This window comes from Lentzea rhizosphaerae (genome assembly GCF_042649515.1).
GTDB lineage: Bacteria > Actinomycetota > Actinomycetes > Mycobacteriales > Pseudonocardiaceae > Lentzea > Lentzea aerocolonigenes.
Genome location: NZ_JBHRZI010000011.1, coordinates 546,852 through 600,979 on the forward strand (window position 1 = coordinate 546,852; position 54,128 = coordinate 600,979).

Below are 54,128 nucleotides of genomic sequence, written 5' to 3' on the forward strand. Positions count from 1 at the left end.
CCGCCAAACCAACAGCTAACGGCCCACGGTGCTCATGTCTGGGTACCGGTCACCCGCCACCGCCGACGCCGGCACCGCGGCCTCGATCGCTGCCAGGTCGTCGGGGGACAGCTCGAGCGAAGCCGCCGCCACGTTCTCCTCCAGGTACTTGATCCGCTTGGTCCCCGGGATCGGCACCACGTCGTCGCCGCGGTGCTGCACCCACGCCAGCGCCAGCTGACCCGCCGTGACGCCGCGGTCGGCGGCCAGGGCTCGCAGCTCCTCGACCATCTTCAGGTTCGCGTCGAGGTTCGCGCCGGAGAACCGCGGCTGCGCGACGGTGCGGAAGTCGCCCGCGCCGAAGTCGGCGGCCGAGGTGAAACGGCCGGTCAGCACGCCACGGCCCAGCGGCGAGTACGGAACCAGGCCGATGCCCAGCTCACGGGCCGTCGGGACGATCTCGGCCTCGATGTCGCGCGACCACAGCGACCACTCGCTCTGCAGCGCCGTGATCGGGTGCACGGCGTGGGCGCGGCGCAGGGTGTCGGCGCCCGCCTCGGACAGGCCCAGGAACCGCACCTTGCCCTCGGCGACCAGCTCGGCCATCGCCCCGACGGTCTCCTCGATGGGAGTGTCGGTCGGCACGCGGTGCAGGTAGTACAGGTCGATCACGTCGGTGCCGAGCCGCTTCAGCGAGCCCTCGACCGAGGACCGCACGTACTCGCGGTCACCACGCACGCCGCGGCGCTCGGCGCCGTCGCGCACGATGCCGAACTTCGTGGCCAGCACCACGTCCGAGCGGCGGCCGGCGATCGCGCGGCCCACCAGTTCCTCGTTCACGTGCGGGCCGTACATGTCGGCCGTGTCCAGCAACGTCACGCCGAGCTCCAGCGCCCGGTGGATGACAGCGATCGACTCCTGCTCGTCGCCGGCACCGTAGAACTCCGACATTCCCATGCAGCCGAGCCCCTGCGGCCCGACTTCCAGCTCACCGATCTTCCTGCGCTTTTCGGTCATGACGTCAACGTTAGGTGCTGGAGCGCGCTCCAGCTCAAGCACCAATTTCGAAACGCTCAGGTCCGGAAGTCAACAATGATCGCAAGAGCGACAAATCACCCGTTCGGTGGTACAACACCCGGTCCACAAGGACAATATAGAACTCACGTTGTCAGTCTGGGGGGAATGACAGTGCCCCCTTCGGCATGACAAAGTCCTGGGGGAAGGAAGCACATGAAAAGATCAACTGTCATTGCGATGAAACGCGTCCTGACCGCGATTGTGATCGCTTGCGCGACGGTGACGACATTCGCTCCGAGCGCTTCAGCCCAGCCAGCTCCTGAGCCCACCACGGTGGAGTTCAAGTCGGAAGTCGCACTACCCATGGCGAAAATCGCGCGGTCGCCGGAAGCCGTCGGCGTCACCACGGATCCGCCGATGGGCGGATGCCAAGGGCGAATCCAGTTCAACACCGAAGCGAACTACGTCGAGTACTACCTCGTGGACTCGAAGACCCAGTACTACGGCGACGTCATCTGCACGGCGACCGGGCCGAACCAGGCGATGGCCGAGCTGTCCGCGCAGTCCGACTACCGCATCGACGATCAGGTGCGGTCCCAGGCCGAGTTCTACTCGTGCTACGACTGCCTGTCCGCCTGGTCGACCTCGACCGGGTACTGCCTGCAAGGCCCGCAGAAGTGCTGGGGCACGTACACCGCACGTGTCACCGTCACCATGCTTCTGCCGGACGGCTGGTACTGGCCGCAGAAGCCGTGGGACGGATGCGTCCTGTTCGGCGGGCAGTACCCGCCGGAGGCCTACTGCGAGGTGGACTCCACGCCGGCGGAGATCCCGTACGTCTACTCGGGCTGACCACCCGATGAGGGGGCGGACAGCCGTCCCCTCATCCCAACCTGGTGCTAGGTTCTCATCATGAACAGCGACCTGTTCAGCGATCTCCGAACGCGGGGCCGGACGGTTTTCTTCCCGCCGTTCGACAACACCACGGCACATGTCGAGTCCAAGCAGATCCACCTCGTCGCGACCGGCGAGGTGCACATCGTGCTGGAAAGCATCTCTCATTGGCCGGACGGTTTCACGCTCAACATGGCACTGTTTCTCGCGACGGCGACCCGAGAGATTCCCCATTTCGTGCACCACCCGCTTTCCACCGCACCGGCACCTGACGGACTGAACGTGGCGGTGCGGTTTCCCGACGGACGCAAGGCCACGACGCTGGATCCGCTCGAACACGGACAGGACACCAGCGCAATGGTGACGCTGAACGTCACCTCAACTGCCGGTGGCGGTGAAACACATCTGCGGCAGGGCATTTACGTGCACCCGCTGCCCCCGCCCGGATCGGTTGTCGTCGCCGTGAGATGGGAAGCCCGGGGCGTCGGCGAGACGCGGATCGAGCTGGACGGCACCGAGATCCTGGCGGGGGCAGCGCGGGCGCGACAGGTCTGGTCCTAAGCCGTCGCCTCCAAGTCACGCTCGACCACCGCGTAGTGGTCGATCTTGTAGTCGAGCACCTCCAGGCACGTCTGCAGCTCCGCCACGCGGGCGCGGACGTCGTTGCGGTGCTCCACGAGGATCTGCTTGCGGCGGCCTGCCGTCAGGTCGCCACCGTGCCGCAGCTGCGCGAACTCGCGCATCATGCGGATCGGCATGCCGGTCGTGCGCAGGCGCGTCACGAAGGCCAGCCAGCCGAGGTCGTCGTCCGAGTAGCTGCGACGACCGCCCGAGTCTCGCGCGGGCGGGTCGACGAGCCCGATTCGTTCGTAGTAGCGCAAGGTGTCGATGGACAACCCACTGCGCTGCGCGGCTTGGGCTATCGAGTAACTCACGGACTCGACGCTATGACCTGGAGTGCGCTCTAGGTCAAGCGGAATCCTTCGGGAGTCCCCACGCTTCGAGATGACCTGCCATCTCCGGGACGTCGATCTTGTCACGGCCGAGGGCGCGCACGAGGTCGAGCGCGTCGTCCTCGTCGGCATCGATCCAATAGCCGTTGATGTCACACATCGTGACGGCGGCGACCCAGCCGAGCCGCCAGTTTCCCTCGATCAGAGGGCGGGTTCGCACGATCGAGTCGAGTAAAGCGGAGGACTTCAGCCACAGCGTGTCGTAAGCCTCCACGCCGAGAACGGTGGCGCGGGGACGGTACGCCGCGGTGTCCAGCAGGCCGATGTCCCTGACGACGAGATCGCCGCCGGTCACGGCCGTGGCCAGCACCAGGAGGTCCCCGGCGTCGAGGTAGGAGATCACAGCACCCAGTTGATCACAGAGGTCTGACAGTTTCAGGAAGATCCGAGCCTATCCAAAAGACCTCGGTACTTGGGCAGAACTCGCCCGAGAACCTCGCCGAGCTTCTCCTCCTGCTGCATGCGCTGGTAGCGGTCCGCGATCGCCAGCCGCACGACCTCCTGCTTGGAGCGACCCTCGGCCTGCGCCAGTTCAGCGAGCCGCAGGTTCTCCTCTTCGGTCAACCGCAAGGTCATCGCCATGGAGAGACGGTATCAATGTGATACCACTCAGGCCAGAGCCCGTTAGAATTGCGCGATGCCCAGGCCCAAGACCCACGACGACGCTCTGCGGCGGCGTCTGCTCGAACGGGCGGGCGAGCTGCTCAGCACCGAGGGCCCTGCCGCGGTGAGCCTGCGCAAGATCGCCACCGACGTCAACACCTCGACGACGGCGGTCTATTCCCTCTTCGGCGGCAAGCCGGCGCTGCTCGAGGCGCTCTACGACGAGGCGTTCAGCCGGTTCGGGACGAACCTCGCGAACGTGCCGATCACCGACGACCCGGCGGAGGACCTGCTCCAGATCGGCCTGGCGTACCGGCGCAGCGCCCTGGAGGACCCGCAGTTCTACTCGGTGCTGTACTCGAAGGTCGTCGAGCCGACGAAGGAGATGAGCCGCGCGGCGGGCAGGACGTTCGCGCCCGTGATCAACGCGGTGCGGCGGGCGGTCGAACAGGGCGTCTACCTCGCGGAGGACCCGGAGCAGATCGCGATGTCGATGTGGGGCATCGCGCACGGCCTGGTGAGCCTGGAGCTCAACGGGAACCTGCCGCCCGGCGTGGACGCCGAGGCCACCTACGAGCTGGCGTTGCGCGCGCACGGCAGGGGGTGGTTGGCGGAATCCGGGGAGGCGGCCGCCGCGAAACCTCCCCGGACCCGCTGAACTGTCCGGTTAGGACAGTCCGTCTCGTTGTGCGGCCTTCACTTCAGCACTGCTACTTGAGGGCGCCGTCCAGCGCCTTGATCAGCTCGCCGTCGGCGGTGTCACCGTCGAGCGACCAGATCATCGCGCCGCCGAGCTTGCGCTCGTTGATGAAGCGAGCCTTGCGCTTCATCTCGGTCGTGTCGTCGTAGGTCCACCACGTCGTGCCGTCGTAGATCCACGCGAACCCGGCGCGCTCGTCGCGGTAGATCTTGTACTTCGGATCGGCGAGCTTCGTCTTGATGGCGTGGAAGTCCTCGTAGCCCGCCTCGTACGTCGCCGGCGCGGGCGTGCCCGTGCCGAACAGGCCGTTGCGCGTGCCGGGTGCGACACCGGTCCAGCCGCGGCCGTAGAACGGCACGCCGAGCACGGCCTTCGACCGCGGAGCACCGCGCCGCAGCCACGCGTTGACCGTCACCTCGGAGCTGAACTCGTCCTTGGACGGGTCGCCCTTGGGCACGCGCAACGCGGACTGCTGGTTCGCCTCCGGGTCCCACGCACCGTGGTAGTCGTAGCCCTGCAAAGTGCCGAAGGTGAGGTAGCAGAACACCTTCGCGACCTCGAAGCCCTTGTCGACCTGCTTCGGGTCGGCCGGGAGGAACGCGGTCAGGTCGCGGTTCCAGCCCATCTGCTTGCGGTACTCGGCGAGCAGCAGCGTGAAGTTCTCACGGTCGGCGTCGCGGATCACGTTGGGCGGCTCGGGGTTGCCGGGGCTCGCCGGCCACTCCCAGTCGAGGTCGACGCCGTCGAAGACGCCCTTCGCGGCGCCCTCCGGCAGACCCGGCAGGTTGCCCTTGATCCACATGTCGGTGCACGACTTGACGTGCGCGGCACGCGACTCGGGCGTCAGCGCGGCGTTGGAGAAGTACCGGGAACCGGTCCAGCCACCCAGCGAGATGTTGATCCTCAGCTTGGGGTACTTGGCTTTCAGCTGCTTGAGCTGGTTCAGGTTGCCCGCGAGCCGGCCCGGCTCGTCGGCCTTGCCGCTCACGGACTGCTCCGCGGTGTGGGGCATCTGCCAGTCGGCCCACGGGTCGGCGCTGATGCACTTGCCCGACTCGTCGAGGAAGCCGAAGGCGTAGTTGAGGTGCGTGAGCCGCGCAGCGGCTCCGCTGTCCACGAGGTTGCGGACCCGGAAGTTCCGGCCGTACACGCCCCACTGGATGAAGTACCCGACGGTCCGGGCCTTCGAGTAACCGTGGTGCCCACTGGTCTCGACATCGGCGTTCGCCGGCGCAACGGCCAGCGACGCTGACAGGGCGCCGACCGCGAGCGCGGCGACACCCCATCTCCGTCTGGACATGTGACTCCTCAATCGGCAGTGCCAGTTTTTTGGCTCGCAGCGGCGTTGTGGTCCAGAGCACGTTAGCTCTGAGGTCTAGACCACTGCTACGTCCGATCGGAGGTATGTCCTAAACCGCCCCGTACAGACGGTCACCGGCGTCGCCCAGACCGGGGACGATGAAGCCGGAATCGTTCAACCGCTCGTCCACGGACGCCGTGATGAGACGCACCGGCAGCTTGGAGTCCTCGAGGTGGTTGATGCCCTCGGGCGCCGCGAGCACGCACACGGCGGTCACGTCGGTCGCGCCGCGCTGGGTCAGCAACCGGATCGTGTAGGCCATCGAGCCGCCGGTCGCGAGCATCGGGTCGAGCACGAACACGGGACGTCCCGCGAGGTTCTCCGGCAACGACTCCATGTACGGCGTCGGCTGCAGCGTCTCCTCGTCGCGCGCAAGCCCGACGAACCCCATCTGGGCGTCCGGGATCAGCTTGTGCGCCTGGTCCGCCATGCCCAGCCCGGCCCGCAGCACCGGGACGAGCAACGGCGGGTTCGCCAGCCGGTAGCCGGTGGTGCGCGCGACCGGCGTGTGCGTGCGGTCCTCCGTCAGCGGCGCCTCGCGCATGGCCTCGTAGACCAGCATGACCGTGAGTTCCTGCAACGCCGCGCGGAACGCAGCGTTGTCCGTGCGCGCGTCGCGCATGGTTGTGAGCCTCGCCTTGGCGAGTGGATGATCGACGACCAGGACGTCCATGCCCGACACCGTAACCGCTGGGAGGAGCAAGGGGTGTTCGAAGAGATCTACCGGGAGGCACGCCAGCGCGTCGTCGGCCTGACGATGGGCCTGGGCGCGGAGGAGCTCGCCCGCACCGTGCCCGCCTGTCCTGAGTGGACCGTGCACCAGCTGGTCGCACACCTGGCGGGCGGCGCGTCCGATCTGGTCAGCGGACGCATGGAGGGCGCACCGTCCGACGAGTGGACCGCGAGGCACGTCGCCGAGCGCGAGAACGTGCCCGTGGACGACCTGCTGGAGCAGTGGAACGAGCACGGCACCCGCATCGACGCGATGGAGCGGATCCCGTTCCAGCTGGCGATGGACGCGATCACCCACGAGGCCGACCTGCGCGCGGCGCTCGGCCGTGAACGCCTGCCGGACACCGTGTGGCAGCCGACCCTGGTGTGGATGACTCCGCGCAGGATGCCGGACGTGACCGTGAAGACGGAGTTCGGCGACCTCGGCGACGGCCCGATCACCCTGGAGGTCGACGGCTACGAGCTGTGGCGCGCGTTCTTCGGCAGGAGGTCGCGCGGTCAGATGGAGTCGTGGAACTGGTCCGGCCCCGCGCCGATCGACAAGATCCCGTTCTTCCCGCCCAGGGCCACCGATCTGACGGAGTGAACGCCGTTAACTGATGGGTGTAGGGTCGTCCGCGTGACGGACCACGTGCGCATCGGAGTGCTCGGCGCAGCCATGATCGCGCCACCCGCTGTCATCCGCCCGGCCCGCTCGTCGACCGCCGCCGAAGTCGTGGCGGTCGCCGCACGGTCGGCAGAACGGGCACAGGCGTTCGCCGACAAGCACGGCATCCCGCGCGTGCACCGCTCGTACGAGGAGCTCCTCGCGGACCCCGCCGTCGACGCCGTCTACAACCCGCTGCCGAACGGCCTGCACGGCAAGTGGACGCTGGCCGCGCTGGAGGCGGGCAAGCACGTGCTGTGCGAGAAGCCGTTCACCGCCAACGCTTCCGAGGCCGCCTCGGTGGCTTCGGCCGCCCGCGACTCGGGGCTCGTGGTGATGGAGGCGTTCCACTACCGCTACCACCCGCTGGCCGTGCGCGCCGACGAGATCATGCGCTCGGGCGTGCTCGGCCCGTTGCGGCACGTCGAGGCCTCCGTCTGCTTCCCGCTGCCGATGTTCTCCAACATCCGCTACGACTACTCGCTCGCGGGCGGCGCGATGATGGACGCCGGCTGCTACGCCGTGCACATGGCCCGCCTGCTCGGCGGTGAGGAACCAGAGGTGCGTTCGGCGCGTGCGTTGCTGCGCGGCCCGTCCGTCGACAGGGCGATGCGCGCCTCACTCCGCTTCCCCTCCGGCCACACGGGTGCCGTCCACGCGTCACTGTGGTCGTCGACGGTGCTCAAGCTGTCGATGAAGGCGATCGGCGAGAACGGTACGTTGAGCGTCTTCAACCCGCTGGGCCCGCACATGTTCCACCGGTTGTCGTTGCGGCTCAAGGACAGGAGCTCGGCCGAGACGTTCGGACGGCGCGCGACCTACGCCTACCAGCTCGACGCGTTCACCGACGCGGTGCTGCACGGCAAGGCGTTCCCGACGACCGCGGACGACGCCGTGAAGAACATGACGGTGATCGACTCGATCTACCGGGCGGCCGGGCTGCCGCTGCGCCAGCCGACCGCGTAACCCGATTCGGGGGCGATACAACCCGATCCGGGAGTACAGAACCGACAGAGCGACTCCGAAGTGTCTCGTAGCCAGTTGAGACGCGGAGGTGCGAACGGTGACGATCGAGCAGAAGCCCGTCCAGCAAGTGTGTGAATCCCCGCTGGTCATCCTGGGTGTGTCGGCGTCACTCGCCGTGGTGATCGGTGTGCTGCCCGCGCTGTGGGGCCACAGCCCGGCACTCGCTACGGCACTCGGAGCACTGCTGGTGCTGGCATTCGCCATCACGGTCAAGTACGCCCCGAACCGCAAGTAGGAGCCTTAAACTCGATCGGGTGAGCGACGAGCTGGTACCGGCTGACCAGAGTCACATGCGCGCCTCGGACGCGGACCGGGAACGGATCGCGCAGGTGCTGCACAAGGCGACGGCAGAGGGTCGCCTCGACATCCACGAGCTGGACGAGCGGCTCGCGGCCGTCTACGCCGCGAAGACCTACGGTGAGCTCGTCCCCATCACCGCAGACCTGGTGATGAGCGGCCTGCCGCACACGCCGGCCGTGCCGCAGTACCAGCCCGCGATGAGCGACCGCATCGGTGGCGAGCCGGGCAGTGCCGTCTCGGTCGCGTTCTGGTCCGGCATCAACCGCAAGGGCCACTGGGTCGTCCCGCGGATGCACAACGCCGTCGCGGTCATGGGCGGCATCGAGATCGACCTGACCCACGCGAGCTTCGCCGAGGCCGAGGTCACCATCAGCTGCTTCGCGTTCTGGGGCGGTGTCGAGATCCGCGTGCCGGACGACATCAACGTGAAGGTCGACGGGTTCGGGTTCATGGGCGCCTTCGAGGACCGCGCGCCGGGGCGGCGGCACATTCCCGGTGCTCCGACCGTGCGCATCACCGGGCTCGCGATCATGGGCGGTGTCGAGGTCAAGGGGCCCAAGAGGAAGAAGTCGCAGATCTTGCGCGAGCTGCTCGACTGACGTTGCCGGGAGCAAGGCCCCGGCAACGTCGTGTTGGTGCTGGTAGGGCCTGACTGATGGTGTCTGCAAGTACCACCAAGTCTTGATCGAACCGCCGCCAACCACACCCAACTGCGTTCCGCTCGCCCACCGGAGCCAGTTGGTAGTAGCAGAACGCCCGATGATCTTGAGTTGGTAGTACTTGCAAACGCCACGAGTCAAGGGCCGACACGGTCGCCCGACTTTGCCGGGGCCCTGCTGCCGAGAGTACGCGGGGAGCTTTCGTACTCCAGGAGCGCACGCAAGGGCCCCGCGTGCCACAAAAGAACGACTTCCGCTGGAAGAGGTAACCGGTTAGCCTCCTGCGACCGCATGCCGCCTCCCCCGCGAAGGTCATGACGACTCCCTCTGACAGACCCGTTTTCGTTGATCCGAGTGGCCGCCGCCGCAAGGTGATGCGCATCGCCATCGGCGTTGTCGCCGTGGGTGTGCTGTCCTACCTGGTACTTCTCGTCATCGCGCTCGCCGGTGGCCCGGTGAACCCGACGACGCTGCTGCCGATCCCGCACGCCGAACCGGCCGTCACGACGACCACGGACACCCCTGCTTCGTCACCCGAAGCAACATCGTTGCCACGCAACGAAACCACGACCACTCCGCCGGCCGCCACGAGCGCGGCTCCCGTGGCGAACACCACGACGACGACCACGAGCAGCGCCGAGAACGGCAACAAGCGCACCGATCCACCGGGTGCGTCGAACCGGCCGAGCAACCCCGGCGGGGGCAAGCCGTGAGACCTCAGCCGCGCGCACACTGGGTGCTGCTGGGGCTGACCATGGTGATCCTGCTCGGCGCGTTGCTGCTGGACACGTTCGTGGTCGGCCGCGTCGGCCAGGGTGCCGCGCCGACGGCTGGACCCGCGAACACCGTGCCGGAGAGCGTGCACCAGGGCGGGCCGTTGATCGGCGACACCGGGTCGGGGCTCAGCTCGCGCACCACGCCCGACCGCACGGTGGTGCTGACGTTCGACGACGGGCCCGACCCCGAGTGGACGCCGAAGATCCTCGAGGTGCTGCGTCGCAACGGGATCAAGGCCACCTTCTTCGTCACCGGCGCGAACGCGGCGCAGCACCAGGACGTGCTGGAACGCGTCCACGCCGAGGGTCACGAGGTGGGCGTGCACACGTTCACCCACGTCGACCTCGGCAAGGTGGGCGAGACCCGCGCACGGATCGAGCTCGGGCAGACCGGGCTGGTCGTGGCGAGCGGCACCGGGCAGTTCAGCCAGCTCGTGCGGCCGCCCTACTCGAACCGGCCGGACGCGGTCGACGACGAGGATCTCGTCGGCATTCAACGGGTCACCGCGGCCGGGAACCTCGTGCTGCTCTCCGACCTCGACAGCGAGGACTGGCGCAGGCCCGGCACGGACGCGATCGTCGAGAAGTCGACGCCGAAGGACACCAAGGGCGCCGTGGTGCTGATGCACGACGGTGGCGGCGACCGGTCGCAAACCGTTGCCGCGCTGGAGAAGTTGATCCCGAGCCTGAAGGAGCGCGGGTTCACGTTCCAGACCGCCGGCGAGGCGTACGGCGTGCAGCAGGTCATCCGTCCGGCGACGGCGGCCGAACGCGCGGAGGGCACGGCGGTGTCGCTGGCCGTGCGGTTCTCGCGGTTCGTCACGGAGCTGCTCACGTGGCTCGTCCTGATCTCCAGCGTGCTCGCGCTCGCCCGTGCGGCGGTGCTGCTGGTGACGACGGCGATCCACGCGCGGCGCAAACCCGGCAAGCACGCGCCGCGGTTGAAGCCGCAGATGGTGACGGTGCTCGTGCCCGCCTACAACGAGGAAGCGGGCATCGAGGCGACCGTCCGCACGATCCTCTCGAGCACCAACCCCGTGCACGTGATCGTGATCGACGACGGCTCGACCGACCGCACGTCCGAGGTCGTCAGGAGCCTGCACCTGCCCAACGTCTCCCTGGTGCGCCAGCGGAACGCGGGCAAGGCGGCGGCGCTGAACACCGGTCTGCGGCACACCCGCACCGAACTGGTCGTGATGGTCGACGGCGACACCGTGCTGGAACCGGAGACCGTCGCCAACCTCGTGCAGCCCTTCGCCGACCCGGCGGTGGGCGCGGTGTCGGGCAACGCCAAGGTGGGCAACAGGTCGGGGATCCTCGGCCGCTGGCAGCACATCGAGTACGTGATCGGCTTCAACCTCGACCGCCGGATGTACGACGTCATGCAGTGCATGCCGACGGTGCCGGGCGCGGTCGGCGGCTTCCGGGTCGAGGCGCTGCGCGAGGTCGGCGGCGTCCCCGAGGACACGCTGGCCGAGGACACCGACCTGACGATGGCGCTGGAACGCGCCGGCTGGTCCGTGGTCTACACCGAGCACGCGCGGGCCTGGACCGAGGCACCGGCAAGCCTCGGCCAGCTGTGGCGGCAGCGTTATCGCTGGTGCTACGGCACGTTGCAGGCGATGTGGAAGCACCGCGGCGCCGTCTTCGACCGCGGCATGGGCGGCAAACTCGGCCGTCGCGCGCTGCCGTACCTCTTCCTCTACCAGGTCCTGCTGCCGGTGCTGGCGCCCGCGATCGACGTGTTCGCGGTGCTGAGCCTGTGGACCGATCCCGTCGCAGGCGCGTTCGCGTGGCTCGGGTTCCTGGTGCTGCAGCTGATCCCGGCGGTGATCGCGTTCCGGCTCGACGGCGAACGGCTGCGGCCGCTCTGGGCCGTCGCACTGCAACCGGTCGTGTACCGGCAGCTCATGTACCTCGTCGTGATCCAGTCGGTGATCACCGCGCTGGCCGGTGCGGTGCTGCCGTGGCAGAAGCTCAAGCGCACGGGCAGCGCGGCCCAGGACGCGCCGGAGATCGACGAGACGACGGTGCCGCTGTACCGGGCGCAGCTGGCGAGGCGTTGATGGTCGCGATGATCGCCTTCGACGACGGCGAGGTCACGATGCGGAGCGGCTACTTCAAGATCGTGATCGCCACCCTCCGCGCGCGTTCCACCGACCCGGCGGACCTCGAGGTGTGCGACGACTCCGCGGCCGCGAACTGCCTGTGGGTCGACCAGATTCCGGCAGCGCGCAAGTGCGCTGTCGTGCGCACCCTGCACGGCGTTCTCGACGAGTGCCTGGGCAGCTCCGACTTCGCGGGCAACGGCACCGCGCTGTTCGAGTTCGAGATGGCGAAGCTGGAGCTCACGGAGCGGTATCCGACGTGCTTCTACACTGCTTGACCAGGGGAAACGTCCTCACTTAGGACGGGCGTCCCATTCCGCTTAGACTCGCACTCATGGCTGCTCCAACGACACTGCCGTCGGCCCTGGCTGACGCCGCGCGCGACGAATCGTCGCTGCGGCGTTTCCTGCACGGGCTCCCCGGCGTCGACCAGGTCGGCGTCGAGCAACGAGCCGCGGGCCTCGGCACGCGGAGCATCAAGAAGGCCTCCAAGCTGCACGCCATCGACCTGGCGATCAGCATGGTCGACCTGACCACGCTGGAGGGTGCGGACACCGCCGGCAAGGTGCGCAGCCTGGCCGCCAAGGCCAAGCGTCCGGACCCCGACCGGCCGGACGTGCCCAAGGTGGCGGCGGTCTGCGTCTACCCGGACATGGTCAGGACGGCGGCCGAGGAGCTGACGGGCACCGGGATCAACATCGCCAGCGTGGCGACGGCGTTCCCCAGCGGGCGCAGCACCATGGACATCAAGCTCGCCGACACCCGGTTCGCCGTCGAGCAGGGCGCCACCGAGGTCGACATGGTGATCGACCGCGGCGCGTTCCTCTCCGGCCGCTACGGGCAGGTGTTCGAGGAGATCGTCAAGGTCAAGGAGGCCTGCGGGGACGCGCACCTCAAGGTCATCCTGGAGACCGGCGAGCTCGTGACGTACGACAACGTGCGCCGCGCGTCCTGGCTGGCTCTGCTGGCCGGTGGTGACTTCATCAAGACTTCGACCGGCAAGGTGCAGCCCGCCGCGACGCTGCCGGTGACGCACGTGATGCTCCAGGCCGTCAGGGACTGGAAGACGCAGACGGGTGAGCTGCGCGGGGTCAAGCCCGCCGGTGGCATCCGCAGCACCAAGGACGCGATCAAGTACCTGGTGGCCGTGCACGAGGTGGCCGGTCCGGAGTGGCTCGACCCGAACCTCTTCCGGTTCGGCGCGTCGACGTTGCTGAACGACCTGCTCATGCAGCGGCGGACCCAGTTGGACGGCCACTACAGCGGCCCGGACTACGTGACGGTGGACTGAAGACATGTGGGAATACGCCCCCGCGCCCGAGTCGCGGGACATCGCGAACCTCAAGCCGAACTACCGGATGTTCGTCGACGGCAAGTTCGTCGAAGGCTCCGGCGAACCGCTCAAGACCATCAACCCCGGCACCGAAGAGGTGCTCGCGGAGGTCTCGACCGCGTCGCAGTCCGATGTGGACACCGCGGTCAAGGCGGCACGGCGCGCCTACGACCGCGTGTGGTCGAAGATGCCCGGTTCCGAGCGGGCCAAGTACATCTACCGGATCGCGCGGCAGATCCAGGAGCGCGGGCGTGAGCTCGCGGTGCTGGAGTCGCTCGACAACGGCAAGCCGATCAAGGAGTCGCGCGACGTCGACGTGCCCACGGCCGCGGCACACTTCTTCTACCACGCGGGCTGGGCGGACAAGCTCTCCTACGCGGGCTACGGGCCGGACCCGAAGCCGCTGGGCGTTGCGGGACAGGTGATCCCGTGGAACTTCCCGCTGCTGATGGCCGCGTGGAAGATCGCGCCCGCGCTCGCGTGCGGCAACACCGTCGTGCTCAAGCCGGCTGAGACCACGCCGCTGACCGCGCTGGTGCTGGCCGACATCATCCAGCAGTGCGACCTGCCGCCGGGTGTCGTGAACATCATCCCCGGTGCCGGTGACGTCGGTGCCGCGCTCGTCGAGCACGGCGACGTCAACAAGGTGGCGTTCACCGGGTCGACCGAGGTCGGCAAGATCATTCAGCGACAGCTGGCCGGCACGAACAAGAAGCTGACGCTGGAGCTGGGTGGCAAGGCGGCGAACATCGTGTTCGACGACGCGCCGCTCGACCAGGCCGTCGAGGGCATCGTCAACGGCATCTTCTTCAACCAGGGCCACGTCTGCTGCGCCGGATCTCGTTTGCTGGTCCAGGAATCCGTCGCGGACGAACTGCTGGAGAAGCTGCACGCGCGCGTCAGCACGTTGCGCGTCGGCGACCCGCTGGACAAGAACACCGACGTCGGCGCGATCAACTCGCGCGAGCAGCTCGCGAAGATCAAGGAGCTGACCGAGTCGGGCGAGGCCGAGGGCGCCCAGCGCTGGACGTCGTCGTGCCCGTTGCCGGACAAGGGTTTCTACTTCGCCCCGACCGTGTTCTCCAACGTGTCGCAGGCGATGAGGATCGCCCGCGAGGAGATCTTCGGCCCGGTGCTGTCAGTGCTGACGTTCCGCACGCCCGACGAGGCCGTGGCCAAGGCGAACAACACGCCGTACGGCCTGTCCGCCGGCGTCTGGACGGAGAAGGGCTCGCGCATTCTCTGGATGGCGCAACGGATGCGCGCCGGCGTGGTGTGGTCCAACACGTTCAACCGCTTCGACCCGGCCGCGCCGTTCGGCGGGTACCAGGAGTCGGGCTTCGGCCGTGAGGGCGGCCGCACCGGTCTGGAGGCCTACCTCGATGTCTGATCGCATCTCGGTCGCGAAGACCTACAAGCTCTACATCGGCGGCGCCTTCCCGCGCTCCGAGTCGGGCCGGAGCTACCCGGTGACCGACTCGAAGGGCACCTTCCTCGCCAACGCCGCACAGGGTTCCCGCAAGGACGCCCGTGACGCGGTCGCCGCCGCCCGCAAGGCCTTCCCCGGCTGGTCCGGCGCCACGGCCTACAACCGCGGCCAGGTCCTGTACCGCGTGGCCGAGGTCCTGGAGGGCCGCCGCGAGCAGTTCATCACCGAGGTCGCCGCGTCCGAGGGCGTGCAGGTGAAGAAAGCTCAGTCCCTCGTGGACACCGCGATCGACCGCTGGGTCTGGTACGCGGGCTGGACGGACAAGATCGCGGCCGTGCTGGGTTCCTCGAACCCCGTCGCCGGGCCGTACTTCTCGTTCTCCACCCCGGAACCGACGGGCGTGGTGGCCGTGCTGGCACCGCAGCAGTCGTCGTTGCTGGGCCTGGTGTCCGTGATCGCGCCGGTGATCGCGGCCGGCAACACGTGCGTGGTCATCACCTCGCAGGACCGTCCGCTGCCCGCGATCACGCTGTCCGAGGTGCTCGCGACGTCGGACGTGCCGGGTGGCGTCGTCAACATCATCACCGGGCGGACCGCGGAGATCGCGCCGTGGCTCGCGTCGCACGCCGACGTGAACGCTTTGGACTTGACCGGCGCACCCGAGTCGCTGCGCGCCGACCTGGAGCGTTCCGCAGCCGGCACGGTGAAGCGCGTGCTGCGCAACAAGGTCAGCGAGGACTTCACGGTCACGCCCGACCTGTCGCGGATCCGCGCCTACCTGGAGACGAAGACCGTCTGGCACCCGATGGGCGTCTGATCCAGCGTCTGCAAGTACCACCAACTCGAAGTTGGTAGTACTTGCAGACGCACCAACAACCAGGGTTAGTTGGCGGCGTAGGTCTTGCCCCGGGCCGCCAGCTCCTCCCCGAGGATCCTGATCGCCTTCGGGCCGACGCCGTGGATCTTCAGCAGTTCCTTCGCCGACACCTTCGTCAGCGAGTCGAACGTCGTGTAGCCGTGGGCGGTCAGCTCGCGAGTCGCGACCTTTCCGATGGTGCGCGGGAACTCCGACATGCTCAGGAGTTCACCAGACCGGCACGCCACGCCCAAGAGGCGATCCCGACCCGGTTGCGCACGTTGAGCTTCGTCTGCACGGACGCGAGATGCGTCTTCACCGTCGACAGCGACAGGTAGAGCTCCGAAGCGATCTCCTGGTTGCTCAGACCCCGCGCCACCTCCCGCACCACGTCCTGTTCGCGTGCGGTGAGCAGCCCGAGATCCGGCCGCTCGGCGGGCCGCGCGAAGTGCTCCAGCATCCGCACGGTCACCTGCGGCGAGATCAACGCGTTGCCCTGGGCCGCCGCGCGCACCGCCTCGACGAGCAGGGCCGGGCCTGCGTCCTTGGTCAGGAACCCGGAAGCCCCGTTCTCCAGCGCCGTGTGCACGTACTCGTCCAGGTCGAAGGTCGTCACCACGACGACCTTCGTCGTGGGCGAGAGCTTCTTGGTGACCTCCAGGCCGTCCAGACCGGGCATGCGGATGTCCAGCAACGCCACGTCGGGCTTGTGCTCACGCGCGGCGGTGACGGCCGAGATGCCGTCCGCCACGTCCGCGACGACGGTGATGTCCTGCTGCTTCTCGAGGATCATCCGGAAACCGACGCGGACCATCTCCTGGTCGTCGGCGATGAGGACCGAGATCACTTGCTTCCTTCCAGGGGTAGCTCGGCCAGCACCTGCCAGCCGTTCTCACGCGGGCCCGCGGAGAACAGGCCACCGAGCAGGTCGACCCGCTCACGCATGCCTACGAGACCGTAGCCGCCCTGGTTCAGCTCGTGCGGCTGACCGTCGTCGGCAACGACGACCCGGAGCGCGTTCTGCGGCGTCCGCGAGATCTCCACGTCGATCATGGTGGGGCTCTGCGCGTGTTTGTGCACGTTGGTGAGCGACTCCTGGACCAGGCGCAACACCGAGCGGCCGAGCTCCGGTGGCACCTCGTCCGGCAGGTCGATGCGCAGCCGGGTCTCGAAGCCGAGCTCGCGGGTGCGTTCGACGGTCGCGATCACGTCGGCGGCCAGGTCGGTCGTGGCGATCTCGTTCTCGCCCTGGCGCAGGGTGCCGACCATCCGCCGCATCGCGCCGAGCGCTTCCGTGCCTGATCGGACGATTCCCGGCAACAGGCGGTGGGCGGCCTTCGGGTCGTCGTCCGAGACCTCCAGCGCGGCTTGGGCCTGCACGAGCATGCCGGTCACGTGGTGCGCGACCACGTCGTGCAGCTCGCGGGCCAGCGCGATCCGCTCTTCCTTCTGCGCGTCGGTGACGGCGGCCGCGATCAGCCTGCCGCTCTCGGTGTCCCGTGCGCGGAAGTACAGGCCGACACCGACGGCCCCGAAGCCCAGGACCAGCGAGCCCAGCATCTCGTTGTAGTTGCTCCCCGAGATCCAGTTGTCGCGGACGATCGCGGCGAAGAAGCTCACGGCCATCAGCCAGCCGACGGACCACGTGGCGGCGCGGCGCGGCTCCTCGCGCACGATCACGGCGGTGAGGACCAGGCACGCGGCGGTCTCGGCGATGGTCAGCGGGCTCAGGATCGTCGGCATGTTCACGTGGAAGAGCCGGATGACGAACGACGACACGAAGATCGACGCCACGGTCACCGGGATCGCGAAGTCGCGCGACTTGAACGATGCGACGGCCGCGATGCACGGCGGCACGCTGAGCAGCCACACGAGCGCCCCGGCGCTGCGCAGCCCGTCCATCAACACGAGCTCGCCGAGCATCAGCAACGCCAGCCCGGCGGCGATCGGCCATTGGCCCCGATGACTGTCCACGACAGACAACGGTAGGACCATCACACCCCTGTGGCCTCGGTCATCCGGCCGATCCGGTGTGTCGTCAAGGCTGAGGTTTCGCGGGCCCGGACCCGGCACCTTCAACGTCATGAATTCGGTTCTGGCCGCTCGTGGCCTGGTCAAGACCTACGGCGACGTGCACGCGCTCGCCGGGGTGGACATCGACATCTCCCCAGGGGACGTGCTGGCGGTCGTCGGGCCGTCCGGCTCCGGCAAGACGACGCTGCTGCACGTGCTGTCCGGCATCCTGCGCGCCGACGGCGGCGAGGTGTTCCTCGACGGGCGCGCGATCGGTGAGCTGAACGAGACCGGGCGCAGCGAGCTGCGGCGGACGGCGTTCGGGTTCGTCTTCCAGTCCGGCATGCTCGTCGCCGAGCTGACGGCGGAGGAGAACGCCGCCCTGCCGATGCTGCTCGCGGGCGGTTCGCGCGACGAGGCGCTCGGCGCGGCCCGGCGGTGGCTCGGCCGGCTCGGCTTGCAGGGCATGGAGAAACGGCGTCCCGACCAGCTGTCCGGCGGTCAGGCGCAACGCGTGGCGATCGCGCGGGCGCTGGCGCACCGGCCGCGGGTGATCTTCGCGGACGAACCGACCGGTGCCCTCGACACGCGCACCGGCCAGGAGATGATGACCGCCCTGCTGGCCGCCGCGGAGGAGACCAACGCGGCCGTCGTGATCGTCACGCACGACAAGGCGATCGCGGACCGTGCGCTGCGCGTCGTGGAAATCCAGGACGGTCGCATCGCCGCGGGGGTGTCCGCGTGAGGATCGCTCTCGCGGTGCTGCGCAGGGACCGCCGCAGCCAGGTCGCGACGGTGCTGGTCGCCCTCGGCGTGATGATCGCGGTGTCGCTGGTCCTCTGGCTTCTCGCCGCCCCGAACGGTCTGCAGGCGCGGGCGGACCGCACGGCGTGGCGCGAAGCCTTCAGCCAGAGCCAGAAAGACGCCATCTCCATCGCGGCGAACAAGGACTCGTACGACGGCAAGCTCATCGAGCGGTTCGACGTCGCACGCAACGAGCAGGGTGCGGTGCCCGTCGCGAACGGCATCCCGAAGTTCCCGGAGAACGGCGAGGTGCTGCTCTCCCCCGCACTTGCGGACCTGGTGCGCAGCACGCCCGCGGAGAAGCTCGGCAACCGCTTCCCCGGCAGGCAGATCGGCCTGCTCGGGCCGGAAGCGCTCAAGTTCCCCGACGAGCTCGTCGCGGTCGTCGGCCACGAGAAGGTCGAGAACGGCTTCCCGGCACCAGGACTGCAGGCCGGCCGCGGTTCGTACCGCGACGACTACCACGGCATGCTCTACCTGCTCACCCGCGTCGGGCTCGTGGTGCTCGTCGTGCCGTGCCTGGTGCTGGTCGCCTCGGCCGCACGGCTGACGGCGGCGAAGCGGGAACGCCGCCTGGCCGCGCTCAGGCTCGCCGGCGCGTCGCCGCGGCAGGTCGTCGTGATGACGGCGATCGAGACGGCGGTCGGCGCGGTCGTCGGCAGCGTGCTCGGCGTTCTGCTGGCGCAGCCGTTCAGCCACGTCACGGCGAAGATCCCGTGGGAGGGCGGCACCTGGTTCCCCGGCGACTTCGTGCCGGATCCCGTTGTGGTGGCGGGGGTCGCCGTGCTCGCGCCGGTGCTCGTCGTCGGGGCGGCGATCACGGGACTGCGGCGCGTGGTGAATCGGCCGCTCGCGGCCGAGGAGAAGCGCACGGTGCGGTCGTGGCGGCTGTTGTCGATCGTCGGTGCGATGGGCGTGTTCTTCCTGGGCATCGTGTACGCGCAGCAGTCCGGCGGAGACAGCCAGTTCACCGTGGTGCTGCTCGGTCTCGGCGCGGTGGCGTTCGCGCTGGTGCTGGCGGGACCGGTGGTGACGGCGCAGGTGGGCAGGTTCTTCGTGGGGCGGTGGCGCAGGCCGTCGACGTTGCTGGCGGGCCGGCGGCTCTCCGGTGATCCGGTGGCGGCGTTCCGCGGTTCGGCGGGCGTGGTGATCGCGGTCTTCACCGGGTCGATGGCGCTGACGATGTTGCCGGGCCTGGCGAGCCAGGTCCCCTACCGCGACTCGACGTGGCAGGAGAGCGCGATCGTCGCGGAACAGGTGACGCACGACGTCACGCCGCTGCGGCTCGCGACCTCGGCCCCGATCGTCACGATGTTCGACGGGCTGATCAAGAGCGAGGGCCGCGGCACCTACGTGGTCGTCGGGCAGTGCGCCGAAGTGTCGAAGGTGCTGACCGGTCTCACGTGCCGGCCGGGACCTGCCGTGTACGCGCCCACATCGTTGGCGGGCGACGAGTTCACGTCGCCAGGCCCCGGCAGGACGGTGACGGCGAAGCTGCCCGCGCAGTACGAGACGCGTCCTTTCGCGGGCGCCGGCCGGGTGAGCGCCTTCATCGACAGGGACCTGCTGCCGTCGATCGCGGGCGAGGTGTCGATGGTCGGGGTGCCGACGACGCCGGAGAACCGGGACGCGGTGCACACGGCGCTGGTCGGCACGCTGCCGGGCGTGCGGCTGGTGGACGGTGAGCAGCGCGGCCTGTACGGCGACACGCTGATGGCCGACCTGGAACGGGCCACGGTCATCGGGCTCTCGATCGCCGCGGTGCTCGGCGGGATCGGCGCGGCGGTGGCGGCAGCGGGGTCGGTGATCGACCGCAGGCGCACTTTCGGTGCGTTGATCGCGGCCGGAACTCCGATTCGTGTGCTGGGTCACGCATTGCGCCGGGAAGTGATGCTCCCGGTGTTCGCGGTCACGATCGCGGCGTGCGGCGCGGGAATTGTCGTCGGTTTCGGACTGCTCACCCTGGCGCGCGGAATGGTCGGTCGCGGAGAAATGCCGTTCACCCCGTGGGTGGTCGCTCCCGTGGGCGTCGGTGTCGTGGTCGCGCTGGTCGCAGCACTGGCGTGCGGTCCGGTACTACGCGGGATCAGTCCCCGGGACTACGCGGCCGAGTAGACCTCGACCAGAAGTACGAGGACCGAAGTGGCCTTCAGCGCGATGTGCGCTGAAGGCCATTTTCCTAATTTGGATTCATGACGAATGCACATCTCGCGAGCATCCAGTGGGGCCTTTTCCTGTCGGTCGTCTTCCTGCTGCCGCAGCTGTTCTTCCGTCAGCTGACGTTCCGCGGCGCGACCATCACCGTGTACGCGAGCATGCTGTTCGCGGCGACGTTCCTGCCGATGCAGACCGTGCCGCCGCGCCAGTCCGTGCAGCTGGTCCCGTTCCAGTGGATCGCCGACACGTTCCGCGACGGGCGGATCGCGTTCGACCTGATGACGCTCAACGTGCTGTTGTTCGTGCCGCTGGGCGCGATGCTGATGTTCTGGGGCCGTCGCTCGATCGGCCAGGCCGCGTTGATCGGCTACGGCGTCTCGCTGCTGATCGAGGGCTCGCAGCTGCTGTGGGCCAACCGGATCTTCGACGTCGACGACCTGATCGCCAACACCACGGGCACCGCGCTCGGGTGGCTGAGTGCGCTGGCAGCCGTGAAGGTGTGGGCGCGCCTGAAGACGGCCGCTCTGCCGCAACGCCCGTTCGCCGGGGTGAGGTAGGGCCGCCAGGTCGCGGCCGGCACGTCGCGAAGCTCGCCCACCAGGGGTGAGTTGCGCTCGCCGAGTCGCGGCACCACCGCGCCGGCTCGATCATCAACGGCATGAGCTTCGTCGAGGCGTTCAGCATCCTCGTCGCCGTCGTGGGTCCGCCGAAGATCCTGGTGGCCTTCGTGCTGGACACCGAGGGCGCGGACGCGAGGCAGCGCTGGCGGGTGGCGCTCAGCACCACCGGCATCGCCCTGGCCACCGGACTCTTCGTGGTCGGAGCGGGACGCCTGCTGATCCAGCTGTTCCACATCAGCGGCGGCGCGCTGATGCTGGCGAGCGGCGTGATCCTCTTCGTGCACGCGCTGGACCTCGTGCTCGGGCGCAAGCAGGAGCCGCAGCACGACCCGACCGGCGGCACGCACGAGCTGGCCACCTCGTACTACGCGAACCCGGTGGCGATCGCCTACCTGTTCCTGATGTCCGACACCAGCACGGCGGCGTCCACGTTCGTGCTGGCCGCCGCGTTCGCCGCGGTGATCGCCCTGGACCTCGCCGCGATCGCGGTGCTGGGCATCCTGATGCGCTACGTGCAGATGACCTACGCGTGGGTGCTCGTGCGGGTCCTCGGCGTGCTGCTGGCGGCGCTGGGCGTCGACCTGATCATCACCGGTCTCGAGGAACTGCACATCATCGGCAAGGTCTAGCAGGTCCGCCAGCCCAGCTCGCCGGCCGAGTTGACCATCGGGAAGCAGTGCCCGACCGCGCTGCGCGTCTCCAGGGCCGTCGCGACCTGGTCGAACATCTCGACGAGCGACGTGAACTCCGGCTTGATCATCTCACTGCGCTCCCGGTCCCACTCGACCACGCAGCCGCGCAGCACGCCGGGCCTCAGGTCGATCGCGAGCACGTCACCCGTGCCGTCGAACGCGATCGGCAGCCACTCGGGGTGGAACCCGGCCGTCGGCGCGCCCGCCTCCGAACCGTCCGCGGGCTTGCTCTGGTGGGTGTCCCTGAGCACGAACGCGCGATCGGCGCCGAGCGGCGTGTAGAAGGGCGGCAGGATCTCGGCGAAGAGGCCCTCCTCGGTGCCGCCGTAGACGCTCCACCACAGCTGGAGGTCGATCGGAACCCGAAGCTCCGGCAGCGCGTCGTACCTCGGACGCAGCACGGCACGGGTGGCAGGAGCGTGCTCCGCCAGCCATGCCAGGATCCGGTTCCAGTGCTCGATCACACCCACGGTTCCATGATCTTGCCGGAACGACGGGCGAGGTACCGCTCATCGGGGCAGGATCGGGGCGAACAGGTCACGACTGGGGGAAGAGCTTTCAGATGGCGGAACAGGGACTCAAGGCCGACCTCGACGCCTTGACCGGATACGCGTCGGCGGTGAGCGGTCTGGCGAGCGAGGTGGGGGCGGTCGGCACCGGCACGCTGACCGGTACGACGGCGTTGCCCGGCGACTGCTTCGGCAAGATCGGCAACGAGGTGGGTCTCAACGCCGCTTTCCAGACCGCGGCCCAGGCCCAGCTCGACGCGCTGAAGGCGGCTTCCACCGGGCTGGCCGGTCTCGGCACCGCCGTCGCCAAGGCCCGTGACGCCTACATCGCCCAGGAGGACGCGCACAAGGCGGCGCTCGAGAAGGCGGCGCGTGCATGAGCGTCGAAGGGCTCCTGAGCTCCTTCATCGCACCGATGAAGGAAGATCTGGCCAAGCTGGACGGCGACACCGGCGGCGCCACGCGTGCCGGCGACGCGTTCGGCCGCGCGCAGACCGCTTTGACAGACCTGGGATCACGGCACTCGTCGGCTTCCACGGCCGTGCTGAACACGTGGTCCGGGGAGAAGGCCAACACGTTCACCGGCCGTGTCGCGACCTTCACGTCGGCCGCGAACACGTTGTCCTCCAACGCTTCCGTGTTCAAGACCGTGGCCTCCAGCGGCGTGTCCGCGGTGACCGGCGGACGCACCGCGATCCAGGGCCTGATCGACGAGTTCACGTCGAAGGCGACCCCGAAGCTGGCCGCCGCGGTCGCCGCATCGCTGGTGGCCGGTCCGGGCATCGTGCTGGCCGCGCTCGCGGACCTCGCGGGGATGGCTTCCGGTTACCAGGGCAGGACTTCCGCCGAAGTGCAGAAGGTGCGTGACCAGCTCACGCAGCTCGTCGGTCAGCTGAACGGGTTGCAGAAGCCCGATGTCGGGGCGTTGAGCAAGCTCGGCGAGCCGCTCGGCGGTGACGAGGGCACGACTTCTGCTTCGAGCGCTGCTTCGTCGTCCCAGTCCGGTTCCAGCTCGAACTCCGGTGGCGGTTCCGGTTCGGGCGGTGGCTCCGGCTCGGGTGGCGGCGGCGGTGGCGGTGGCGGAGGAGGGGGCGGAGGAGGGGGCGGCGGTGGAGGCGGTGGCGGTTCGGGCCCTCGGCTTCCCGTGGCGATTCCGCCGCAGCCCGGCACCGGCGTCGGCGTGAACCTGCCCGACGGCAGCAGTGCCGAGGCGCCGAACGAGACCGCGGCCAAGGCGGTGCGCAACGCGTTGTCGGCACTGGGAACGCCGTACGTGTGGGGTGGCGCGAACCCGCCCCAGGGCACGGACTGCTCGGGCCTCACGCAGTGGGCGTACAAGAACGCGGGCTTCGACATCCCGCGGCCGGCCTCGTCCCAGGCGATGGGCGCGTCCGTGCCGCCGGACCAGCTGCTGCCGGGCGACCTCGTGGTGTGGGACGGGCACGTCGCGATGGTGATCGGCAACGGGCAGATGGTCGAGGCCGGGGATCCGGTGCAGGTCGGGAAGATCCGGACGACGAACAGCGGGATGTCGTTCTACGGCTTCTACCGGCCGACGGGCTGAACCACCGACCTGGAGCGCCGGTCAGGTAGCGGTCGGCCAGCCCTGGTTGATCTTTATGAAGGGAACCTTCATCGACGACGCCCGGTTCGTGGGATCGCTCCCTTGACCGGCGCTCTAGCGCTCTGCCTGAGCCGCCCGCGCGGCTGCCTTCAGCTCGGTGAAGTTCACGATCTGCCCGCCCGCGCCCCACGTCCCCTCCGGCTGCTCGTGGATGAGCACCCACACCCGCATCGCGTCGCCCTCACCGAGCCCGGCGGCGTCGAGCACCAGGGCCGTCGCGTCCTGCACCAGCCCGGCCTTGCGCCGGTCGGACAACACGCCCGTCGGCACCCGGACGTCGACCCGGAACCGCGGCGCGTCGTCCTCACCGGTCGTCTGCGCACCCGCGGGCAGCTCGTGCAGGTACGTCCAGCAGACCGAGCGGAAGAACGCGGTGTCCGGCGCGCCCTCCCACTTGAGCAGCAACGCCCCCAGGTCCCGCTGCACGCTCTTGCGACCGGCGTCGGTCAGCGATCCGGCAGGAGCGGTCAGCTCGATCATGGGCACGGCGAACTCCGATCTATGACGACTGTCATACGGACGCTAACCTATGACGAGCGTTATAGCCAGAGAGGCGGGTCGATGTCCCGACAGCAGATCGTCACCGGAGCGGCCGACATGATCCGCCGGCGCGGCCTCAACGCGACGAGCATCCGCGAGGTCGCCAAGCACGCGGGAACGCCGCTCGGCTCGACGTACCACTACTTCCCCGGCGGCAAGGGCCAGCTCGCGACGGAAGCCGTCCAGTGGGCGTCGGACACCGTGCGGACGGTGCTCGCGGCAAAGCTCCGCAAAGGTCCGGCCGAGGGCGTGCGGGCGTTCTTCACGATGTGGCGCCAGGTCGTCATCGAGTCCGGCTTCCAGGCGGGCTGCCCGGTGCTCGCCGTGTCCATCGAGGTGAACTCCGAGGCGCTGGACGCGGCCGCCGAGGCGTTCCGGATCTGGACGACCCAGCTCGCCGACGCGCTGAAGGAGGCAGGCGTCGCCGAGGACCCGGCGCGGCGGCTGGCCCGGCTCGTCGTCACCAGTGCCGAGGGCGCGGTCGCGATGTGCCGCGCCCAGCGCAGCATCGAACCGCTGGACGATGTGGCCGCCGAGCTCACCGCGCTGCTCGAAGCGGCTACCGCGGCGCGTACATGATCACGGCGACCCCGGCGAGGCAGACGAGGGCGCCGATCACGTCGTAGCGGTCGGGCCGGAAGCCGTCGACGACCACGCCCCACGCGAGCGAGCCCGCCACGAACACGCCCCCGTAGGCCGCGAGGATCCGGCCGAAGTTCGCGTCGGGCTGCAGGGTCGCGACGAAACCGTAGAGGCCCAGCGCGATCACACCGGCACCGATCCACACCCAGCCGCGGTGCTCCCGCACGCCCTGCCAGACGAGCCACGCGCCGCCGATCTCCATGAGGGCGGCGAGGGCGAACAGCACGACCGAACGCAGGATCATGGGACACACGATCGCAGCCACGTCGGCTCGAACCACACAACCCCTTGCTCCGCGATGCGGCACACTGTGGCGGTAGGGGGTGATCGGGTGGACGACGACGTCGAGCGCGCCGCACGGAAGGTGCGCGATGTCGAGCAGGCCGTGTCCGAGCACGTCACGCGCAGCGGTCCCGTCACCGGGCGGGCGTCCTCACCGGACGGCGCGGTGACGGTGGTCGCGACGCCCGGCGGTCCGCCGCAGCAGATCGCGGTCAGCGCCGCGGCGTTGCGGATGGGCCCGCACGGCCTGGCCGCCGAGATCATGCGCGTCGCCGAGAAGGCGCGGCGCAACGCCGGCAGCCGGCTGCACCAGACGCTGGAACGGGTCGTCGACCCGCGCGAGCTGACCGAGCTGGGTTTCGTGCGCGAGCGGGACGAGGACGAGTTCGGGTGGCAGCGGTGAACGAGGAACGCAGGCAGGCCGTCGAGCAGCTCCAGCGCGACCTCGCCGTCACCGCCGAGACGGTCGAGCACCCCAACGGGCTCTGCACGGCCACGGCCACCGCGAAGGGCGAGATCAAGGCCCTGCACCTGCACCCGGCGCTGCTCGGCCAGGGGCCGCAGGCGGTCGGCGAGGTCGTCACCGAGACCGTGCGGCTCGCGACCAACGCGGCCGTGCAGACGAGCTTCAACCGGATGGCGCTGGCGCTGGGCGACGGCGTGGCGATCGACGTCGAGTCCATCGCCGGCGACTCACCCTTCCGGTCGACGTGGAACCCCGTCGTGCCCCCGAAATCCGCAGCTCCCGACGCACCTCCGCGGCGTCGGTCCAGGGCGCCGATCGTCGAGGACCCCGACGAGGACGCGTTCTTCGAGAACCCCTTTGGGCGCCGGTGATCAGCACCGTTAGGCTCGCCCACGGCATCAGGCAGGCGTGACCGGGAGGTCAGGATGGCGCAGGACATCGTCCCCATCGAGCTGGGGCTGACGCAGGGTGACGTCGTCACGCTGTGGGCACCCCGCTGGCGCGAGAAGGGCGAGGAGTGGGAGGCGTTCCTCGGTGACGAGGAAGACCTGTTCGTCTTCCCCGACGCCGCGCACCTCGCCGCCTTCGTGCGCACCGCCGAGGAGCACGACCTCACCGATCACCCTGCGTGGCCGATCGTGCCGTCGCTGGGCGTCGCGGACCTCTCGCCGGACGACAACCACCAGTTCGACCTCGTCGGCGTGCCCGAGCTGATCGCCGAGGACCCGGACACCTGGACGATCGGTGAGCTCGCCGACGTCATCGCGATCGTGCGCGCCCTCGCGGACGTCTGCGACCTGGAGAAGGTCCACGAGGTGCTCGACTCGGCGGAGGGCTTCTCGCTGCTGCCGCAGGGCACGCTGCCGTTCAGCGGTCGTGACGGCGCCAAGCTGTGGGACGAGCTGTCCGAGGTCGTCTCCGAGAAGTGGGACGAGGTCCTCGACGCGATCGACAGCGTCGTGAGCACGCCCGAGGTGCCGGAGAAGGAGCTCGCCGTCGCGCAGGAGGAGCTCGCCGCGCTGGAGGAGGCGGCCGCCGCAGCCGCCGTCGACGCTGGCTCCGACGACGAGGACTCCGACGAGGAGAAGGCAGAGCCCACCGGCTTCTGGGCAGAGGCGGGCATCGACCCCATCAAGATCATCACGTCCGCCGGCGAGTTCTACACGTTGCGCTGCTACCTCGGCGACGACCCGGTGTTCCTGGGCCGCCGGGGCAAGATCGAGGTCTTCACCTCGGCGCGCGGCCTGAGCCGTTTCGTCGCCGAGAACGACGAGCACGACCTGGCCGAGGTCGAGACGTGGAACGACGTCAAGGTCAAGGCCACCGCGGGCGAGCTCGACGTCGACGTGGACGACGAGAACGTCTACGTGCTGACCGGCATCGCCGAGGACATGGAAGAGGGCCCCGACTCCCTCGACCCGCAGCAGCTGGACCTCGCCGTCGAGCTGTTCGAGGACGCGGGCGAGTGGGCGGAGGACGAGTCCGTGAAGGACGCGCTCGCCTCCTCGGAGTCGCTGGGCTGGCTCGTGTCGTTCGTGGTCGCGCCGGACCCGACGCGTCTCGCGCCGTCCGCTCCGTACGACGCCGAGGTGGCCGCGTTCCGCGCGCTGCAGGCGACGTTCGAGGACCGACTCAACGTCAACTGACCTTTTTGACGATGAACGGCGCTTTTGTCCACCTCAGGTGGACAAAAGCGCCGTTCATCGTTTTCCGGGAGAACCAGATCCGGTCGCCCGCCTGTATGATACAGGTTTATGACAGGTTCGCGGTCGCAGCGCCTCGCCGCTGAGCTGAGGGAACGCATCACGCTCGGCGACTACGGCCCGGCAGGGGCCATCGAGAGCGAGGCCGAGCTCGGCCGGCGTCACGAGGTCAGCCGCGTGACCGTGCGCCGCGCCCTGGAACAGCTCCGCGACGAGGGCCTGCTCGCGTCGCGCAAGGGCGCCGGCTGGTACGTGGTGTCGTTCGCCCAGCCACTGGCGCTCGGCACGTTCCAGCACGCGCGGTCCGCCGTCGCGGAAGCCGGTGTCGACCTGACCCGGACCGTCCTCGAGTACGGCTACCGCGAGGCGCCTCCGAGCGTCGCGCACACGTTCGGGGCAGGCGAGGTGCTGCGCGTGCTTTCGTTGCGCCGCACCGGAGACACCCCGCTGGACGTCGTGACCGAGTGGGTGCCGCTGGAGCTGGCCGCACCGGTCAGCCGCGCCGATGCCGAGTCACCCGGCACGTGGGAGACGTTGCGCCGCAACGGAACCCAGATCGCCGTCGTCCGACAGAACATCGCAGCCGTTGCCGCGGGCGAGATCGGCGCCCTGCTCGGCGTCACGGCCGCCACGCCGGTGCTGCTGGTGCGCCGCACCGCGCTGGACACTGCGGAACGCCCGATCGCCCTGTCCGAGCACCACTACCTGGGCCACCGGTTCCAGCTGGAGGTCGAGTTCCGCGGCTGGCCCGGCGCGGAACCTCCCGGCGTCGCAGCGATTCCTTCGGAGGACTGACCATGCGCGTGCTCGTCACCGGAGCGGCCGGGTTCATCGGCTCGCACTTCACCCGCCACTGGCTGAGCGAACACCCGTCGGACGAGGTGATCGCCCTCGACGCGCTGACCTACCGCGGCACGCGTGCGAACCTGCCGTCCGGCGTGCCGTTCGTCCACGCGGACATCGCCGAGGCCGACGTGGAGGGCGTCGACGTCGTCGTGAACTTCGCGGCGGAGTCCCACAACAGCCTCGCCGTGCTGGACCCCGCGCGGTTCTTCCGCACCAACGTGCTCGGCACGCAGGCGTTGCTGGAGGCCTGCCGCCGCGCAGGTGTGCGACGGTTCCACCACGTGTCGACGTGCGAGGTGTACGGCGATCTCGCACTGGATGCCGTCGACGCGTTCCACGAAGAGTCGCCGCATCCCTAACGCACGCCCCACATCGCGTCGAAGGCGGGCGCGGACCACGCGGCACGCTCGTACTTCGAGAAAGATCAACTGCCAGAGCGCAGTCCCCCACCCTCCCGGGGGCGTCCCTGTTCCAGCGTAACGTGCCGCTGACCAGCGAAAAGCGCCGCTCGGCGATCTGTGGACAACTTGGCCGCGATTCACTCGTCAGTGGACTTCCGACGTGCTGAACCACTGCCGAGCCTTCGACGCGGTGGAGCGGGCCGCGAGCACCGCCGGACCTGAATCTGGGCGCAGAGGTCGAAGGGCGAGCGTCAACCAGATCGCGGGCCTGGTCCTCGACGAGCTCGGCCTGCCACGATCGCGGAAGTCGGTCGCGCCGACCCGGCCACGACCGCCGCTACCTGCTGGACTCCGCGCGGATCGGCCGCGAGCTCGGATGGCGCCCGGAGATCGGCTTCGAAGCCGGCGTCCGGGACACCATCCGCTGGTACGCGGCCAACCGCGCGTGGTGGGAGCCGTTGCGCGCGCTCAGCCCGATCGACGAGAGCGCATGGGCAACAGCTACGCGGTGAGCGCCGCGTACCCCGGCTTGATCAGCTCGTTGATGATCGACAGTCGCTCGTCGAACCCGATGAACGCCGACTTCATGGCGTTGATCGTGAACCACTGCAGGTCCGCCCACCCATAGCCGAAGGTCTCGGCCAGCACGGCGAACTCGCTGGAGAGCGAGCAGTCGCTCATCAGGCGGTTGTCGGTGTTGACCGTGACGCGGAACCGCAGCTTGGCCAGCAGGCCGATCGGGTGGTCGGCGATGGTGGCCGCGGCGCCGGTCTGCAGGTTCGAGGTCGGGCACATCTCCAGCGGGATGCGGCGGTCGCGGACGTAGGCGGCGAGCCGTCCCAACTGGACGGTGCCGTCGCCGGAGACCTTGATGTCGTCGACGATCCGCACGCCGTGGCCAAGGCGTTCGGCCCCGCAGTGCTGGATGGCCTCCCAGATGGACGGCAGGCCGAACGCCTCACCCGCGTGGATGGTGAAGTGCGCGTTCTGCTGGCGCAGGTACTCGAACGTGTCGAGGCCCCTGGTGGGAGGGAAGCCGGCCTCCGGGCCTGCGATGTCGAAGCCGACGACGCCGAGGTCGCGGTAGCGGACGGCCAGCTCGGCGATGCGCAGCCAGCCCTCGTTCTGGCGCATGGCGCAGAGCAGCGTGCCGATGCGGATCTTGCGGCCGGTCTCGGCGACACGGGCCGCGCCGAGGCGGAAGCCCTCCTGGACGGCCTCGACGACCTGCTCCAGCGAGAGGCCCTTCTCGGTGTTCAGCTCGGGGGCGTAGCGGATCTCCGCGTAGACGACCCCGTCGGCGGCGAGGTCCTCGACGGCCTCCGCGGCGACGCGCACGAGAGCGGCCTCGTCCTGCATGACACCGCACGTGTGGGCAAAACCTTCGAGGTAACGCACGAGCGAACCCGAGTTCGCGTTGTCGCGGAACCAGCCGCCGAGCACGCCCGCGTCCGTGGTGGGCAGGCCCTGGTAGCCGGAGGCATCGGCGAGTTCGATCACCGTCTGCGGGCGGAGGCCACCGTCGAGGTGGTCGTGCAGCAGCACCTTCGGCGCGCTGCGGATGGACTCCAAGGTAAGCGGCGTGGACATTGCTACACGTTACTTCAGCCGACACGCCGCTTCAGCGCTGGCCAAAATGATCTTGTCGCCGATATGATCATTTGTCGGTTCAACGTCGTTGCCGATCCGTGATCAGCAACTTTCTGCAACCACAATCAGGCTTGAGTCACCCCAAGGTAGGAACATCACGGGTCGCTACCGCATGCTTCCGGCCAGTAACTTGGCGTTCAGAGTAATCAGGTAGCCTGACCGGGTCAGTCGCCCGTCCGCACCCGGCCGTTTACTGCCGGGGGTGGTACAGAGACGTCCCGTGACGCGGATAGGCTCCCGTGGTCTCCCCCTCCCCTGGACGAAGGCACTCAGCCGTGACAGAGAACAACAACTCCACGATGTCCTTCGATCGGATGCGCAACATGCTCACGCGCGCCGCGGAGATCCGTGAGAGCGAGCAGCAGCAGATCTTCGACGCGCTGGACGAGATCCACGCCCGGATGTCGCCTCTGGAGTCGCTGGGTTCGGTCCGCAAGCGCCTGTCGGAGCTGCCGGACCGCACCGAGGTCAGCGTCCTCGCGGAGCGTCTCGACGAGGCCCTCGCCAAGCTGGAGGCTCAGGACAACGCCGTCGCCGACATCGGTCGCGCGGTCGACGCCCTGGTGGACAAGCTCGCCAAGCCCTTCGCCCAGCTGGACGGCCGCCTCGACGGCGTCGCCGGCCGCTTCGAGGGCGTCGCGGGCCGCATGGACGGCCTCGAGGACAAGCTCGCCAGCATCCACAAGCGCATCGACGACCTCGACGGCCACCTCGACAAGCAGGACGGCAAGGTCGACTCGATCCCCGGCGCCGTCACGAACCCGCTGCGCGAGCGCATCGAGGCCCTCGAAGCCGCCCTGCGCGGCCGCCTCGACGAGGTCGACGAGGGCGTGCACGAGCACCTCGACGGCACCCGCGAGGCCCTGCAGAAGATCCTCGCCGAGTCCTTCTCCGGCATCCACGGCCGCGCCGACGAGCAGCGCGACGCCCTCGCCGCCGCCCGCGCCGACCTGGCCGCCGCCGTCGCCGACAGCCGCGAGAAGCTGGTTTCCGCAGTCACCGACCGCCACAACCAGCTGGCCGCCTCCCTGGTCGAGACCCGCGACTCGCTGGCAGGAGCCGTGGCGGAGACCCGCGGCTCCCTGGAAGGCACGGTCGCCGAAACCCGCGACGCCCTGGCCTCCTCGCTCGCCGAGACCCGCACCGAGCTGGCCTCCGCAGTCGCCGACACCCGCGAGACCGTCAACGGCAAGCTGGACGAGGCCCGCACGGCCCTGTACGCGGCGATCGAACAGTCCCGCGACCAGGTCGACGCAGCCGACCGCCTGGAGTCCCTGGCCCGCCGCCTGGAGCTGGTCACCTCACAGCTCGACAACATGACCAACCGCCTCGACAAGGTCGAAGACGGCTTCGCGGCCCGCATCTCCGAGCTCGGCGGCACGGTCGACGCCAGCCTGTCCAAGGTCGCCGAGACCGTGGGCGCCCGCCCGGACACCGACGCCCTCCAGTCCCTGGTCCGCAAGTCGAACCAGGAATCGGAACTCCGCATCGGCGGCCAGCTGGACGAGGCCATGGCCACCTTCGCCGAGCTCATCCTCGGTGGCGGCTCGCCCACGCCTCCCCCGCCGCCCACCGCCCTGCCCCGCCCGCAGCGCCGCACCCGCAAGAACGGCGCCAAGCCGGTGACCGGCGGCAAGGACATGGACGACGACGACCTGGCGGCCGAGGGCGCCTGAGTCGGACGAACGTGGAACGGCCCTTGGAGCTGCGCGCAGCTCCAAGGGCCGTTTTCTTTAGACTCCGCCCATGGCGCACGAATCGTTCGAGCACGTCCAGGACGACGGGAAGCTGTGGGACGAGTTCGAGCGCACGTTCGGGTTCAGGCCGAACCGGCAACGCGGCGCGGGCCCAGCGATCGACGAACCACCCGGCTCGGTCACGATCGACCTGTCGCCGATCTTCGGTGCACGTGACCACGCCGAGTTCGACGCCGGCGCCAAGCAGGTCGACCAGCTGGTCCTGCAGTCCTTCCAGCGGGTGTTCGACGACACAACGAAGCTGCTGGTGCTGGACTGGCAGCACCCGTCGTACCGGTTCCGGCCACACGGGATCATCGAGGCGACGCGCTGGCCGCAGTGGCCAGTGACGCCGTTCCCCGACGGCGACTACCACGTCTTCCTCACCGAGGACATGTCCCAGGGGACCTTCGGGCACCCCTGGGAACAGACGCTGTGCGTGTTCGGGAACGACCTCGTCGACGACCTGGTGCCGACGCTGCCGTTCCCGATCACGCGACGTCAGCCGCGGATCGTGTCGATCACCAGCGGCGACCGCTCCGGCGCCGACTCCGACACCGAGTAGGCACCTTCCAACGCCTGCAAGGCACCCTCGACCGCGTCCGGCGTATCGGTGTACAGCTCCAGCAACGGCTGACCGGCCTCAACGACATCACCGGGCTTGGCCAAGCACAGCACACCGGCCCCGGCCTGCACCGGGTCCTCCTTGCGCGCCCGACCGGCACCGAGACGCCACGCCGCCACCCCGACGCCGTAAGCATCCAAAGTGGACAGAACACCGGAAGCAGGCGCGGTCACCACGTGCCTGTGCGACGCCACCGGCAGCGCAGCGTCCGGATCGCCGCCCTGGGCCCGGATCATCCGCGCCCACGTCTCGTAGGCCTCACCCGAGGCCAGCACTGCAGCCGGATCAGCGGAGATCCCGGCCAGGGAAAGCATTTCGGACGCCAGCGCCACCGTCAGCTCAACAACGTCAGCAGGCCCACCACCACGCAACACGTCAACGGACTCGGCAACCTCAACAGCATTGCCAACAGCCCGCCCCAACGGCACCGACATGTCAGTCAACAGAGCCGAAATCCGAACCCCGTGCTCAACGCCAATACCCACCAACGCAGAAGCCAGAGCCCGAGCCGAAGCCAGATCCTTCATGAAGGCCCCAGACCCGACCTTCACATCCAGAACCAGCGACTCAGCCCCCTCCGCAATCTTCTTCGACATGATCGAAGAAGCGATCAACGGAATGGCTTCGACGGTCCCGGTGACATCCCGCAACGCGTAGAGCTTCCGATCAGCAGGAGCAAGCCCTTCCGTAGCAGCACAAACAACAGCACCAACGGAAGACAACTGCTCAAGAATCTCCGAAGTGGACAGTGCCGCACGCCACCCAGGGATCGACTCCAGCTTGTCCAACGTCCCACCGGTGTGCCCGAGCCCGCGCCCGGACAACTGCGGAACAGCCGCACCACAAGCCGCAACCAGAGGCGCCAGCGGCAACGTGATCTTGTCGCCCACCCCACCGGTCGAGTGCTTGTCCACCGTGGGCCGGGAGACGTGCAACGACAACCGCTCGCCGGACGAGATCATCGCCTGCGTCCAGCGCGCGGTCTCCGCCGAAGTCATGCCGTTGAAGAAGATCGCCATGGCCAGCGCGGACATCTGCTCGTCCGCGACGACACCGCGCGTGTAGGCGTCGATGACCCAGTCGATCTCCGCGTCCGACAGGACACGTCCGTCGCGCTTGGCGCGAATGACGTCCACGGCTGAGAAGCTCACGGCAGATCCTCCGGTCCGAACGCGTCGAGCAGCACCTCGGTCATCGGCAGCGGCCCGCGAGCGGTGTCCACCAGGCACTCGCGGCCACCGAACTCGTAGATCAGCTGACGGCAGCGGCCGCACGGCATCAGCAGGTCGCCGGCACCGGAACGACACGCCACCGCCACCAACCGGCCGCCGCCGGTCAGCCGCAGCTGGCCGACGAGGGTGCACTCGGCGCACAACCCGAGGCCGTAAGAGGCGTTCTCGACGTTGCAGCCGACGATGACGCGGCCGTCGTCGCACAGCGCCGCCGCACCGACCTGAAGCCCCGAGTACGGGCAGTGGGCGAACGACGCCGCTTCCACTGCCCGTGCCCTGAGCCCATCCCAATCAATTGACACTGTCCAATCAATCACGGCGGTACACCACACCGTCGGCGGCCGGCATGCGCAGCCGCTGCGACGCCACGGCAAGCACGGCCAGCGTCACCATGTGCGGGGCGTAGGACACGAACTCGCCGGGGATCTCGTCGAGGCTGATGTACAGCAGGTACAGCAGCACGGCCACGACGATCGCCGCCGCCGCGGAGAACCACTTCCGCTTGATCAGCTGGTACACCACGATCACGCCGAGCAGGATCACCACGCCGTAGACCAGCGCCAGCACCGTGTCGCCGCCGGAACGCAGCTGCAGGCCGTCCGCGTAACCGAACAGCGCCGCGCCGCCCAGCAGGCCGCCGGGCCGCCAGTTGCCGAAGATCATCGCGGCCAGGCCGATGAAGCCGCGGCCGCCGGTCTGACCCTCCAAATAGGACAGCTGGCCGGGGTTCAGCACCAGCGCGGCGCCGCCCAGGCCGGCGAGGCCACCGGAGACGATCACGGCGACGTACTTGTGGAAGTACACCTTCACGCCCAGCGAGTCCGCCGCGTGCGGGTTCTCGCCGACCGAGCGCAGGCGCAGGCCGAAGCGGGTGCGCCAGAGCAGGTAGTACGACAGCGGCACGAGCAGGATCGTCAGCATCGTCAACGGCGAGACGCCGGTGACCAGGCCGCGCAGGATGCCCGCGACGTCCGAGATGAACAGGAGCTGACCCTTCTCCAGCTCACCGAGCCAGTCCGCGAAGCCCGCCGCCGAGTACGTGTCGAACGGCTGGACCGGCGGCGACTGGCGCGGGTTCTGCGACAGCGGGAAGAACACCAGCGTCGACAGGTACTTCGTCAGGCCGGCGCCGAGCAGGTTGATCGCCACACCGGAGACGATGTGGTTGACGCCGAACGTGACCGTGGCGATCGCGTGCAGCAGTCCACCCAGCGCACCGAACACGACGGCCGACACGAGCGCCGCCCACGGGCCCCACTGGTAGCCGGCCCACGCCGCGCCCCACGTGCCCATGATCATCATGCCTTCGAGGCCGATGTTGACCACGCCCGCGCGTTCCGCCCACAGGCCGCCGAGGCCGGCGAGCAGGATCGGCAGCATCAGCCGGACCGCGGTCTGGGTCGTGCCGGACGAGGTGAGCTGCGGGAAGTTCGTCATGTACGACGTGATCGACAGCAACGCGACCGCGCCGGCGACGCTGATCATTCCGACGGCCCAGCCGGGGAACTTCTTCCTGCGAGGCGCCGCCGGGACGTGGGGCTTCTCCTCCATCGTCGTGATCACGCGGCACCTCCGACAGTTCCGAGCTCACGGCCGACGCGACGCTGTTCCGCGGCGAGCTCGACGCGGCGCACCACCTCGTACGCGACGACGACCGACAGGACGATCGAGCCCTGCATGATGGTGACGATCTCCCTTGGCACACCGACGTTGTCGAGCGCGAGACCCGACTTGTCGAGGAACGCCCACAGCAGCGCGCCGAACGCGATGCCGCCGGGGTGGTTGCGACCGAGCAGCGCGATCGCGATGCCCGAGAAACCGATGCCCGCGGTGAAGTTCAGGCTGAACGTGTGGTCGCGGCCGAGCATCTCCGGCAGGCCGATGAGGCCCGCGATGGCTCCGGAGAGCAGCATCGACACCAGGATCATCTTCTTGGCGTTCACACCACCGGCCGACGCGGCGGTCGCGGACTCGCCGGACGCGCGCAGCTCGAAGCCGAACCTGGTGCGGTTCATCATGATCCAGTAGCTGACGCCCAGGACGATGGCCACGAACAGGAAGCCGAACATCGTGCCGCCGCCACCGAAGGAGATGCCGGGCATCCAGCCGCTCTCCGGGATCTCCGGCGTGCGGATGTTGTTGCCCCGCAGCTCACCGAAGACGTCGCGGCGGATCAGATAGGCGGACAGGCCGATAGCGAGGCCGTTCATCATGATCGTCGAGATGACCTCGTTCACGCCGCGGGTCACCTTGAGGATCGCGGGGATCGCGGCCCAGGCGGCACCGGCGAGCGCGCCCACGATGATGATCACCAGCGTGTGGATGCCGGGCGGCAGCGCGATCGAGCCGCCGACGACCGCGGCGACGACGGCCGCGACGCGGTACTGGCCCTCGACACCGATGTTGAACAGGTTCATCTGGAACCCGATCGCGACCGCGAGCGCCGCGATGTAGTAGATGCCCGTCGAGTTGATGATGTCGACGAGCGTCGAGCCCTTGCCGACCTGCGTCACCATCGCACCGAACGCGCTGAGCGGGTTCGCGCCGGAGATCACCAGCGCCACACCGCACAGCAGCATCGAGAAGACGATCGCCAACGCGGGCGGCAGGAGTTTGCCGCGCAGGTTTCCCATCAGTTCTCGCCTTCCTCAACGACAGCGGTCTCCTGGACCGCCGCGCTCGTGCTGCCCGCACCCGTCATCGCGCTGCCGAGGTCCTCGGGCGTGACGGTGCTCGGGTCGGCGTCGGCCACCAGACGGCCGCGCAGCATGACCTTGATCGTGTCCGACAGGCCGATCAGCTCGTCCAGGTCGGCGGAGATCAGCAGCACCGCGAGGCCGGCGGCACGGGCGCGCTTGATCTCGTCCCAGATCAACGCCTGCGCGCCGACGTCGACACCGCGGGTCGGGTGCGACGCGATGAGCAGCACCGGGTCGCCGGACAGTTCCCTGCCGACGACGAGCTTCTGCTGGTTGCCGCCGGACAGCGCGGCCGCGGGCACGTCGATGCCAGGCGTGCGCACGTCGAACTCGGTGACGATCCGCTCGGTGTCCTTCTTGGCGCCGTCGGTGTCGAGCCAGATGCCCCTGGACGTCGGCTTGCGGGTCTGGTAGCCGAGAATCCGGTTGTACCAAAGAGGTTGCGTGAGCAGCAGGCCGTGGCGGTGGCGGTCCTCCGGGATGTAGCCGATGCCCGCCTCGCGCCGGGCGAGCGTGCCCAGCTTGGTGAGGTCGTTGCCCTGCAACGTGATCGTGCCGCTGCCGGCCTTGCGCATGCCCATGATCGTCTCGACGAGCTCGGTCTGCCCGTTGCCCTCGACACCGGCGATGCCGACGACCTCGCCGGAACGGACCACCAGGTCGATGTCGTCGAGGATCGGCCGCGACCCGTCGGGGGTCAGCAACTTCAACCCCTCGACGTCGAGCACGACGGTGTCGGTGACGGTGGACTCGCGGGTCTCCGGGCTGGGGAGCTCGCTGCCGACCATCATCTCGGCGAGCTGGCGCGACGACACGGTCTTCGGGTCCGCGCTGCCGACGGTCGTGCCGCGGCGGATCACCGTGACGGAGTCCGCGATCGCGCGGACCTCGTCGAGCTTGTGCGAGATGAACAGGAACGTGTAGCCCTGCTCCTGCATGCCGCGCACGGTGTCGAAGAGCTCGTTGACCTCCTGCGGCACGAGCACGGCGGTCGGCTCGTCCAGGATGATCACCTTGGCACCGCGGTAGAGCACCTTGAGGATCTCGACGCGCTGCCGGTCCGCGACGCCGAGCTGCTCGACGAGCACGCCGGGGTCGACGTTGAGGCCGGTCTTGCCGGACAGCTCGATGATGCGCTTGCGGGCCTTCTGGCCGATGCCGTGCAGAGCCTCGGCGCCCAGGACCACGTTCTCCTGGACGGTGAGGTTGTCGGCGAGCATGAAGTGCTGGTGCACCATGCCGATACCGGCCTTGATGGCGTCGGACGGCGTGCGGAACCGCACCTGCTCGCCGTTCACCTCGATGGTGCCCTCGTCCGGCGGCTGCATGCCGTAGAGGATCTTCATCAGGGTGGACTTGCCGGCGCCGTTCTCACCGCAGAGCGCGTGCACCTCGCCACGGCGGACGGTCAGGTGGACGTCGCTGTTGGCGACCACACCGGGGAATCGCTTGGTGATGCCGGTGAGCACCACGGCGGGGGGATCGTCCGTCCGTACGGACGTGGAACTGCTCATCGTCGAGGCTCCTCCTACGACGCACCAGGCCCTGTGAGGGCAAATCCTCACAGGGCCCGGTGTGTGCTTTGGTCAGCGGACTACGGCTTGTCCTTGACCGTGATCTTGCCCTCGATGATCTGGGCCTTGTAGCCCTCGAGGATGCCCTGCAGCTTGGCGTCGATCTTGCCACCGGACGTGGCGTAACCGACGCCGTTCACCTTCAGGTCGAAGACCTTCGGCAGCGACGTGAGGTCGTTCTTGGCGACGGCCCGGATGTAGTCGTAGACCGCGACGTCGACGCGCTTGAGCATGGACGACACGATGACGTCCTTGGTGTCGGCGACGGTCGCCTGGTTGTACTGGTCGGAGTCGACGCCGATCGCCAGCACGCCGGCCTGCTTGGCGGCCGAGAAGATGCCCTTGCCGGAGGCACCGGCGGCCTGGTAGATCACGTCGGCGCCCTTGTCGATCTGGCCCTTGGCGGCTTCCTGGCCCTTCGGCGCGTCCTGGAAGCCCGTGAAGTCACCGGCCGGGGTGATGTACTTCTTCTCGACCTTGATCTTCGGCGCTGCCGCCGTCGCGCCCTGCACGTAGCCGGCCTCGAACTTCTGGATCAGCGGGATCTCGACGCCGCCGACGAAGCCCACGTGGCACTTCTTGCTCTGGTACGCGGCGATGACACCGGCGAGGAAGGAGCCCTCCTGCTCGGCGAACAGCAGCGGCGTGACGTTGGCGGCGCCGTCCACGGCCGAGTCGACCAGGCCGAACTTGACGTTCGGGAACTCCGCGGCGACGAGCTTCATCGACTCGGCGTAGGCGAAGCCGACACCGATGATCGGGTTGAAGCCCTCGGACGCGAGCTGGCGCAGACGGGTCTGCTTCGCCGCCTCGTCCTCGTTCGGGGCAGCGGAGAGCTCGCGCGTGTTCTCCTTCTTGATGCCCATGTCCGTGATGGCCTTGTCCAGGCCGGCGGCGGCGGAGTCGTTGAACGACGCGTCGCCACGACCACCGATGTCGTAGGCCAGACCGACCTTCAGCGCACTGCCGTCCACCTTGTCACCGGCGGCCGCGCTGGTGTTCGAGGTGGCGGGCGCAGTGGGAGGGGTGGCGTACTCGCAAGCGGCACCACTGCCGTTGTTCGAGGTGTTGCTACCGCCACCCGAGTCCTTCGCGCAGGCGGCCATAGTCATCACGCTGGTCAGCGCGATCGCGGCGACCGCGACGCCACGCATACGACGACGCACGGCTCGTCTCCTCCCTGAGGTTCCTCCCCAACGACGTTGTTGGGTTCTAGACGGCGCACCGTACCTCTTAGTAACCAGACACGTTGCGGCCAGCACCAACAAAGACCCCTATCGGTTACGCATTCGACGCTTTGGCCGCACCTTTGGTGATCACTCGTGTTCGGCGCGTGGCGAAACGTCCCCTTCGGCCGCTTCCCCGTCACTGATCGTCGTCCAAACGGCCCAGTTCCGCGCGCCGACGACCCGACGTTGAACCGATCGCGGGTCCTGCGCCGTGTACAGGTCGGCAAGTGCCCTTGCCACGACGGCGGCCCGGACCAAGGCGGAGGTCCTGGGCCGCCGTCCTCTTTTTCCCCGGACGGCACGCGGGGCCCCTCCGTGCGCTCCAAGCGAACGAAAGCTCCCCGCGTGCACTTCAGATGTGGCGTGGACCGCATTTCGGGATCGATAAAGACCGCTTGGCCGATCGACAGCGTGTCTCATCGATCACAGAGCGGGTGCGCCTGCTGGGTTGGTTCCAACGTGCGGGACTAGGATTTTCCGGTCATGGTCGGGCAGAACTGTTCACCGACCACCACCACTGACGTTGGAGGCCGCGGCGCATGACCAGCGCAGGCGCACCCGAGCGGTCGGGCACCACCCGAGGGGGTGGGACGCTCTACCGCGGTGATCTGGGCATGTGGTCCTGGGTCGCCCACCGGATCACCGGTGTCCTCACGTTCTTCTTCCTCTTCACCCACGTGCTCGACACCGCACTCGTGCGGGTGTCACCGAACGCGTACGACACGGTGATCGAGACCTACAAGAACCCGGTCGTGAACCTCTTCGAGGTCGGCCTCGTCGGCGCGGTGCTCTACCACGCGCTGAACGGCATCCGGGTCATGCTGGTCGACTTCTGGGAGAAGGGCGCCAAGTACCAGCGGGTCATGCTCTGGACCGTGCTGGCCGTCTGGGTCGTCGTGATGATCCCCGGCTTCTACTTCATGATGGAGCGCACGATCTCCGACCTGGTTGGGGGTCACTGACCATGTCTCTCGCACTCGACAAGCCCCGCCAGCCGCGCCGCCCCGCGGCCCGCCGCAGCAACGGCGAGCTCTACAGCTGGCTGTTCATGCGCCTCTCCGGCCTGCTGCTCGTGGTCCTGGTCCTGGGTCACCTGTTCATCATGAACATCCTCGACGGCGGTGTTCACAAGATCAACTTCGGCTTCGTCGCCGGCCGGTGGGCCTCGCCCTTCTGGCAGTTCTGGGACCTCGCGATGCTCTGGCTCGCGCAGATCCACGGCGGCAACGGCGTGCGGACGGTCATCAACGACTACGCGCGCAAGGACTCCACCCGGTTCTGGTTGAAGATGCTGCTCTACGTCTCGATGGTGCTGATCGTCTCGCTCGGCACGTTCGTGATCTTCACCTTCGACCCGAACATCTCGTCGAACTGACCCGCGCGGGGAGCCCACCACAATGCAGTTCCACAAGTACGACGTAGTCATCATCGGCGCTGGTGGTGCCGGAATGCGCGCGGCGATCGAGTCCGGCCAGCGCGCCCGCACCGCGGTGCTCACCAAGCTCTACCCCACGCGTTCGCACACCGGCGCGGCCCAGGGCGGCATGTGCGCCGCCCTCGCCAACGTCGAGGAGGACAACTGGGAGTGGCACACCTTCGACACGATCAAGGGCGGCGACTACCTGGTCGACCAGGACGCCGCCGAGATCATGGCGAAGGAGGCCATCGACGCCGTTCTCGACCTCGAGAAGATGGGCCTGCCGTTCAACCGCACGCCCGAGGGCAAGATCGACCAGCGCCGGTTCGGCGGCCACACGCGCAACCACGGTGAAGCCGCCGTGCGCCGCGCCTGCTACGCCGCGGACCGCACCGGTCACATGATCCTGCAGACGCTGTACCAGAACTGCGTCAAGCACGGCATCGAGTTCTTCAACGAGTTCTACGTGCTCGACATCTGCCTCACCGAGACGGAGAACGGCCCGGTCTGCACCGGCGCCGTCGCGTACGAGCTCGCGACCGGCGAGATCCACGTCTTCCAGGCCAAGTCCGTCGTGTTCGCGACCGGTGGTTTCGGCAAGGTCTTCAAGACCACGTCGAACGCCCACACGCTGACCGGTGACGGCATGGGCATCGTCTTCCGCAAGGGCCTGCCCCTGGAGGACATGGAGTTCTACCAGTTCCACCCGACGGGCCTCGCGGGTCTCGGCATCCTGCTGACCGAGGGTGCCCGCGGCGAGGGCGCGATCCTGCGCAACGCCTCGGGTGAGCGGTTCATGGAGCGCTACGCCCCGACCATCAAGGACCTGGCGCCGCGCGACATCGTGGCCCGCTCGATGGCCCTCGAGGTGCTGGAAGGCCGTGGCGCCGGCCCGAACAAGGACTACGTGCTGCTCGACTGCACGCACCTCGGTGCCGAGGTGCTGGAGACGAAGCTGCCGGACATCACCGAGTTCGCCCGCACGTACCTCGCGGTCGACCCGGTCGTCGAGCCCGTCCCGGTGTACCCCACCGCGCACTACGCGATGGGCGGCATCCCGACGAACATCCACGGCGAAGTGCTGCGGGACAACGACAACGTCGTTCCGGGTCTCTACGCCGCCGGTGAGTGCGCGTGCGTCTCGGTGCACGGCGCGAACCGCCTGGGCACGAACTCGTTGCTGGACATCAACGTCTTCGGCCGCCGCGCCGGCATCGCCGCCGCGGAGTACGCGCTGTCCCGCGACGAGCACGTCGAGCTGCCGGAGAACCCGGCCGCCGCCGTCGAGGCGCAGGTCGCTCTCGCCCTGTCGGAGCACGGCCAGGAGCGCGTGGCGGACATCCGCACCGAGCTGCAGGCCACCATGGACGCCAACGCGTCCGTGTACCGCACCGAGGACACGCTGAAGCAGGCGCTGCACGACGTGCAGGCGCTCAAGGAGCGTTACGCCCACATCTCCGTGCAGGACAAGGGCAAGCGCTTCAACACCGACCTGCTGGAGGCCGTCGAGCTCGGCTTCCTGCTGGAGCTGGCCGAGGTTCTCGTCGTCGGCGCCCTGGCGCGCAAGGAGTCCCGCGGCGGTCACGCCCGCGAGGACTACCCGAACCGCGACGACACGAACTTCATGCGGCACAGCATGTTCTACAAGCAGGGCGAGGGTCTTGCCGCGGACATCCGCCTCGACTACAAGCCCGTCACCTTTACCCGGTACAAGCCGATGGAGCGCAAGTACTGATGACCGCCACCGCTGAAACCACTGCTGGCTCGCGCGGCTCCCAGCCGCCGGTTCCGGACGGCGCTGTCACGGTCACCGTCAAGATCCGCCGGTTCAACCCGGAGTTCGACGACGAGCCGCGCTGGGACATGTTCGACATCCCCGCGCTCCCGTCGGACCGCGTGCTGAACCTCCTCCACTACATCAAGTGGTACGTGGACGGCACGCTGACGTTCCGCCGCTCCTGCGCGCACGGCATCTGCGGTTCCGACGCCATGCGCATCAACGGCGTGAACCGCCTGGCGTGCAAGGTCCTGCTGAAGGACCTGCTGCAGAAGGGCGACAAGCAGACCACGATCACCATCGAGCCCATCAAGGGCCTGCCGGTGAACAAGGACCTGCTCGTCGACATGGAGCCCTTCTTCGAGGCGTTCCGCGCGGTCAAGCCGTACCTCGTGACGTACGGCAACGAGCCGACGCGCGAGCGCATCCAGTCGGTCGCCGACCGCGAGCGGTTCGACGACACCACGAAGTGCATCCTGTGCGCCTGCTGCACCACGTCGTGCCCGGTCTACTGGACCGAGGGCTCGTACTTCGGCCCGGCGGCGATCGTGAACGCGCACCGGTTCATCTTCGACTCGCGTGACGAGGGCGCTGAGGAGCGGCTCGACATCCTCAACGACATCGACGGCGTGTGGCGGTGCCGGACCACGTTCAACTGCACCGACGCCTGCCCGCGTGGCATCCAGGTCACCAAGGCGATCCAGGAAGTGAAGCGCGCGCTGCTGTTCAAGCGCGTCTGATCGGTTGCTCTGAGGGCGCCGCGTTCCCGTTGGGGGCGCGGCGCTTCTGCATTTGGAGGGACTGCGGGAAGCGCAGCAGTCCTGCCGGGAGAAGTGGGATCTGCTGAGCACCGGTCCTGGACCGAGGTCGCCCAGATCGTCGAACGACTGCTTGAGCTCGTAGTAGGGCGGGGTGCGGACGTCGCCGGCGGCCGGTGCCAGATCGAGGAAGGCGCCGGGTGGGCCGGCGCCGAACACGGTCACGCCGCGCGCATCGATCTTGAGGTTCGCGCTGAGCTCGTCCGGTGCGTCGGGCGCGATGTCCTGCCACCTCTGGAGAACGTCCGCCGCTCTGCAGAAGAGGTCGGGTTCGCGGTCGTGCGCGCAGTCGACGATCCGCCCGTCCTGCAGCACGACCTGAGCCGTGCGCAACCGGTTCGGCACGTCCGCAGCGGTGCTGGCGTCGATCGTGCTGATCGCCGGTGTCCTCGCGCTCACCGCCGTGATGGTCCCGGAACGCGAACGAGCCCCCAGCGTTGGCGCTGGGGGCTCGTAGCGTGTCCTTCGTGGCGGCTCAGACGCCCTGTGCCGCCTGTGCGGCCTGGCGGCGTGCCCGTGCCGCCTTGGCCCGCTTGTTGCGGATGTAGAGGAACACACCGGCCAGCAGGCCGATGCCCGCCACGGCCGTGATCGGGAGGCCGACGGTGCCGAACGCCGTCGGCGTCGGGCGGCCCGTGCGGGAGTCGACGGCGGCCGCGTCGTCCTGCTTGTCGTCGTTGCTCTGGGTGGGGACGACGTTCGGCTTCGGCTGCGGGGCGCCGTCCACGAGCTTGCCGACACCGCCGGGGCCCATGGCGAAGCCGTAGTCGAGCAGCTTCGCGGCCTGGGCGGTGATGTGCGTGGGCTGCACCTGACCGCGCAGCAGGACGACGACGAGGCGGCGGCCGTTGCGTTCGGCGGCGCCCACGTACGTGTGCTGCGAGTCGTCGGTGAAGCCGCTCTTGCCGCCGATCGCGCCCTGGTAGTTCGCGAGCAGGCGGTTGTCGTTCGTCAGCATGATCGTGCCGCCGTTGCGGCCGGGGAACTGCGCCTGCTGCAGTTTGATCGTCTGCGCGAACTCCTCGTACTTCATCGCGCCGCGGAAGATCAGGGCGACGTCGTAGGCGGAGGTGCTGGTGCCGGGGGCGTCCAGGCCGGACGGGGTGACGGCGCGGGTGTCGAGGGCGCCGAGCTCCTTGGCCATGGCGTTCATCTTGCGCAGCGCGTTCGGCACGCCGCCGAGCTGACGGGCCAGCGTGTGCGCCACGTCGTTGCCCGAGGTGAGCAGCAGGCCCTGCAGCAGCTGACGAACCGTGTACTGGCCGCCGTCCTTGAGGCCCACGCAGGTGCACTCCTGCTGCGTGTCCTCGGCGGAGGCGGTGACGACGAGGTCTCCGCGCAGCTCCTTCGCGACCACCATCGCGAGCAGAACCTTGATGACGCTCGCCGGGCGCTGACGGCCGTGCGGGTCGTACGCGGCGATGACGGCGCCGCTGTCCATGTCCGCGAGGAGCCACGAGGCCGCGGTGATGCCGCTCGGCGGCTGGGCCGAGTTCGGCGGGAGGATCAGGCCGCATTCGCCGAGCCGGTCGCCACCGACGGGCTTCTCCGGCACCTCGAGGGCGGTCGGCGCCTTCTGACCGGGCGCGGGCTGCTCCGACGTGTCCACCGGGGGCGGCGGGGTCTCGCGGTTAGCGCACTGCGCCGAGCCGGCGGCCTGCTGTGCGGTGCCGGTCGGTGCGGCGAACGCGGCTGTGGCCGTTGCTAGGACCAGGGCGACGATGAGCCGTTGGGTGAAGGGCACGGCTCCAGGCTATCCACCCCCGTTTAGCGGCTTGCACGCACCACGTCCGATACTGGTCGCTGTGAAGCTCTCGCGCCCGATGTCACTCTTTCTGGTGGCTTTCGGAGTGTGGTCGTGGGTGATCTGGCCCACGTTCCTGAAGAACATCTGGAAGGACCCCCGTTCGTTCAACGACGGGCCCACCGCTTTCTTCACGGTGCACCTGGTGCTCGTGATCGCCTCGCTCGTGTTCGGCACCGTCATCGGGGTGCTGGGCGTGCGGGGCTTCCTGGCCACTCGACGTCGATAGGAAACGTTGTGGAGTTCGTACGTCTGCTGCTGGTGTTCCTGCACCTGCTGGGCATGGGCATGCTCGTCGCGATGATCATGCTGCAGGCCAAGGCCGGCAAGGACGCGCCGGTCAACAAGGGCTGGTTGCACGGTGCGGCTCTGCAGCTGCTCACCGGTGTGGCGCTGGTCGGCATCGACCCGCTGGTCGACTCGGTGAAGTACGACCACATCAAGATCGGCGTGAAGCTGCTGGTCGTCGTGGCCATCGCCGCCGTGGTCGCGATCAACGTCAACAAGCCGAAGGCGCCGTCCTGGCTGCTGCCGACCGCGGCGTCACTCGTCGTGCTGAACGTGGGGATCGCGGTCTTCTGGACCTGATCGAGGGATGTCGCGTGCACGCCTGGGTGACGTGTGCGCGCCGCACGCGCGACGTGCGGTATCTCGGCGCAACGATCGTGCCATGTCACGTATCGCCTACATCGGTGTGCTCACCGCGGGCGCGGTGTTGACCGTCGTCGGACTCTACGGTGCGGGCCCGGAGGCTTCGGCCTCCGGCGACGACCGGGTCTGCGCCGCCGCGTGGTGCCCGAAAGTACGTCCAGGATGGCGCTCACCAGAAGCAAGAGGTGAGCCCACCACGACGACTACGAAGCCGACCTACACCACGTCGACGACTACCACCACCACGTGCACGGAGCCGTCGACCACCACGTCGAAGTCGACGACGTCGTCCACAACCTCGACCTCGTCGACGACCACCACGTACACGAGGCCGGGCAGCACGACGTCCTCGGTGTCCACGACCACGTCGACACCTTCGACTTCGACTTCTTCGACTTCCACGAAGCCGTCGACGACAACGCCTCCGGTCAAGACGACCCCGCCGGTCGCGAAGCCTCCGCGCCACCAGGACAACCGCCTGGCCAACACGGGTGCCTCGATCGGCTGGCTGGCGGCACTCGGCGGCCTGCTCGCCGCCGCGGGTGTGCTCCTGCTGCTGATCGACCGCAAGAGGCTCGCCCGGCGCTGAGCCGTCAAAAACTGTCGGTGGCGCTCGTCACACTGTCGACATGCGAATCGAACAACTGCGCGAACGCAGCGATCTCGGTGTCATCAGCACCACCGCCCTGAAGTCGCTGGGGGTGGCGAACCCCTGGCCGAAGTGCCGCCCGGGCGGGCCGTGGCAACGCATGCACGCAGGTGTCGTGCTGCTGCACAACGGCCCGCCCACGCGCGACCAACAGGTCACCGCGGCCCTGCTGCGCGCAGGCCCAGGAGCCGTGCTGACCGGCGCTGAAGCCTGCCGCCGCCACGGCCTGCCGGCCAGAGGCTCCGAGATCCACGTCCTGGTGCCGGGTTCCGCGCGCGGCAGCGGCACTCTGATCGTCGAACGCGCCTCACCGATGCCCCGCTCGACCACCATCGACGGCTTCCCGGTGGTGTCGGCCGCCCGAGCCGTCGTCGACGCGTGCCGGCAGATGCGTTCGGCGGACGAGGCCACGGCGCTGGTGGCCGCAGCCATCCAAAAGGGCCGCTGCACCCCCGGAAGCCTCCGCGAGGAGGCCCGCACCAACCGCTACGGCACCAAGCTGGTCCGCGAGGTCCTCAAAGAGCTGGGCCGCGCGGAGTCCGTGGCAGAACGCGACGCCCGCATGCTCTCCCGCCGAATCCGCCTGACCAAACCGCACTGGAACGTCCAGATCGCCGACGCCACGGGCCAGCTGATCGGCAGACCGGACGCCTGGTTCGACGACGTGGGCCTGGCCTGGGAGATCGACTCGAGGGCGTTCCACTACGACCCGCGCGACTACGAACGCACCCTCCCGCGCAACATCCGCTACGCAGCAGCAGGAATCCTGGTCGTGCAAACCCTGCCGACCCGCCTGCGGGACCAGCCGGACGCGGTGGCGGCGGAGCTGAGGAACGCGCACCAGGCGGCAGCGGCGCGGCCGAGGCCGGCGGTGCGCATCGTGGAGCCGCCGTGAGGTGGTGAGGGCGGGCGACAGCCATCGAGCGACGGGCGGGCGGCCTCAGGTCCGGCCTGCCCTACCTCCTACGCCACCTCAACCCCAGCAACGCCCCCATCACAGCCCCGACCCCCAACATCAACGACGGCGCAGGCCCCGACCGCACCGACACCACCGGCGAGATCACCGCAGGCGGCGGCGCAGCCACCACCTCCGGCTCCCGGTTCTCCTTGGCCGTAGCCGTCCAAGCGGTGATGAACAGCAAGAACTGCGCCACCAGGTTCGCGAACACCAGCACACCGATCACCGACCCGAACGCGGCGGAGGTCGGCGACGACGTCACGAACGACAGGAAGATCGTGGCGGCCTGCTTCAGCACCTCGAACCCGATGGCGGCGGCCAGAGCTCCGCGCAGCGCGCTGCGCCAGCCCACAGGCTTGCGCGGCAGCCGGGCGAGCACCCAGAGGAACACCATCCAGTTCGCCAGCAGCGAGAGGAGGATCGAGGCGATCTTCACCAGCGCCCGCGCCCAGCCGGCGTCGTCCAGGCCGAGCCACACCAGCACCTGGTCCGCGAAACCCGAGCCCAGGGCGGTGATGCCGAACGACAGCACGATCGCGAGTCCGAGACCGATGAGCGCCAGGAGGTCGCGCCACAACGTGCCGAGGAACGGCAGGTTCTCCTTGGCGTGGCCCCACTGCGCGGTCAGGGCGTCGCGGAGGTTGCCCATCCAGCCGAGACCGGAGTAGGCGGCGCCCAGCAGGCCGATGATGCCGACCGTGCCCTTGGAGTCCAGGGCCGTGTTCACGGCCTCGTTGATCTGCTTGCTCAGGTTCTCGTCCGGCACGGCCTCCGCGATCGCCGTGCGCAGTTCGGCCAGCAGGTCCGGCTGGGACTGCAGCACGAAACCGGCGATCGCGAACCCGATCATCAGGATCGGCACCAGAGACAGCACGCTGAAGTACGTCACCGCCGCCGCGTAGTGGGTGCCGTACCTCTCGGTGTAGCGCTCGTACGCCAGCATGACGTGGTCCAGCCACGCGTACTTCCGCCGCCACTTGTCCACGGTCAGGACGCTAGTGCAAGTGCACTACTCGGGCAGAACAAACCCGATCTTCTCGTACGACCGGCGCAACGTGACCGACGCGACGTCGCGGGCGCGCTCGGCGCCGCGGGCCAGGATCTTGTCGAGGGACGCCAGGTCGTCGAGGTACGTGCGGACGCGTTCCTGGACCGGCGTGACCCACTCGGTGAAGACCTCGCCGAGGTCCTTCTTGAGGTCGCCGTAGCCCTTGCCGTCGTAGTCGGAGACCAGCGACTCCACGGAACGGCCGGTCAGGGCCGAGTAGATCGTCAGCAGGTTCGAGACGCCCGGCTTGTTCTCGACGTCGAAGATGATCTCGCGGCCCGTGTCCGTGACGGCCGAGCGGATCTTCTTCGCCGACCGCTTCGGGTCCTCCAGCAGCTCCACGACGCCGCCGGGCACCGACTTGCTCATCTTCGCCGTCGGGTCCTGCAGGTCGAAGATCTTGGCGGTGTCCTTGACGATGTACGCCTCCGGCAGGCGGAACGTCTTGCCGTAGCGCGAGTTGAACCGCGTCGCGAGGTCGCGGGTCAGCTCCAGGTGCTGGCGCTGGTCCTCGCCGACCGGCACGTAGTGCGCCTGGTACAGCAGGATGTCCGCGGCCTGCAGGATCGGGTACGTGAACAGGCCGACGCCAACGGACTGCTCCTGGCGTGCGGACTTGTCCTTGAACTGCGTCATCCGGGACGCCTCGCCGAAACCGGTCATGCACTGCATGAGCCAGCCGAGCTGGGCGTGCTCCGGGACGTGCGACTGCACGAACAGCGTCGCGCGGTCGGGGTCGATGCCCAGCGCGAGCAGCTGAGCTGCCGAGACGCGGGTGTTGTGGCGCAGTTCCTTCGGGTTCTGCTCCACGGTGATCGCGTGCAGGTCGACGACGCAGTAGAACGCGTCGTGGTCCTCCTGCAGGGCCACCCACTGCCGCACCGCACCCAGGTAGTTCCCGAGGTGGAACGAGCCCGCCGTCGGCTGGATGCCGGACAGGACACGAGGACGGCTGGTGGGTGCGCTCTCCGTGGACACGGACGAAATCTTCTCAGACCAGGTGGATCAGTTCTGCGCGGTGTCCTGCTGAACCAGGTCGATCCGCTGGTTCGCCGCCGGGACGACCGCCGGCTTGCGCCGCTTGACCAGGCCGTACACCAGACCACCCACACCCGCCGTGACCGCGATCAGACCCACGGGACCAGCAGCGGTACCGGTCATGCTGCTCTCAACCGCAGCGCTCAGTACCAGACTCATGCCGTGCACTTGCCGAGCCTCCCCAAGGCACAGACCCACCCCGGAAGGGTGAACCTTGCTGACTGATTGGCCGCCAAGCTACCGATCACCGGTAGCGTCGATGCGCCGAATCAGACTATCGGTCACTGTTGATCGGTTCGCACTCGCCCATATGTCGTAGTCCGCTGACGGGCGTTACGCCCTGCGAGCGAAGCCAGGGTCTCAAGCTCACGCACAGTACGCGCGGACCCGTGTTCGGACCCTGCCATGCGACTGATGGTCTCCTCCATCAACGTGCCGCCGATGTCGTTCGCACCGCCGTTGAGGATCTCCGCAGTGCCCTCGTCGCCGAGCTTGACCCACGAGCACTGGATGTTGTCGATCCGCCCGTGCAGCGCCAACCGTGCGAACGCGTGCACGGCGCGGTTGTCGCGGCGGCTGGGGCCGGGACGGGCGACTCCTGCCAGGTAGATCGGGGCGTTGCGGTGCACGAACGGCAGCGCGACGAACTCGGTGAGACCGCCGGTCTGGTCCTGCAACCTGGCCAGCACGCGCAGGTGCGTGAGCCAGTGGCCTGGGTGGTCGACGTGGCCGTACATCATCGTCGACGACGAGCGAATGCCCAGGTCGTGGGCCGTGCTGACGACGTCGAGCCAGGTCGCGGTCGGCAGCTTGCCCTTGGTCAGCACCCACCGCACGTCGTCGTCGAGGATCTCGGCCGCGGTGCCGGGGATCGTGTCGAGGCCCGCTTCCTTGAGTTCGGTGAGCCAGTCGCGCACGCTCACGCCGGCCTTCGCGGCGGCGGAGACGATCTCCATCGGGCTGAACGCGTGGACGTGCATCTGCGGCAGGCGCTTCTTGATCGCCCGCACGACGTCCGCGTAGTAGGTGACCGGCAGCTTCGGGTCGATACCGCCCTGCATGCAGACCTCGGTGGCGCCGGAGTCCCACGCCTCCTGCGCGCGGTCCGCGACCTCCTCTGCGCTCAACCTGAACGCATCCGCATCCCGTTCACGTTGGGCGAAGGCGCAGAAGCGGCAGCCGACGTAGCAGACGTTCGAGAAGTTGATGTTCCGGTTGACGACGTACGTGACGTCGTCGCCGACCACCTCGCGCCGCAGGTCGTCGGCGAGGCGCGTCATCTCCTCCAGCGCGTCGCCGTCGGCGGTGAGCAGTGCCATCGCGGCGTCGGTGTCGTCGAGCAACGCGGCCGGGTCGTTCGCCGCGATTTTCAGTCCACGTTGGACGTCTTCGGAAAGCCGTTGCGGCGCAACGGGAATCTTCAGCTCGTCCCAGTCGCCGTAAACCTCGTCGAAGTCACCGCGGCGATCGCTCGTGCGCCCTTCGGTGTCGATCGCGGTGTTCAGGTCGGCGCGCCCGAACGTGTCGAGCCCGCCGTCGGGCTCCTGCCACTCGCGGCCGACCACGGGAGCGTCCGGGTTCGCGAGACCGCTTTCCAGTGCCAGCGCGGAAACGTGGGCGGTGAGCCGCGTGTCGATCCACTGCCCCGCCGCCGCGCGCACGTAGCGCGGGTAGACGTTCAGCCTCTCCTGCAACGAGAATCCGGCTTCGCGTGTGATGTCCACGAGCCGGTCGACCTGAGGCCACGGCTTCTCGGGGTTCACGTGGTCCGGCGTGATCGGCGAGACGCCGCCCCAGTCGTCGACACCCGCGCGCAGCATGAGGCCGAACTCCTCGCCGACCAGGTTCGGCGGCGCCTGCACGCTCACGGTCGACGGCATCACCAGGCGTGCCACGGCGATCGTCGCCGCGAGCTCGGTCAGGTCGGCGTCGGGCATGCCGCGCATCGCCGTGTCGGGCTTGGCGCGGAAGTTCTGGATGATCACTTCCTGGATGTGCCCGTACTGCTTGGCGACCTGGCGCATCGCCAGCAACGACTCGGCGCGCTCGGCGAGGTTCTCGCCGATGCCGATCAGGATTCCGGTGGTGAACGGAACGTTCACGCGTCCGGCGTCGGTCAGCACCCGCAGGCGGACCGCGGGATCCTTGTCGGGGCTGCCGTAGTGCGGGCCGCCCTTCTCGCTCCACAGCCGCTCGGCCGTGGTCTCCAGCATCATCCCCATGCTGGACGCGACGGGCCGCAGCCGCGTCAGCTCCTCCCAGCTCAGCACGCCGGGATTGAGGTGCGGCAGCAGACCCGTCTCCTCGAGCACCGCGATGGCACTGGCGCGCACGTAGTCCAAAGTGGACTCATAACCACGTGCGTCCAGCCACTCCTTCGCGGCGGGCCAACGATCTTCCGGCCGGTCGCCGAGCGTGAAGAGCGCTTCCTTGCACCCCTGCTCGGCACCCGCGCGGGCGATCGCCAGCACCTCGTCGCGTTCGAGGAACGCGGCGGGCACCTTGTGCGGCACGGTCGCGAACGTGCAGTAGTGACACCGGTCCCGGCACAACCTGGTCAGCGGGATGAACACCGACCGGCTGTACGTGACGACCCCGGGCCGCCCCTCGGCGAGCAGGTGCGCGTCCCGCACCTTGCCGGCCGCGGTCAGCAACGCGTCCAGGTCCTCTCCGCGCGCGTGCAGCAGCACGGCGGCCTCGGTCGCGTCGAGGACGGCACCGTCGGCTGCCCGGCGCAATGCACGCCGCATGGCCGCCGCGCTCGGACGGGGCTGCGGTGGGGTTAGAGAGATGTCCACTGCCACGTCAACGACCTTAGGCCGCCGAAATTCCTGATCAGTTGTGATGAGCTGTGGGACATCCCACTCATCGCACGGTGACCAGCAGTTCCGTGTTCCGGTCGAGCGGCGTGCCCAGCGGGTTCGTCCGCGAGTGGATGTCGTTGTAGGTGAACTCCCGGCACAGGCTCGCGAGACCGGAGTCGCTGCGGTCGTCGTAGTCGGCCTGGTACGGCGCATCGGCTTCGAGCAGCGTCGTGAACAGCGACAACGTGCCGTCCCCGTTGTCTGCGACCTCGATGACGCGGGCGTGCTGCGGGTAGTCGACGTGCGCGGCGGTGTTGATCTCCCAGAAGCTCCTTCCCGGCGTCTCGTGCCGGTGCGGCGTGATCACGTTGCGGTGCGTGTGCCCGTTGACCCACGCCAGCACGTTCGGGAACCGGTGCAGCAGGTTCACGAGCGCGTCGCCGTTCATGCGCGGGTCGAGCGGACGACGCCGATCCGGCAGAACGTTGCCCATCGTCTTGCTGGTGTGGTGACTGAACAGCACGAACAGCTCGTCGGTGACGTTCTGCCGTTGCGGCAGTCCCAGCCAGTCGTAGTAGAGCGAACTGTTCCGCCTGAGGGTTTTCTCGATCCAATTGAGCTGATGCAGCCCGATCGACCCCTCGGAGAACCCCGCGAGGTTCGTGGTGTCCATGCTGATGCCGGTGACACCGGGCGCCATCCGGAACGTGTAGAAGACGTTGACGCCGTCCGCGTTCGCCTCCGTGTAACCGTGCCCGCCCGACGGCAGATGCTTGCGCACGAACTCACCGGTGTCGAACAACCTACGTCGACTGTCAGGCGTGACGGTCCGGACGACGCCGCCGCCAGCGAGGATGGCCAACGCCTCAGGAACCGCCTTGGGGTCGTTGAACGCCTGCGCCACCTTTGCGTTCTGCACCGGATCCCCGAACCCGACGATCTTCTTCCGCCCGGTGTACCAGCTGTCGAGCAGCCCGTCCGGCAGCGCGCCGACCACGCTGTCGTCGTGGTTGCCGATGGTGGAGTACCAGGGGATGTTCAGGCCGGGGCTGGTGAACTCCCTGACAGCCGCGTCGAGCAGTCCGTCGAGCTGCGGGAAGCCTTTGGCCTTGTAGTCGTCCACGCCCGCGAGCTCCGGTTGCCAGAACGTGCTGATGCCGGAGTTCTGCACGCCCTCGTACCGCACGTCGCCGGTGTTGGGCGTTATCCGGCCGCCGTTGAGGATCGTGAGGAACCAGTCGAGCTCGACGTTCTCGTGGTTGTCCGTGTTGTCGCCGGTGGTCATGAGGAAGTCGAAGGGCCGCCCGGTCAACGGTCCTCTGCGGACCGCGTTGACCCTGCGCACCAGCGACGTCGACCCCTGCGCCGTGAGCGCCTCCTGCGGCCGGTGCGCGCTGGAGCCCATGATCGGGTGCAGGTACTCGAACCGCAGCGGGCTCTGGGCGTCGCAGATGTGCATGTCGCTGAACTGCACGAAGCTGACCAGCGCCCGCCGCCTGGCTTCCCGCCCCGCCTTGGCCTGGACGAGGTCGTTGCGGATCACGGTCGGCCAGCCCGGCCCCGCCGCCAGCCTGCGGTAACCGCTCGTGCCGATCGGCGTGGCGGTGGCCTCGAGCGTGGTGCCCGCGGTGAAGGCAATCGCTTGCGCGTCGAGTAGTGGCACGCCCGCCGCTGTTGCGCCCATCGCGA

Annotated in this window: 63 protein-coding genes (1 of these 63 only partly in view); 37 read left to right on the forward strand and 26 right to left on the reverse strand. The window is 68.7% G+C overall.

What is annotated here, in order from left to right; genetic code table 11:
- Positions 1–15: 15 nt before the first annotated feature.
- Complete coding sequence (locus tag ACFOWZ_RS09980; protein WP_382371374.1) at positions 16–996, reverse strand: aldo/keto reductase; 981 nt, start codon at positions 994–996, stop codon at positions 16–18.
- Between the two features lie 363 nt (positions 997–1,359).
- Here ACFOWZ_RS09980 and ACFOWZ_RS09985 point away from each other — a divergent pair, with 363 nt between their 5' ends.
- Positions 1,360–1,848, forward strand: coding sequence for a hypothetical protein (locus ACFOWZ_RS09985; protein ID WP_382371376.1), 489 nt, complete (start codon positions 1,360–1,362; stop codon positions 1,846–1,848).
- A gap of 60 nt (positions 1,849–1,908) precedes the next feature.
- Positions 1,909–2,451 carry a hypothetical protein gene (locus ACFOWZ_RS09990; protein ID WP_382371378.1) on the forward strand — a complete coding sequence of 181 codons (543 nt, stop codon included), beginning with the start codon at positions 1,909–1,911 and terminating at the stop codon, positions 2,449–2,451.
- On the opposite strand, the gene ACFOWZ_RS09995 is transcribed toward ACFOWZ_RS09990, so the two are convergent.
- Genes ACFOWZ_RS09995 through ACFOWZ_RS10005 form a run of 3 tightly spaced genes read right to left on the reverse strand, consistent with a single transcriptional unit; the run spans position 2,448 to position 3,485 of the window.
- Positions 2,448–2,825, reverse strand: a complete 378-nt coding sequence (locus tag ACFOWZ_RS09995) for a MerR family transcriptional regulator (protein WP_030470726.1) — start codon at positions 2,823–2,825, stop codon at positions 2,448–2,450. The genes ACFOWZ_RS09990 and ACFOWZ_RS09995 overlap by 4 nt on opposite strands.
- Before the next feature lie 34 nt (positions 2,826–2,859).
- A complete protein-coding gene (locus tag ACFOWZ_RS10000; RefSeq protein ID WP_030470727.1) occupies positions 2,860–3,246 on the reverse strand; it encodes a type II toxin-antitoxin system death-on-curing family toxin in 387 nt (128 codons plus the stop codon).
- A gap of 32 nt (positions 3,247–3,278) precedes the next feature.
- Positions 3,279–3,485 (reverse strand): ribbon-helix-helix protein, CopG family, encoded by a 207-nt coding sequence (locus ACFOWZ_RS10005; RefSeq protein ID WP_030470728.1) that lies wholly within the window; start codon positions 3,483–3,485, stop codon positions 3,279–3,281.
- A gap of 55 nt (positions 3,486–3,540) precedes the next feature.
- Here ACFOWZ_RS10005 and ACFOWZ_RS10010 point away from each other — a divergent pair, with 55 nt between their 5' ends.
- A complete protein-coding gene (locus ACFOWZ_RS10010; protein ID WP_382371381.1) occupies positions 3,541–4,164 on the forward strand; it encodes a TetR/AcrR family transcriptional regulator in 624 nt (207 codons plus the stop codon).
- 52 nt (positions 4,165–4,216) lie between these two features.
- On the opposite strand, the gene ACFOWZ_RS10015 is transcribed toward ACFOWZ_RS10010, so the two are convergent.
- Both ACFOWZ_RS10015 and upp read right to left on the reverse strand, forming a co-directional pair.
- Positions 4,217–5,506, reverse strand: a complete 1,290-nt coding sequence (locus ACFOWZ_RS10015) for a glycoside hydrolase family 18 protein (RefSeq protein WP_382371383.1) — start codon at positions 5,504–5,506, stop codon at positions 4,217–4,219.
- Between the two features lie 109 nt (positions 5,507–5,615).
- Positions 5,616–6,239 (reverse strand): uracil phosphoribosyltransferase, encoded by a 624-nt coding sequence (gene upp / locus ACFOWZ_RS10020; RefSeq protein WP_030470731.1) that lies wholly within the window; start codon positions 6,237–6,239, stop codon positions 5,616–5,618.
- 33 nt (positions 6,240–6,272) lie between these two features.
- Here upp and ACFOWZ_RS10025 point away from each other — a divergent pair, with 33 nt between their 5' ends.
- The 10 genes from ACFOWZ_RS10025 (at position 6,273) to ACFOWZ_RS10070 (ending at position 15,392) form a co-directional block, all read left to right on the forward strand.
- On the forward strand, positions 6,273–6,884 hold the full coding sequence (locus ACFOWZ_RS10025; protein ID WP_382371385.1) for a maleylpyruvate isomerase family mycothiol-dependent enzyme: 612 nt from the start codon (positions 6,273–6,275) through the stop codon (positions 6,882–6,884).
- 33 nt (positions 6,885–6,917) lie between these two features.
- A complete protein-coding gene (locus tag ACFOWZ_RS10030; protein WP_382371387.1) occupies positions 6,918–7,910 on the forward strand; it encodes a Gfo/Idh/MocA family protein in 993 nt (330 codons plus the stop codon).
- A 97-nt stretch (positions 7,911–8,007) separates the two neighbouring features.
- Positions 8,008–8,205: a hypothetical protein gene (locus ACFOWZ_RS10035; protein ID WP_382371389.1), complete on the forward strand. Its 198-nt coding sequence runs from the start codon at positions 8,008–8,010 to the stop codon at positions 8,203–8,205.
- Positions 8,206–8,224: 19 nt separating this feature from the next.
- Complete coding sequence (locus ACFOWZ_RS10040) at positions 8,225–8,869, forward strand: DUF1707 SHOCT-like domain-containing protein (protein WP_382371391.1); 645 nt, start codon at positions 8,225–8,227, stop codon at positions 8,867–8,869.
- A gap of 434 nt (positions 8,870–9,303) precedes the next feature.
- Positions 9,304–9,642, forward strand: coding sequence for a hypothetical protein (locus ACFOWZ_RS10045; RefSeq protein WP_382371393.1), 339 nt, complete (start codon positions 9,304–9,306; stop codon positions 9,640–9,642).
- A complete protein-coding gene (locus tag ACFOWZ_RS10050; RefSeq protein ID WP_382371395.1) occupies positions 9,639–11,771 on the forward strand; it encodes a bifunctional polysaccharide deacetylase/glycosyltransferase family 2 protein in 2,133 nt (710 codons plus the stop codon). Before ACFOWZ_RS10045 ends, ACFOWZ_RS10050 begins: the two co-directional genes overlap by 4 nt.
- Positions 11,771–12,091, forward strand: a complete 321-nt coding sequence (locus ACFOWZ_RS10055; protein ID WP_382371397.1) for a hypothetical protein — start codon at positions 11,771–11,773, stop codon at positions 12,089–12,091. Before ACFOWZ_RS10050 ends, ACFOWZ_RS10055 begins: the two co-directional genes overlap by 1 nt.
- Before the next feature lie 56 nt (positions 12,092–12,147).
- Entirely contained in the window at positions 12,148–13,104 is a 957-nt protein-coding gene (deoC, locus tag ACFOWZ_RS10060; RefSeq protein WP_382371399.1) for a deoxyribose-phosphate aldolase, read from the forward strand.
- Between the two features lie 4 nt (positions 13,105–13,108).
- On the forward strand, positions 13,109–14,536 hold the full coding sequence (locus ACFOWZ_RS10065; RefSeq protein ID WP_382371401.1) for an aldehyde dehydrogenase family protein: 1,428 nt from the start codon (positions 13,109–13,111) through the stop codon (positions 14,534–14,536).
- On the forward strand, positions 14,529–15,392 hold the full coding sequence (locus tag ACFOWZ_RS10070) for an aldehyde dehydrogenase family protein (RefSeq protein ID WP_382371403.1): 864 nt from the start codon (positions 14,529–14,531) through the stop codon (positions 15,390–15,392). Before ACFOWZ_RS10065 ends, ACFOWZ_RS10070 begins: the two co-directional genes overlap by 8 nt.
- 65 nt (positions 15,393–15,457) lie before the next feature.
- Here the strand turns inward: ACFOWZ_RS10070 and ACFOWZ_RS10075 are convergent, their stop codons facing one another.
- The 3 genes from ACFOWZ_RS10075 to ACFOWZ_RS10085 are packed head-to-tail and all read right to left on the reverse strand — an operon-like array spanning position 15,458 to position 17,405.
- On the reverse strand, positions 15,458–15,649 hold the full coding sequence (locus ACFOWZ_RS10075; RefSeq protein WP_382371405.1) for a hypothetical protein: 192 nt from the start codon (positions 15,647–15,649) through the stop codon (positions 15,458–15,460).
- Between the two features lie 2 nt (positions 15,650–15,651).
- The gene (locus tag ACFOWZ_RS10080; protein ID WP_382371407.1) at positions 15,652–16,278 is read right to left on the reverse strand and encodes a response regulator; all 627 of its coding nucleotides are present in this window, start codon (positions 16,276–16,278) and stop codon (positions 15,652–15,654) included.
- On the reverse strand, positions 16,275–17,405 hold the full coding sequence (locus ACFOWZ_RS10085; protein ID WP_382371409.1) for a sensor histidine kinase: 1,131 nt from the start codon (positions 17,403–17,405) through the stop codon (positions 16,275–16,277). Before ACFOWZ_RS10085 ends, ACFOWZ_RS10080 begins: the two co-directional genes overlap by 4 nt.
- Before the next feature lie 109 nt (positions 17,406–17,514).
- Between ACFOWZ_RS10085 and ACFOWZ_RS10090 the strand changes: the two genes are divergently transcribed.
- From ACFOWZ_RS10090 to ACFOWZ_RS10105, 4 genes are all read left to right on the forward strand, one after another.
- On the forward strand, positions 17,515–18,189 hold the full coding sequence (locus ACFOWZ_RS10090; protein WP_382371411.1) for an ABC transporter ATP-binding protein: 675 nt from the start codon (positions 17,515–17,517) through the stop codon (positions 18,187–18,189).
- On the forward strand, positions 18,186–20,363 hold the full coding sequence (locus tag ACFOWZ_RS10095) for an FtsX-like permease family protein (RefSeq protein ID WP_382371413.1): 2,178 nt from the start codon (positions 18,186–18,188) through the stop codon (positions 20,361–20,363). The genes ACFOWZ_RS10090 and ACFOWZ_RS10095 overlap by 4 nt, the downstream gene beginning before the upstream one ends.
- A 77-nt stretch (positions 20,364–20,440) precedes the next feature.
- The gene (locus tag ACFOWZ_RS10100) at positions 20,441–20,962 is read left to right on the forward strand and encodes a VanZ family protein (protein WP_382371415.1); all 522 of its coding nucleotides are present in this window, start codon (positions 20,441–20,443) and stop codon (positions 20,960–20,962) included.
- Positions 20,963–21,063: 101 nt separating this feature from the next.
- Positions 21,064–21,654, forward strand: coding sequence for a MarC family protein (locus tag ACFOWZ_RS10105; RefSeq protein ID WP_382371417.1), 591 nt, complete (start codon positions 21,064–21,066; stop codon positions 21,652–21,654).
- Here the strand turns inward: ACFOWZ_RS10105 and ACFOWZ_RS10110 are convergent.
- A complete protein-coding gene (locus ACFOWZ_RS10110) occupies positions 21,651–22,187 on the reverse strand; it encodes an SMI1/KNR4 family protein (protein WP_382371419.1) in 537 nt (178 codons plus the stop codon). The genes ACFOWZ_RS10105 and ACFOWZ_RS10110 overlap by 4 nt on opposite strands.
- 92 nt (positions 22,188–22,279) lie before the next feature.
- On the opposite strand from ACFOWZ_RS10110, the gene ACFOWZ_RS10115 reads away from it, so the two are divergent.
- Together ACFOWZ_RS10115 and ACFOWZ_RS10120 are read left to right on the forward strand one after the other, a co-directional pair.
- Positions 22,280–22,606 carry a hypothetical protein gene (locus tag ACFOWZ_RS10115; protein WP_382371421.1) on the forward strand — a complete coding sequence of 109 codons (327 nt, stop codon included), beginning with the start codon at positions 22,280–22,282 and terminating at the stop codon, positions 22,604–22,606.
- Positions 22,603–23,790, forward strand: a complete 1,188-nt coding sequence (locus ACFOWZ_RS10120; RefSeq protein ID WP_382371423.1) for a C40 family peptidase — start codon at positions 22,603–22,605, stop codon at positions 23,788–23,790. The genes ACFOWZ_RS10115 and ACFOWZ_RS10120 overlap by 4 nt, the downstream gene beginning before the upstream one ends.
- A gap of 114 nt (positions 23,791–23,904) precedes the next feature.
- Here ACFOWZ_RS10120 and ACFOWZ_RS10125 read toward each other — a convergent pair whose 3' ends face one another.
- Positions 23,905–24,330 carry a tautomerase family protein gene (locus tag ACFOWZ_RS10125; RefSeq protein WP_382372630.1) on the reverse strand — a complete coding sequence of 142 codons (426 nt, stop codon included), beginning with the start codon at positions 24,328–24,330 and terminating at the stop codon, positions 23,905–23,907.
- An 81-nt stretch (positions 24,331–24,411) separates the two neighbouring features.
- Here ACFOWZ_RS10125 and ACFOWZ_RS10130 point away from each other — a divergent pair, with 81 nt between their 5' ends.
- Complete coding sequence (locus tag ACFOWZ_RS10130; protein WP_382371425.1) at positions 24,412–24,969, forward strand: TetR/AcrR family transcriptional regulator; 558 nt, start codon at positions 24,412–24,414, stop codon at positions 24,967–24,969.
- Here the strand turns inward: ACFOWZ_RS10130 and ACFOWZ_RS10135 are convergent.
- Complete coding sequence (locus tag ACFOWZ_RS10135; protein WP_382371427.1) at positions 24,950–25,276, reverse strand: YnfA family protein; 327 nt, start codon at positions 25,274–25,276, stop codon at positions 24,950–24,952. The two genes, ACFOWZ_RS10130 and ACFOWZ_RS10135, sit on opposite strands and share 20 nt — an antisense overlap.
- Before the next feature lie 87 nt (positions 25,277–25,363).
- Between ACFOWZ_RS10135 and ACFOWZ_RS10140 the strand changes: the two genes are divergently transcribed.
- From ACFOWZ_RS10140 to ACFOWZ_RS10165, 6 genes are all read left to right on the forward strand, one after another.
- Positions 25,364–25,717, forward strand: a complete 354-nt coding sequence (locus ACFOWZ_RS10140; RefSeq protein WP_382371429.1) for a hypothetical protein — start codon at positions 25,364–25,366, stop codon at positions 25,715–25,717.
- Positions 25,705–26,151 (forward strand): YbaB/EbfC family nucleoid-associated protein, encoded by a 447-nt coding sequence (locus ACFOWZ_RS10145; RefSeq protein ID WP_382371431.1) that lies wholly within the window; start codon positions 25,705–25,707, stop codon positions 26,149–26,151. Before ACFOWZ_RS10140 ends, ACFOWZ_RS10145 begins: the two co-directional genes overlap by 13 nt.
- 54 nt (positions 26,152–26,205) lie before the next feature.
- The gene (locus ACFOWZ_RS10150; protein WP_382371433.1) at positions 26,206–27,426 is read left to right on the forward strand and encodes a primosomal protein; all 1,221 of its coding nucleotides are present in this window, start codon (positions 26,206–26,208) and stop codon (positions 27,424–27,426) included.
- Between the two features lie 108 nt (positions 27,427–27,534).
- Positions 27,535–28,278 carry a GntR family transcriptional regulator gene (locus ACFOWZ_RS10155; protein WP_382371435.1) on the forward strand — a complete coding sequence of 248 codons (744 nt, stop codon included), beginning with the start codon at positions 27,535–27,537 and terminating at the stop codon, positions 28,276–28,278.
- Positions 28,279–28,280: 2 nt separating this feature from the next.
- Positions 28,281–28,688, forward strand: a complete 408-nt coding sequence (locus ACFOWZ_RS10160; RefSeq protein WP_382371437.1) for an NAD-dependent epimerase/dehydratase family protein — start codon at positions 28,281–28,283, stop codon at positions 28,686–28,688.
- A 266-nt stretch (positions 28,689–28,954) separates the two neighbouring features.
- Positions 28,955–29,242 (forward strand): GDP-mannose 4,6-dehydratase, encoded by a 288-nt coding sequence (locus ACFOWZ_RS10165; RefSeq protein WP_382372632.1) that lies wholly within the window; start codon positions 28,955–28,957, stop codon positions 29,240–29,242.
- Here ACFOWZ_RS10165 and ACFOWZ_RS10170 read toward each other — a convergent pair.
- Positions 29,232–30,320 carry an adenosine deaminase gene (locus ACFOWZ_RS10170; RefSeq protein WP_382371439.1) on the reverse strand — a complete coding sequence of 363 codons (1,089 nt, stop codon included), beginning with the start codon at positions 30,318–30,320 and terminating at the stop codon, positions 29,232–29,234. The two genes, ACFOWZ_RS10165 and ACFOWZ_RS10170, sit on opposite strands and share 11 nt — an antisense overlap.
- Positions 30,321–30,679: 359 nt before the next feature.
- Here ACFOWZ_RS10170 and ACFOWZ_RS10175 point away from each other — a divergent pair, with 359 nt between their 5' ends.
- Together ACFOWZ_RS10175 and ACFOWZ_RS10180 are read left to right on the forward strand one after the other, a co-directional pair.
- Positions 30,680–32,056 carry a hypothetical protein gene (locus tag ACFOWZ_RS10175; protein ID WP_382371441.1) on the forward strand — a complete coding sequence of 459 codons (1,377 nt, stop codon included), beginning with the start codon at positions 30,680–30,682 and terminating at the stop codon, positions 32,054–32,056.
- A gap of 70 nt (positions 32,057–32,126) precedes the next feature.
- On the forward strand, positions 32,127–32,681 hold the full coding sequence (locus ACFOWZ_RS10180) for a DUF2716 domain-containing protein (protein WP_382371443.1): 555 nt from the start codon (positions 32,127–32,129) through the stop codon (positions 32,679–32,681).
- Here the strand turns inward: ACFOWZ_RS10180 and ACFOWZ_RS10185 are convergent.
- The 6 genes from ACFOWZ_RS10185 to ACFOWZ_RS10210 all read right to left on the reverse strand — a co-directional run bounded on the left by ACFOWZ_RS10185 (position 32,618) and on the right by ACFOWZ_RS10210 (position 39,400).
- Positions 32,618–33,892 (reverse strand): thymidine phosphorylase, encoded by a 1,275-nt coding sequence (locus tag ACFOWZ_RS10185; RefSeq protein ID WP_382371445.1) that lies wholly within the window; start codon positions 33,890–33,892, stop codon positions 32,618–32,620. The two genes, ACFOWZ_RS10180 and ACFOWZ_RS10185, sit on opposite strands and share 64 nt — an antisense overlap.
- Positions 33,889–34,269, reverse strand: coding sequence for a cytidine deaminase (locus ACFOWZ_RS10190; RefSeq protein ID WP_382372634.1), 381 nt, complete (start codon positions 34,267–34,269; stop codon positions 33,889–33,891). Before ACFOWZ_RS10190 ends, ACFOWZ_RS10185 begins: the two co-directional genes overlap by 4 nt.
- 13 nt (positions 34,270–34,282) lie before the next feature.
- The gene (locus ACFOWZ_RS10195; protein WP_382372636.1) at positions 34,283–35,524 is read right to left on the reverse strand and encodes an ABC transporter permease; all 1,242 of its coding nucleotides are present in this window, start codon (positions 35,522–35,524) and stop codon (positions 34,283–34,285) included.
- 8 nt (positions 35,525–35,532) lie between these two features.
- On the reverse strand, positions 35,533–36,606 hold the full coding sequence (locus ACFOWZ_RS10200; protein ID WP_382371447.1) for an ABC transporter permease: 1,074 nt from the start codon (positions 36,604–36,606) through the stop codon (positions 35,533–35,535).
- Positions 36,606–38,186 carry an ABC transporter ATP-binding protein gene (locus ACFOWZ_RS10205; protein WP_382371449.1) on the reverse strand — a complete coding sequence of 527 codons (1,581 nt, stop codon included), beginning with the start codon at positions 38,184–38,186 and terminating at the stop codon, positions 36,606–36,608. The genes ACFOWZ_RS10200 and ACFOWZ_RS10205 overlap by 1 nt, the downstream gene beginning before the upstream one ends.
- 80 nt (positions 38,187–38,266) lie before the next feature.
- Positions 38,267–39,400: a BMP family lipoprotein gene (locus ACFOWZ_RS10210; protein ID WP_382372638.1), complete on the reverse strand. Its 1,134-nt coding sequence runs from the start codon at positions 39,398–39,400 to the stop codon at positions 38,267–38,269.
- A 614-nt stretch (positions 39,401–40,014) separates the two neighbouring features.
- Here ACFOWZ_RS10210 and sdhC point away from each other — a divergent pair.
- From sdhC to ACFOWZ_RS10235, 5 genes are all read left to right on the forward strand, one after another.
- Complete coding sequence (gene sdhC, locus ACFOWZ_RS10215) at positions 40,015–40,437, forward strand: succinate dehydrogenase, cytochrome b556 subunit (RefSeq protein ID WP_382371451.1); 423 nt, start codon at positions 40,015–40,017, stop codon at positions 40,435–40,437.
- Positions 40,438–40,439: 2 nt separating this feature from the next.
- Positions 40,440–40,850: a succinate dehydrogenase hydrophobic membrane anchor subunit gene (locus ACFOWZ_RS10220; protein WP_030470769.1), complete on the forward strand. Its 411-nt coding sequence runs from the start codon at positions 40,440–40,442 to the stop codon at positions 40,848–40,850.
- 22 nt (positions 40,851–40,872) lie between these two features.
- On the forward strand, positions 40,873–42,627 hold the full coding sequence (gene sdhA / locus ACFOWZ_RS10225) for a succinate dehydrogenase flavoprotein subunit (RefSeq protein ID WP_030470770.1): 1,755 nt from the start codon (positions 40,873–40,875) through the stop codon (positions 42,625–42,627).
- The gene (locus tag ACFOWZ_RS10230; RefSeq protein WP_382371454.1) at positions 42,627–43,409 is read left to right on the forward strand and encodes a succinate dehydrogenase iron-sulfur subunit; all 783 of its coding nucleotides are present in this window, start codon (positions 42,627–42,629) and stop codon (positions 43,407–43,409) included. Before sdhA ends, ACFOWZ_RS10230 begins: the two co-directional genes overlap by 1 nt.
- A 403-nt stretch (positions 43,410–43,812) precedes the next feature.
- Positions 43,813–43,944, forward strand: a complete 132-nt coding sequence (locus ACFOWZ_RS10235; RefSeq protein ID WP_382371456.1) for a hypothetical protein — start codon at positions 43,813–43,815, stop codon at positions 43,942–43,944.
- 18 nt (positions 43,945–43,962) lie between these two features.
- Here ACFOWZ_RS10235 and ACFOWZ_RS10240 read toward each other — a convergent pair whose 3' ends face one another.
- Positions 43,963–45,231, reverse strand: a complete 1,269-nt coding sequence (locus ACFOWZ_RS10240) for a D-alanyl-D-alanine carboxypeptidase family protein (RefSeq protein ID WP_382371458.1) — start codon at positions 45,229–45,231, stop codon at positions 43,963–43,965.
- A gap of 61 nt (positions 45,232–45,292) precedes the next feature.
- On the opposite strand from ACFOWZ_RS10240, the gene ACFOWZ_RS10245 reads away from it, so the two are divergent.
- Entirely contained in the window at positions 45,293–45,520 is a 228-nt protein-coding gene (locus tag ACFOWZ_RS10245) for an SCO4848 family membrane protein (protein WP_382371460.1), read from the forward strand.
- Between the two features lie 8 nt (positions 45,521–45,528).
- Positions 45,529–45,879 (forward strand): hypothetical protein, encoded by a 351-nt coding sequence (locus ACFOWZ_RS10250; RefSeq protein WP_363781650.1) that lies wholly within the window; start codon positions 45,529–45,531, stop codon positions 45,877–45,879.
- A gap of 279 nt (positions 45,880–46,158) precedes the next feature.
- Here ACFOWZ_RS10250 and ACFOWZ_RS10255 read toward each other — a convergent pair whose 3' ends face one another.
- Complete coding sequence (locus ACFOWZ_RS10255) at positions 46,159–46,302, reverse strand: hypothetical protein (protein ID WP_382371462.1); 144 nt, start codon at positions 46,300–46,302, stop codon at positions 46,159–46,161.
- Between ACFOWZ_RS10255 and ACFOWZ_RS10260 the strand changes: the two genes are divergently transcribed.
- Together ACFOWZ_RS10260 and ACFOWZ_RS10265 are read left to right on the forward strand one after the other, a co-directional pair.
- Positions 46,295–46,531, forward strand: coding sequence for an LPXTG cell wall anchor domain-containing protein (locus tag ACFOWZ_RS10260; RefSeq protein WP_382371464.1), 237 nt, complete (start codon positions 46,295–46,297; stop codon positions 46,529–46,531). The genes ACFOWZ_RS10255 and ACFOWZ_RS10260 overlap by 8 nt on opposite strands.
- 40 nt (positions 46,532–46,571) lie before the next feature.
- Complete coding sequence (locus tag ACFOWZ_RS10265) at positions 46,572–47,486, forward strand: hypothetical protein (protein ID WP_382371466.1); 915 nt, start codon at positions 46,572–46,574, stop codon at positions 47,484–47,486.
- 61 nt (positions 47,487–47,547) lie between these two features.
- On the opposite strand, the gene yhjD is transcribed toward ACFOWZ_RS10265, so the two are convergent.
- The 5 genes from yhjD to ACFOWZ_RS10290 form a co-directional block, all read right to left on the reverse strand.
- A complete protein-coding gene (yhjD, locus tag ACFOWZ_RS10270) occupies positions 47,548–48,534 on the reverse strand; it encodes an inner membrane protein YhjD (RefSeq protein WP_382371468.1) in 987 nt (328 codons plus the stop codon).
- A gap of 24 nt (positions 48,535–48,558) precedes the next feature.
- Entirely contained in the window at positions 48,559–49,575 is a 1,017-nt protein-coding gene (trpS, locus tag ACFOWZ_RS10275) for a tryptophan--tRNA ligase (RefSeq protein WP_382371470.1), read from the reverse strand.
- Between the two features lie 27 nt (positions 49,576–49,602).
- Complete coding sequence (locus ACFOWZ_RS10280; RefSeq protein ID WP_156094154.1) at positions 49,603–49,794, reverse strand: hypothetical protein; 192 nt, start codon at positions 49,792–49,794, stop codon at positions 49,603–49,605.
- 122 nt (positions 49,795–49,916) lie between these two features.
- Positions 49,917–52,439 carry a bifunctional FO biosynthesis protein CofGH gene (locus ACFOWZ_RS10285; RefSeq protein WP_382371472.1) on the reverse strand — a complete coding sequence of 841 codons (2,523 nt, stop codon included), beginning with the start codon at positions 52,437–52,439 and terminating at the stop codon, positions 49,917–49,919.
- 61 nt (positions 52,440–52,500) lie between these two features.
- Positions 52,501–54,128: the 3' portion of a TIGR03767 family metallophosphoesterase gene (locus ACFOWZ_RS10290; protein WP_382371474.1), read on the reverse strand. Its footprint extends 31 nt past the window's final position; 1,628 of the gene's 1,659 nt are visible here — the last part of the coding sequence; the start codon falls outside the window, past its right edge; the stop codon is at positions 52,501–52,503.

Bases quoted from the DNA above. Each gene is read 5' to 3' on its own strand.
- ACFOWZ_RS09980 (WP_382371374.1), bottom strand. From the start codon at position 996: ATGACCGAAAAGCGCAGGAAGATCGGTGAGCTGGAAGTCGGGCCGCAG.
- ACFOWZ_RS09985 (WP_382371376.1), top strand. From the start codon at position 1,360: ATGGCGAAAATCGCGCGGTCGCCGGAAGCCGTCGGCGTCACCACGGAT.
- ACFOWZ_RS09990 (WP_382371378.1), top strand. From the start codon at position 1,909: ATGAACAGCGACCTGTTCAGCGATCTCCGAACGCGGGGCCGGACGGTT.
- ACFOWZ_RS10005 (WP_030470728.1), bottom strand. From the start codon at position 3,485: ATGGCGATGACCTTGCGGTTGACCGAAGAGGAGAACCTGCGGCTCGCT.
- ACFOWZ_RS10010 (WP_382371381.1), top strand. From the start codon at position 3,541: ATGCCCAGGCCCAAGACCCACGACGACGCTCTGCGGCGGCGTCTGCTC.
- ACFOWZ_RS10015 (WP_382371383.1), bottom strand. From the start codon at position 5,506: ATGTCCAGACGGAGATGGGGTGTCGCCGCGCTCGCGGTCGGCGCCCTG.
- upp (WP_030470731.1), bottom strand. From the start codon at position 6,239: ATGGACGTCCTGGTCGTCGATCATCCACTCGCCAAGGCGAGGCTCACA.
- ACFOWZ_RS10045 (WP_382371393.1), top strand. From the start codon at position 9,304: ATGCGCATCGCCATCGGCGTTGTCGCCGTGGGTGTGCTGTCCTACCTG.
- ACFOWZ_RS10055 (WP_382371397.1), top strand. From the start codon at position 11,771: ATGGTCGCGATGATCGCCTTCGACGACGGCGAGGTCACGATGCGGAGC.
- deoC (WP_382371399.1), top strand. From the start codon at position 12,148: ATGGCTGCTCCAACGACACTGCCGTCGGCCCTGGCTGACGCCGCGCGC.
- ACFOWZ_RS10065 (WP_382371401.1), top strand. From the start codon at position 13,109: ATGTGGGAATACGCCCCCGCGCCCGAGTCGCGGGACATCGCGAACCTC.
- ACFOWZ_RS10070 (WP_382371403.1), top strand. From the start codon at position 14,529: ATGTCTGATCGCATCTCGGTCGCGAAGACCTACAAGCTCTACATCGGC.
- ACFOWZ_RS10075 (WP_382371405.1), bottom strand. From the start codon at position 15,649: ATGTCGGAGTTCCCGCGCACCATCGGAAAGGTCGCGACTCGCGAGCTG.
- ACFOWZ_RS10090 (WP_382371411.1), top strand. From the start codon at position 17,515: ATGAATTCGGTTCTGGCCGCTCGTGGCCTGGTCAAGACCTACGGCGAC.
- ACFOWZ_RS10100 (WP_382371415.1), top strand. From the start codon at position 20,441: ATGACGAATGCACATCTCGCGAGCATCCAGTGGGGCCTTTTCCTGTCG.
- ACFOWZ_RS10105 (WP_382371417.1), top strand. From the start codon at position 21,064: ATGAGCTTCGTCGAGGCGTTCAGCATCCTCGTCGCCGTCGTGGGTCCG.
- ACFOWZ_RS10115 (WP_382371421.1), top strand. From the start codon at position 22,280: ATGGCGGAACAGGGACTCAAGGCCGACCTCGACGCCTTGACCGGATAC.
- ACFOWZ_RS10120 (WP_382371423.1), top strand. From the start codon at position 22,603: ATGAGCGTCGAAGGGCTCCTGAGCTCCTTCATCGCACCGATGAAGGAA.
- ACFOWZ_RS10125 (WP_382372630.1), bottom strand. From the start codon at position 24,330: ATGATCGAGCTGACCGCTCCTGCCGGATCGCTGACCGACGCCGGTCGC.
- ACFOWZ_RS10130 (WP_382371425.1), top strand. From the start codon at position 24,412: ATGTCCCGACAGCAGATCGTCACCGGAGCGGCCGACATGATCCGCCGG.
- ACFOWZ_RS10135 (WP_382371427.1), bottom strand. From the start codon at position 25,276: ATGATCCTGCGTTCGGTCGTGCTGTTCGCCCTCGCCGCCCTCATGGAG.
- ACFOWZ_RS10150 (WP_382371433.1), top strand. From the start codon at position 26,206: ATGGCGCAGGACATCGTCCCCATCGAGCTGGGGCTGACGCAGGGTGAC.
- ACFOWZ_RS10155 (WP_382371435.1), top strand. From the start codon at position 27,535: ATGACAGGTTCGCGGTCGCAGCGCCTCGCCGCTGAGCTGAGGGAACGC.
- ACFOWZ_RS10160 (WP_382371437.1), top strand. From the start codon at position 28,281: ATGCGCGTGCTCGTCACCGGAGCGGCCGGGTTCATCGGCTCGCACTTC.
- ACFOWZ_RS10170 (WP_382371439.1), bottom strand. From the start codon at position 30,320: ATGTCCACGCCGCTTACCTTGGAGTCCATCCGCAGCGCGCCGAAGGTG.
- ACFOWZ_RS10175 (WP_382371441.1), top strand. From the start codon at position 30,680: ATGTCCTTCGATCGGATGCGCAACATGCTCACGCGCGCCGCGGAGATC.
- ACFOWZ_RS10180 (WP_382371443.1), top strand. From the start codon at position 32,127: ATGGCGCACGAATCGTTCGAGCACGTCCAGGACGACGGGAAGCTGTGG.
- ACFOWZ_RS10195 (WP_382372636.1), bottom strand. From the start codon at position 35,524: ATGGAGGAGAAGCCCCACGTCCCGGCGGCGCCTCGCAGGAAGAAGTTC.
- ACFOWZ_RS10200 (WP_382371447.1), bottom strand. From the start codon at position 36,606: ATGGGAAACCTGCGCGGCAAACTCCTGCCGCCCGCGTTGGCGATCGTC.
- ACFOWZ_RS10205 (WP_382371449.1), bottom strand. From the start codon at position 38,186: ATGAGCAGTTCCACGTCCGTACGGACGGACGATCCCCCCGCCGTGGTG.
- ACFOWZ_RS10210 (WP_382372638.1), bottom strand. From the start codon at position 39,400: ATGCGTGGCGTCGCGGTCGCCGCGATCGCGCTGACCAGCGTGATGACT.
- sdhC (WP_382371451.1), top strand. From the start codon at position 40,015: ATGACCAGCGCAGGCGCACCCGAGCGGTCGGGCACCACCCGAGGGGGT.
- ACFOWZ_RS10220 (WP_030470769.1), top strand. From the start codon at position 40,440: ATGTCTCTCGCACTCGACAAGCCCCGCCAGCCGCGCCGCCCCGCGGCC.
- sdhA (WP_030470770.1), top strand. From the start codon at position 40,873: ATGCAGTTCCACAAGTACGACGTAGTCATCATCGGCGCTGGTGGTGCC.
- ACFOWZ_RS10230 (WP_382371454.1), top strand. From the start codon at position 42,627: ATGACCGCCACCGCTGAAACCACTGCTGGCTCGCGCGGCTCCCAGCCG.
- ACFOWZ_RS10265 (WP_382371466.1), top strand. From the start codon at position 46,572: ATGCGAATCGAACAACTGCGCGAACGCAGCGATCTCGGTGTCATCAGC.
- ACFOWZ_RS10280 (WP_156094154.1), bottom strand. From the start codon at position 49,794: ATGAGTCTGGTACTGAGCGCTGCGGTTGAGAGCAGCATGACCGGTACC.